This window comes from Corynebacterium sp. MSK195 (assembly GCF_030228885.1).
Classification (GTDB): domain Bacteria; phylum Actinomycetota; class Actinomycetes; order Mycobacteriales; family Mycobacteriaceae; genus Corynebacterium.
Window position 1 is genome coordinate 1 of record NZ_JASPGT010000007.1, and the last position, 54,543, is coordinate 54,543.

Annotated in this window: 57 protein-coding genes, 1 tRNA gene and 1 pseudogene (1 of these 59 only partly in view); 29 read left to right on the forward strand and 30 right to left on the reverse strand. The window is 59.0% G+C overall.

From position 1 onward, the window contains the following. A partial coding sequence (locus tag QP909_RS11925; protein ID WP_502868636.1) for a helix-turn-helix domain-containing protein occupies positions 1–272 on the reverse strand: 272 nt, incomplete at its 3' end. 356 nt (positions 273–628) lie between these two features. On the opposite strand from QP909_RS11925, the gene QP909_RS07860 reads away from it, so the two are divergent. The 3 genes from QP909_RS07860 (at position 629) to QP909_RS07870 (ending at position 3,681) form a co-directional block, all read left to right on the forward strand. Then, positions 629–976 (forward strand): DUF485 domain-containing protein, encoded by a 348-nt coding sequence (locus QP909_RS07860; protein ID WP_284766818.1) that lies wholly within the window; start codon positions 629–631, stop codon positions 974–976. After that, positions 976–2,619 carry a monocarboxylic acid transporter gene (locus QP909_RS07865; RefSeq protein ID WP_005328355.1) on the forward strand — a complete coding sequence of 548 codons (1,644 nt, stop codon included), beginning with the start codon at positions 976–978 and terminating at the stop codon, positions 2,617–2,619. Before QP909_RS07860 ends, QP909_RS07865 begins: the two co-directional genes overlap by 1 nt. 93 nt (positions 2,620–2,712) lie before the next feature. Continuing rightward, on the forward strand, positions 2,713–3,681 hold the full coding sequence (locus QP909_RS07870; RefSeq protein ID WP_502868638.1) for a hypothetical protein: 969 nt from the start codon (positions 2,713–2,715) through the stop codon (positions 3,679–3,681). A 2-nt stretch (positions 3,682–3,683) separates the two neighbouring features. On the opposite strand, the gene QP909_RS07875 is transcribed toward QP909_RS07870, so the two are convergent. Both QP909_RS07875 and QP909_RS07880 read right to left on the reverse strand, forming a co-directional pair. Beyond that, the gene (locus QP909_RS07875) at positions 3,684–4,676 is read right to left on the reverse strand and encodes a DUF1906 domain-containing protein (protein ID WP_284766820.1); all 993 of its coding nucleotides are present in this window, start codon (positions 4,674–4,676) and stop codon (positions 3,684–3,686) included. 113 nt (positions 4,677–4,789) lie between these two features. After that, positions 4,790–5,218, reverse strand: coding sequence for an OsmC family protein (locus QP909_RS07880; protein ID WP_284766821.1), 429 nt, complete (start codon positions 5,216–5,218; stop codon positions 4,790–4,792). A 111-nt stretch (positions 5,219–5,329) separates the two neighbouring features. Here QP909_RS07880 and QP909_RS07885 point away from each other — a divergent pair, with 111 nt between their 5' ends. Further along, positions 5,330–5,956: a DJ-1/PfpI family protein gene (locus tag QP909_RS07885; RefSeq protein ID WP_284766822.1), complete on the forward strand. Its 627-nt coding sequence runs from the start codon at positions 5,330–5,332 to the stop codon at positions 5,954–5,956. 257 nt (positions 5,957–6,213) lie between these two features. Here the strand turns inward: QP909_RS07885 and QP909_RS07890 are convergent, their stop codons facing one another. Continuing rightward, on the reverse strand, positions 6,214–6,831 hold the full coding sequence (locus QP909_RS07890; RefSeq protein WP_284766823.1) for an SHOCT domain-containing protein: 618 nt from the start codon (positions 6,829–6,831) through the stop codon (positions 6,214–6,216). A 238-nt stretch (positions 6,832–7,069) separates the two neighbouring features. Here QP909_RS07890 and QP909_RS07895 point away from each other — a divergent pair, with 238 nt between their 5' ends. Then, a complete protein-coding gene (locus tag QP909_RS07895) occupies positions 7,070–7,516 on the forward strand; it encodes a DUF2871 domain-containing protein (protein WP_284766824.1) in 447 nt (148 codons plus the stop codon). Between the two features lie 24 nt (positions 7,517–7,540). Further along, complete coding sequence (locus QP909_RS07900; RefSeq protein ID WP_284766825.1) at positions 7,541–7,963, forward strand: hypothetical protein; 423 nt, start codon at positions 7,541–7,543, stop codon at positions 7,961–7,963. A gap of 55 nt (positions 7,964–8,018) precedes the next feature. Here QP909_RS07900 and QP909_RS07905 read toward each other — a convergent pair whose 3' ends face one another. From QP909_RS07905 to QP909_RS11895, 4 genes are all read right to left on the reverse strand, one after another. Beyond that, entirely contained in the window at positions 8,019–8,612 is a 594-nt protein-coding gene (locus QP909_RS07905) for a Type 1 glutamine amidotransferase-like domain-containing protein (protein ID WP_284766826.1), read from the reverse strand. 250 nt (positions 8,613–8,862) lie between these two features. Continuing rightward, positions 8,863–9,942 (reverse strand): restriction endonuclease subunit S, encoded by a 1,080-nt coding sequence (locus QP909_RS07910; RefSeq protein ID WP_284766827.1) that lies wholly within the window; start codon positions 9,940–9,942, stop codon positions 8,863–8,865. Then, entirely contained in the window at positions 9,942–11,672 is a 1,731-nt protein-coding gene (locus tag QP909_RS07915) for an HsdM family class I SAM-dependent methyltransferase (RefSeq protein WP_284766828.1), read from the reverse strand. The genes QP909_RS07910 and QP909_RS07915 overlap by 1 nt, the downstream gene beginning before the upstream one ends. Before the next feature lie 288 nt (positions 11,673–11,960). Next, the gene (locus QP909_RS11895) at positions 11,961–12,554 is read right to left on the reverse strand and encodes a GntR family transcriptional regulator (RefSeq protein ID WP_350309221.1); all 594 of its coding nucleotides are present in this window, start codon (positions 12,552–12,554) and stop codon (positions 11,961–11,963) included. Here QP909_RS11895 and QP909_RS07920 point away from each other — a divergent pair. Beyond that, positions 12,553–12,852 (forward strand): transposase, encoded by a 300-nt coding sequence (locus QP909_RS07920; RefSeq protein ID WP_284766829.1) that lies wholly within the window; start codon positions 12,553–12,555, stop codon positions 12,850–12,852. The genes QP909_RS11895 and QP909_RS07920 overlap by 2 nt on opposite strands. A gap of 36 nt (positions 12,853–12,888) precedes the next feature. On the opposite strand, the pseudogene QP909_RS07925 reads toward QP909_RS07920, so the two are convergent. Then, positions 12,889–13,527: pseudogene (locus tag QP909_RS07925) on the reverse strand (transposase). 316 nt (positions 13,528–13,843) lie between these two features. Here QP909_RS07925 and QP909_RS07930 point away from each other — a divergent pair. Both QP909_RS07930 and QP909_RS07935 read left to right on the forward strand, forming a co-directional pair. After that, positions 13,844–14,047, forward strand: a complete 204-nt coding sequence (locus QP909_RS07930; RefSeq protein ID WP_284766830.1) for a helix-turn-helix transcriptional regulator — start codon at positions 13,844–13,846, stop codon at positions 14,045–14,047. Beyond that, entirely contained in the window at positions 14,035–14,268 is a 234-nt protein-coding gene (locus QP909_RS07935; protein WP_284766831.1) for a hypothetical protein, read from the forward strand. The genes QP909_RS07930 and QP909_RS07935 overlap by 13 nt, the downstream gene beginning before the upstream one ends. A gap of 84 nt (positions 14,269–14,352) precedes the next feature. Here the strand turns inward: QP909_RS07935 and QP909_RS07940 are convergent. The 5 genes from QP909_RS07940 to QP909_RS07960 form a co-directional block, all read right to left on the reverse strand. Further along, positions 14,353–14,425: transfer RNA gene (locus QP909_RS07940), tRNA-Arg, on the reverse strand. A gap of 59 nt (positions 14,426–14,484) precedes the next feature. Then, a complete protein-coding gene (locus QP909_RS07945; RefSeq protein ID WP_284766832.1) occupies positions 14,485–14,766 on the reverse strand; it encodes a glutaredoxin domain-containing protein in 282 nt (93 codons plus the stop codon). Then, complete coding sequence (locus tag QP909_RS07950) at positions 14,766–15,296, reverse strand: dihydrofolate reductase (protein WP_284766833.1); 531 nt, start codon at positions 15,294–15,296, stop codon at positions 14,766–14,768. Before QP909_RS07950 ends, QP909_RS07945 begins: the two co-directional genes overlap by 1 nt. Continuing rightward, positions 15,296–16,093 (reverse strand): thymidylate synthase, encoded by a 798-nt coding sequence (locus QP909_RS07955; protein ID WP_284766834.1) that lies wholly within the window; start codon positions 16,091–16,093, stop codon positions 15,296–15,298. The genes QP909_RS07950 and QP909_RS07955 overlap by 1 nt, the downstream gene beginning before the upstream one ends. Before the next feature lie 10 nt (positions 16,094–16,103). Further along, positions 16,104–16,862, reverse strand: a complete 759-nt coding sequence (locus QP909_RS07960) for a 3'(2'),5'-bisphosphate nucleotidase CysQ (protein WP_284766835.1) — start codon at positions 16,860–16,862, stop codon at positions 16,104–16,106. 35 nt (positions 16,863–16,897) lie between these two features. Between QP909_RS07960 and QP909_RS07965 the strand changes: the two genes are divergently transcribed. Genes QP909_RS07965 through QP909_RS07975 form a run of 3 tightly spaced genes read left to right on the forward strand, consistent with a single transcriptional unit; the run spans position 16,898 to position 22,972 of the window. Continuing rightward, entirely contained in the window at positions 16,898–21,697 is a 4,800-nt protein-coding gene (locus QP909_RS07965; protein WP_284766836.1) for an ATP-dependent helicase, read from the forward strand. An 18-nt stretch (positions 21,698–21,715) separates the two neighbouring features. After that, positions 21,716–22,534, forward strand: coding sequence for a DNA-formamidopyrimidine glycosylase family protein (locus tag QP909_RS07970; protein ID WP_284766837.1), 819 nt, complete (start codon positions 21,716–21,718; stop codon positions 22,532–22,534). A gap of 24 nt (positions 22,535–22,558) precedes the next feature. Next, positions 22,559–22,972 (forward strand): YccF domain-containing protein, encoded by a 414-nt coding sequence (locus QP909_RS07975; RefSeq protein WP_086588638.1) that lies wholly within the window; start codon positions 22,559–22,561, stop codon positions 22,970–22,972. Positions 22,973–23,080: 108 nt separating this feature from the next. Here QP909_RS07975 and QP909_RS07980 read toward each other — a convergent pair whose 3' ends face one another. From QP909_RS07980 to QP909_RS08000, 5 genes are all read right to left on the reverse strand, one after another. Beyond that, positions 23,081–24,085 carry an Imm51 family immunity protein gene (locus tag QP909_RS07980; protein WP_284766838.1) on the reverse strand — a complete coding sequence of 335 codons (1,005 nt, stop codon included), beginning with the start codon at positions 24,083–24,085 and terminating at the stop codon, positions 23,081–23,083. After that, entirely contained in the window at positions 24,070–25,236 is a 1,167-nt protein-coding gene (locus QP909_RS07985; RefSeq protein WP_284766839.1) for a hypothetical protein, read from the reverse strand. Before QP909_RS07985 ends, QP909_RS07980 begins: the two co-directional genes overlap by 16 nt. A gap of 170 nt (positions 25,237–25,406) precedes the next feature. Beyond that, positions 25,407–27,044: a glucose-6-phosphate isomerase gene (pgi, locus tag QP909_RS07990; protein ID WP_284766840.1), complete on the reverse strand. Its 1,638-nt coding sequence runs from the start codon at positions 27,042–27,044 to the stop codon at positions 25,407–25,409. Positions 27,045–27,130: 86 nt separating this feature from the next. Then, complete coding sequence (locus QP909_RS07995) at positions 27,131–28,477, reverse strand: Na+/H+ antiporter family protein (RefSeq protein WP_284766841.1); 1,347 nt, start codon at positions 28,475–28,477, stop codon at positions 27,131–27,133. Between the two features lie 47 nt (positions 28,478–28,524). Next, the gene (locus tag QP909_RS08000) at positions 28,525–28,848 is read right to left on the reverse strand and encodes a chorismate mutase (RefSeq protein WP_005323805.1); all 324 of its coding nucleotides are present in this window, start codon (positions 28,846–28,848) and stop codon (positions 28,525–28,527) included. A gap of 97 nt (positions 28,849–28,945) precedes the next feature. Here QP909_RS08000 and pcrA point away from each other — a divergent pair, with 97 nt between their 5' ends. Further along, positions 28,946–31,471, forward strand: coding sequence for a DNA helicase PcrA (gene pcrA, locus QP909_RS08005; RefSeq protein ID WP_284766842.1), 2,526 nt, complete (start codon positions 28,946–28,948; stop codon positions 31,469–31,471). Here pcrA and QP909_RS08010 read toward each other — a convergent pair. Further along, complete coding sequence (locus tag QP909_RS08010; protein ID WP_284766843.1) at positions 31,468–32,226, reverse strand: M23 family metallopeptidase; 759 nt, start codon at positions 32,224–32,226, stop codon at positions 31,468–31,470. The two genes, pcrA and QP909_RS08010, sit on opposite strands and share 4 nt — an antisense overlap. 630 nt (positions 32,227–32,856) lie before the next feature. After that, positions 32,857–33,606: a M23 family metallopeptidase gene (locus tag QP909_RS08015; RefSeq protein WP_239279230.1), complete on the reverse strand. Its 750-nt coding sequence runs from the start codon at positions 33,604–33,606 to the stop codon at positions 32,857–32,859. Between the two features lie 430 nt (positions 33,607–34,036). On the opposite strand from QP909_RS08015, the gene QP909_RS08020 reads away from it, so the two are divergent. The 5 genes from QP909_RS08020 to QP909_RS08040 are packed head-to-tail and all read left to right on the forward strand — an operon-like array spanning position 34,037 to position 39,509. Continuing rightward, entirely contained in the window at positions 34,037–35,719 is a 1,683-nt protein-coding gene (locus QP909_RS08020; protein WP_284766844.1) for a cell division protein PerM, read from the forward strand. A 22-nt stretch (positions 35,720–35,741) separates the two neighbouring features. Next, on the forward strand, positions 35,742–36,350 hold the full coding sequence (gene purN, locus QP909_RS08025; protein WP_284766912.1) for a phosphoribosylglycinamide formyltransferase: 609 nt from the start codon (positions 35,742–35,744) through the stop codon (positions 36,348–36,350). 27 nt (positions 36,351–36,377) lie between these two features. After that, positions 36,378–37,910: a bifunctional phosphoribosylaminoimidazolecarboxamide formyltransferase/IMP cyclohydrolase gene (purH, locus tag QP909_RS08030; protein WP_284766845.1), complete on the forward strand. Its 1,533-nt coding sequence runs from the start codon at positions 36,378–36,380 to the stop codon at positions 37,908–37,910. A 15-nt stretch (positions 37,911–37,925) separates the two neighbouring features. Further along, positions 37,926–38,852, forward strand: a complete 927-nt coding sequence (locus QP909_RS08035) for a hypothetical protein (RefSeq protein WP_284766846.1) — start codon at positions 37,926–37,928, stop codon at positions 38,850–38,852. A gap of 24 nt (positions 38,853–38,876) precedes the next feature. Next, on the forward strand, positions 38,877–39,509 hold the full coding sequence (locus tag QP909_RS08040) for a hypothetical protein (protein ID WP_284766847.1): 633 nt from the start codon (positions 38,877–38,879) through the stop codon (positions 39,507–39,509). A 16-nt stretch (positions 39,510–39,525) separates the two neighbouring features. On the opposite strand, the gene QP909_RS08045 is transcribed toward QP909_RS08040, so the two are convergent. The 6 genes from QP909_RS08045 to rpmB form a co-directional block, all read right to left on the reverse strand. Next, positions 39,526–40,242, reverse strand: a complete 717-nt coding sequence (locus QP909_RS08045; protein ID WP_204609795.1) for a TetR/AcrR family transcriptional regulator — start codon at positions 40,240–40,242, stop codon at positions 39,526–39,528. Between the two features lie 102 nt (positions 40,243–40,344). Beyond that, positions 40,345–41,124, reverse strand: coding sequence for a putative nucleotidyltransferase substrate binding domain-containing protein (locus tag QP909_RS08050; RefSeq protein ID WP_284766848.1), 780 nt, complete (start codon positions 41,122–41,124; stop codon positions 40,345–40,347). A 241-nt stretch (positions 41,125–41,365) separates the two neighbouring features. Next, positions 41,366–41,620 carry a 30S ribosomal protein S18 gene (gene rpsR / locus QP909_RS08055; protein ID WP_005279904.1) on the reverse strand — a complete coding sequence of 85 codons (255 nt, stop codon included), beginning with the start codon at positions 41,618–41,620 and terminating at the stop codon, positions 41,366–41,368. Positions 41,621–41,635: 15 nt separating this feature from the next. After that, a complete protein-coding gene (gene rpsN / locus QP909_RS08060; protein ID WP_005279906.1) occupies positions 41,636–41,941 on the reverse strand; it encodes a 30S ribosomal protein S14 in 306 nt (101 codons plus the stop codon). A gap of 3 nt (positions 41,942–41,944) precedes the next feature. After that, positions 41,945–42,109, reverse strand: a complete 165-nt coding sequence (gene rpmG, locus QP909_RS08065; RefSeq protein WP_005279910.1) for a 50S ribosomal protein L33 — start codon at positions 42,107–42,109, stop codon at positions 41,945–41,947. Positions 42,110–42,111: 2 nt separating this feature from the next. After that, positions 42,112–42,348, reverse strand: a complete 237-nt coding sequence (gene rpmB / locus QP909_RS08070) for a 50S ribosomal protein L28 (RefSeq protein WP_005279911.1) — start codon at positions 42,346–42,348, stop codon at positions 42,112–42,114. A gap of 473 nt (positions 42,349–42,821) precedes the next feature. Between rpmB and QP909_RS08075 the strand changes: the two genes are divergently transcribed. The 7 genes from QP909_RS08075 (at position 42,822) to QP909_RS08105 (ending at position 48,205) form a co-directional block, all read left to right on the forward strand. Next, complete coding sequence (locus QP909_RS08075; RefSeq protein WP_005323793.1) at positions 42,822–43,091, forward strand: type B 50S ribosomal protein L31; 270 nt, start codon at positions 42,822–42,824, stop codon at positions 43,089–43,091. 15 nt (positions 43,092–43,106) lie between these two features. After that, the gene (rpmF, locus tag QP909_RS08080; RefSeq protein ID WP_005279913.1) at positions 43,107–43,280 is read left to right on the forward strand and encodes a 50S ribosomal protein L32; all 174 of its coding nucleotides are present in this window, start codon (positions 43,107–43,109) and stop codon (positions 43,278–43,280) included. 165 nt (positions 43,281–43,445) lie between these two features. Next, positions 43,446–44,144, forward strand: a complete 699-nt coding sequence (locus tag QP909_RS08085) for a response regulator transcription factor (protein ID WP_284766849.1) — start codon at positions 43,446–43,448, stop codon at positions 44,142–44,144. Continuing rightward, the gene (locus QP909_RS08090; RefSeq protein WP_284766850.1) at positions 44,141–45,700 is read left to right on the forward strand and encodes a HAMP domain-containing sensor histidine kinase; all 1,560 of its coding nucleotides are present in this window, start codon (positions 44,141–44,143) and stop codon (positions 45,698–45,700) included. The genes QP909_RS08085 and QP909_RS08090 overlap by 4 nt, the downstream gene beginning before the upstream one ends. Before the next feature lie 109 nt (positions 45,701–45,809). Beyond that, positions 45,810–47,276, forward strand: a complete 1,467-nt coding sequence (locus tag QP909_RS08095; RefSeq protein ID WP_284766851.1) for a S1C family serine protease — start codon at positions 45,810–45,812, stop codon at positions 47,274–47,276. 85 nt (positions 47,277–47,361) lie between these two features. Beyond that, on the forward strand, positions 47,362–47,970 hold the full coding sequence (locus tag QP909_RS08100; RefSeq protein ID WP_284766852.1) for a MogA/MoaB family molybdenum cofactor biosynthesis protein: 609 nt from the start codon (positions 47,362–47,364) through the stop codon (positions 47,968–47,970). Positions 47,971–47,986: 16 nt separating this feature from the next. Further along, positions 47,987–48,205 carry a hypothetical protein gene (locus tag QP909_RS08105; protein ID WP_284766853.1) on the forward strand — a complete coding sequence of 73 codons (219 nt, stop codon included), beginning with the start codon at positions 47,987–47,989 and terminating at the stop codon, positions 48,203–48,205. 110 nt (positions 48,206–48,315) lie between these two features. Here QP909_RS08105 and mscL read toward each other — a convergent pair whose 3' ends face one another. The 3 genes from mscL to QP909_RS08120 form a co-directional block, all read right to left on the reverse strand. Beyond that, the gene (mscL, locus tag QP909_RS08110; protein WP_239279241.1) at positions 48,316–48,807 is read right to left on the reverse strand and encodes a large conductance mechanosensitive channel protein MscL; all 492 of its coding nucleotides are present in this window, start codon (positions 48,805–48,807) and stop codon (positions 48,316–48,318) included. A 111-nt stretch (positions 48,808–48,918) separates the two neighbouring features. Continuing rightward, positions 48,919–49,620: an SAF domain-containing protein gene (locus QP909_RS08115; RefSeq protein WP_284766854.1), complete on the reverse strand. Its 702-nt coding sequence runs from the start codon at positions 49,618–49,620 to the stop codon at positions 48,919–48,921. A 48-nt stretch (positions 49,621–49,668) separates the two neighbouring features. Beyond that, on the reverse strand, positions 49,669–50,244 hold the full coding sequence (locus QP909_RS08120) for a 5-formyltetrahydrofolate cyclo-ligase (protein WP_284766855.1): 576 nt from the start codon (positions 50,242–50,244) through the stop codon (positions 49,669–49,671). 67 nt (positions 50,245–50,311) lie between these two features. On the opposite strand from QP909_RS08120, the gene QP909_RS08125 reads away from it, so the two are divergent. The 4 genes from QP909_RS08125 to sepX form a co-directional block, all read left to right on the forward strand. Continuing rightward, positions 50,312–51,238, forward strand: a complete 927-nt coding sequence (locus QP909_RS08125) for a UTP--glucose-1-phosphate uridylyltransferase (RefSeq protein ID WP_239279244.1) — start codon at positions 50,312–50,314, stop codon at positions 51,236–51,238. A 55-nt stretch (positions 51,239–51,293) separates the two neighbouring features. After that, entirely contained in the window at positions 51,294–52,604 is a 1,311-nt protein-coding gene (glp, locus tag QP909_RS08130; RefSeq protein WP_005329134.1) for a molybdotransferase-like divisome protein Glp, read from the forward strand. Beyond that, a complete protein-coding gene (locus QP909_RS08135) occupies positions 52,604–53,314 on the forward strand; it encodes a GNAT family N-acetyltransferase (protein WP_284766856.1) in 711 nt (236 codons plus the stop codon). The genes glp and QP909_RS08135 overlap by 1 nt, the downstream gene beginning before the upstream one ends. Positions 53,315–53,457: 143 nt before the next feature. Continuing rightward, positions 53,458–54,543: the 5' portion of a divisome protein SepX/GlpR gene (gene sepX / locus QP909_RS08140; RefSeq protein ID WP_284766857.1), read on the forward strand. Its footprint extends 291 nt past the window's final position; the window shows 1,086 of its 1,377 coding nt (coding positions 1–1,086); the start codon lies at positions 53,458–53,460; its stop codon lies off the right edge, out of view.

Sequence of the window (54,543 nt, forward strand, 5' to 3'; positions counted from 1 at the left end):
CCGACCAAGTGCTCTGATGACAGGCCAAACTCGCGCGCAAGATCCATCGCTGTCTCACCAGAAAGGTGGCGTTGGACAACTTCCTTCTTGATTTCGAACGAATACTGCTGCTTAGTCGGTTTTTCCACAAGACATAGTCTGCCATGCAGCTTAAACCGACGACAGAGCATACGGGCGGCGTATGTGGAGACACCAAGAGCAGTAGCAGCGGCACGATAGCCCACGCCTTGCTCAAATAGTTCAACCAACTGCTCCCGCTGATGCTCACTCACCAAACTTCGAGCTCTCAATGAAAACTACTCCCCACTAATCGGAAACTGATTTCTCAGTCCAACTAATGGGGAGCAGTTCAGAAGCCCCCTCATGGGGGCTTTTTCTTTTGCCAAGCGGCTGTTAACAATCTTTACAGGGGGTAGAAAATTCTTCCCGCGGGGGTAGTTTGCTAAAGATGTTATTCCAGTTCAGTGAAGCCTATGGGGTTGAAAGGGTGGGGGAGTGGAAGGTTTTCTTGGCAGAGTTTACAACCTTGCAGAAAATGTTCTGTAACTTACAGGGCAACGCTGATAGTGAGAAGTGACACACTATCTCGTGTGACCTAAGTTCCTCTCACCCAAGGAGACGATGCTCTATGAGTGACGTAGCTGCAACTCCTGTCTCGCGCCGCGAACCCACCGGTAGCGAGTTCATTGCGATGCGCGACTCCGCCCAATTTGGCGAGCTGCGCCGCACCTACCGGAGTTTTACCTTCCCTATGACCGTGGCCTTCTTCGTGTGGTACGTGGTCTACGTTCTTGCCGCCGTGTTTGCCCCTGGCTTTATGGCAATCGAGCTTGGTGGCGGCTGGAACGTCGGGCTGGTTTTCGGCCTAGCCCAGTTCCTCACCACTTTCATTATCACGTGGATCTACGTGAAGTACGCCAATAAGAATATCGAGCCTAAGTCGGCCGCCATCCGTGAAGAGCTGGAGGGCAACTAATGACTACCACCACCCTCGCCGCAGAATCTTCCGCCGGCAATCCCATCTTGAATATCTCTATTTTCGGCATCTTCCTTTTCATCACCATGGCGGTGGTGCTGCGCGCCGGAAAGACCACGAAGAAGGCCTCGGACTTTTATACCGGCGGCGGCACCTTTTCCGGGCGCCAGAACGGCCTGGCCATCTCCGGTGACTACCTCTCCGCTGCATCGTTCCTGGGTATCGTTGGCGCTGTGGCACTCAACGGCTACGACGGCTTCTTGTACTCGGTAGGCTTCTTCGTTGCTTGGCTGGTAGCACTCATGCTCGTTGCCGAGCCCATGCGTAACGTCGGCCGCTTTACCATGGCGGACGTCCTGTCCTTCCGCCTGAAGCAAAAGCCCGTGCGCGTGGCGGCGTCCATCGCCACCCTCTTCGTCACGCTTTTCTACCTCATCGCGCAGATGGCCGGCGCCGGCTCCTTGGTTGCGGTACTGCTGGATATCCATGAGTTCAAGTGGCAGGCCCTCGTCGTGGGCATCGTGGGCGTGCTCATGATTGTCTACGTCCTGGTCGGCGGCATGAAAGGCACCACCTACGTGCAGATGATCAAGGCCGTGCTCCTGGTAGCCGGCGTGGTCATCATGTGTTTCTTGGTCTTCATTGCCCTGCGCGGCGGCTTTAGCACCCTGTTTAATAACGCCATCGACATGCACGCCGCTTCCGAGCAGATTAAAGAGAAGGGCTACGAGGCCAAGGACATCATGGCTCCGGGCCTGAAGTACGGCGCCACCACCGCCACCAAGCTGGACTTTATTTCCTTGGGCATTTCCCTGGTGCTCGGCGTGGGCGGCCTGCCGCACGTGCTGATGCGCTTTTACACCGTGCCCACCGCTACCGAGGCGCGCCGCTCCGTTACCTGGGCGATCGTTATTATCGGTGCCTTCTACCTTATGACCCTGGTCCTGGGGTACGGTGCGGCAGCACTGGTGGGTCCGGACCGCATTCTCGACGCCCCGGGCGGCGCCAATGCCGCAGCGCCACTACTCGCGCTCGAGATCGGCGGCTCTATCTTCATGGCGATTATTTCCGCCGTGGCCTTCGCTACCGTGCTCGCCGTGGTTGCTGGCCTGGCCATTACCGCCTCTGCATCCATTGCGCACGATATCTACCACGCGGTTATCCGCAACGGCGAGTCCACCGAGGCTGAGCAGGTCCGCGTCTCCCAGGCCACCGTGGTGGTCCTTGGCATCGTCTCCATCATCTTGGGCATCCTGGCCATGACCCAGAACGTGGCCTTCCTGGTCTCCCTCGCGTTTGCGGTGGCGGCCTCCGCCAACCTGCCGACCATCCTGTACTCCCTGTACTGGCGCCGCTTCAACACCGCGGGCGCGGTGGCCTCCATGTACACCGGCGTGGTGTCCTGCCTGGTGCTCATCTTCTTCTCTCCGGCAGTCTCCGGTTCTGAGACCTCCATGTTCCCAGGCGCGGACTGGGCCATCTTCCCGCTCTCCTCGCCGGGCTTGGTCTCCATTCCGCTGTCCTTCTTCGTCGGCTGGTTGGTCTCCATCATGACTAAGCCGGATAACTTTGAGGAGCTTTCCGCAGAGATGGAAGTTCGCTCGCTTACCGGCGTAGGCGTGGAGGCACCCGTGCAGCATTAATTGCCTAGATAGTGCACTCAACCGGTAACATATATCGACGTGTTTAAAACGTCGTTGAACCACAAAGCGGCATCAGTTAAGGCTGGTGCCGCTTTGGCCGTATGCATGCTCGCCTTGACCACCACCGCGTGCAGCAATAGTGAGCGTGAAAGCGACGCGCTTGCCGACGCCCCCTCGGCCGCACCAGACACCAACCGCGACGTCCCACCAGAAACCAATGAGTTTCTAGAAGGTGATGAGGGGCGCTCGGTTACCTATATCCGCCTGCATGATGGCATGCACATGGGCTCTGCCTCAGAGCACGAGGCTCGCCCGGCGCTAAGCCTCATCAAGCTCTATATCGCCACCTACGTAATGGAAAAGGGCGAGTACGAAGACAAATATGAGGCGCTGGACATGATTGCTAGCTCCTCCGATAAGTCCGCCGAAGACCTCTTTGATAAATACCCAGAGTCCATCGACACCATTGCCGATGAATTCCACCTCGAATCCACCAAGGCGGGCGAGCAATGGGGCTACTCGCAAACCTCCACGTATGACGTCGCCAGCTTCATCTCGCAGCTCATTGAGCGCGATGAAACCCACCCAGTGCTGGTAGCTATGGCGCATGCCGATCCCATCTCGGAGGATGGCTACCGCCAGGATTACGGCACAGCCAAGCTCTCCAACGTGGTAGGCAGCAAGTGGGGCTGGTCTAATGACAAGTCCATTAACTCCTCGGTCTCCTTTGGTGAGAACTTCGTCGCCGCCGCCTCTATTAACGGCTCATCCGATGACCTCACCGACTACGTCAAGGACGAGGTGACAGGGAAGAATTTGGGCAAGGCCACCGAGCGCTTCCTCAAGTACAAAGACGGCGAGGACGTCCCACCGATCGAGACTTCCACCTCGGAGACTTCTACTACCTCCTCCAGCAAGAAGGACAAGGACGAGAAGTCCGGCAAGGGCAAGAAGGAAAAGTCCTCGTCCAAGGAGCCCACTAGCGAATCCACCACGTCCAAAAAGAAGTCCGCAGATAAAAAGAAGGGCTCGGAGAAAACCTCCGAGCCCTCTAAGAAGTAGTATTACCGCGCCTTAGAGACTGTCTCTGCGACGATCTTCGCTAGCTGACGAATCTGATCGTTGCTCAGCGTCTTGCCATTAAAGGTCACGCCATTGGCGGTGACCTGCGGAAGCTCCGGTAGCTCTGGGTGCTTGCTCTGCAGCTGCGAGCTCAGCTGATTGACCAAGTCGGACGAGCCATTGCTCGGGGCGTTGGTCTGCGGCTGCGGCTTTGGCTGTGGTTTCTTGGTGGTCGGCTTCTTTGCCGGTGCAGGTGCCGCGGACTTGCCAGGCGTCCACTGTCCCCAGTCTTCGGCGTAGACCTCATTGACGTCAACGATGACTCCGCCAATGGTCTGCTGCTTGCCATGTGGCAGCTGGTGAATAGTGGTGCGCGGGTGAATCTTGCCGTTGGAACCCCAGTCATGCATCCAGAAGTACTTGCCGATGCCGTCCTGGATTGCCCACTCAATGGTGTTGTAATTGCCGTAGACACCTGTTTGGTAGCCAGCCAGTTCCAGCGTTTTGGAGAATGCCTGCAGGTACGGGCGAATTTGGCGGGTGTACTGCTCGCGGGTGGGGTTATCGTCGATGGCGATGTAGATCGGGCGGTTGGTGGGACCGCCTGCCTTCTTGTGTAGCGCAATCGCCTTCGGTGCGTGTACTGCCGCACCTGCTGCGCCTTGCTTCCAATCGGCGGTTTCCGCACGACCAAATTGGTAGACCGACGCCGTGGGCAGACCCGCTGCCGCATTGGCCTTAGTCTCCTTGAGGGTTACTGGCTTGCCGGTCATCCACGCAGCGCCGGGGCGCTTGTCGGAGACGTAGCGAATCGCGCCCATGTGGCCGGCATTCTTAATTGCCTGCGGGGAAGGTACGCCGGCGGAGAAATCAATGATGGTGCCGCGCACCGGTCCGAAGGCCGCTGCATTCGGAACAGCAGAACCGATGGCGCCTGCGGTTAGGGCGAGAGCGCCGACCTTAAAAAGGCCGCGACGGGAGAAAGATGGTGACATGTTGAGCTCCTGCAGTAATCACATTTGTCACAGTAGTTAACAACTGCACCATAGCAGCGGGTCTGGGGCCATCCCCGGAGCGAAACCGCATGTCGCGCATTTACACCGAGGAGCTATTTCGAGTCGTTGCTGAACTCCACCAGCGTGGGGTTCTCAACCGTGCGCGACACCGTGCAGTCCTTCTCGTGGGAGATGCGAATCAGGTTGTCCACCAGTTTGCGCGCTTGGTTGCCTTCCGGTGTATCCGGGAACGATAGATCGAAGCCCACGCGAACCTCCGAGAGGCGCGATGCCCCGTCCTCATTTACGCGGTCGCCTTCCACATGCACATCAAAAGAATCCGGTTCCGCGCGCCGGGAGGTCACCACGTCCACGTCTACTGCGGAGCACCCCGCGACGGCAGCGAGTAAAAGTTCGACAGGGGAGAGGAGCCCCTCACTACTGCCAAACTCAATGCTGGCTCCCGCGGAATTGGTTGCGCGGTATACGGCGGTATCGAGGCGGGTGAGGTCTACGGCGTATTGCTTGGTTGCTTTAGACATGAGGCCAGTTTATGGCGAGGTATCAGGTCGGTTCGAGTGGGCAAGAGACACGCTGATCGAAATGTTCGCGTGTCTAGTAGTGATTCAGCAGGCCCGCGTATTGTGAGTTCCATGAAGGTCATTGCTATTTATGCGACGGAAACCATGTCTGATTGGGAGTATGCCTACCTCACAACTCAAGTAGCTGAAGCTGAAGCTCAAGTGCCGGATCGCTTCAAGGTTTTGTTTGTTGGCGAATCTCTAGAAGCCGTCCGCTCCAAGGGTGGAATCGAGGTAGTTCCAGGTCTGACCTTGCAGGACATCCAGAATCGGACTGATATTGCGGCGTTCGTGGTGCCAGGGGCAGATACATACTTTAACGGGCACGAACAGTTGCTGGAAACGATCAGGGTCTTAAATGAGAACGGAGTGCTCTTGGCAGCAATCTGTGGTGGAACTTTGGCCTTTGCTCGTGCCGGGGTGCTTGACCACTGCAAACACACTTCAAACGCGCAAGGCTTCCTTGCCTCAACTAACTACGCCAACATCGATGGCTATAAAGAAGAAGATGTAGTTTTTGATGGTGGAGTGATTACAGCTTCAGGCTTGGCTCCAGTGCCATTTACTGCGGCGGTATTGCGCGCGGCGGGCGTTTACCCAGATGATGTCGTGGATGCTTGGCTTCAATTGCATGAGCAAAGAACGGAAGCGGCCTTCGTTGAACATGCGAATAAGGTTCAGGAGTGGGCCTCAAAATAGGTTGAGCTACCACTAGACACTGCAGTACTTCGTGTTCTGCCGAGGCAGTGCAGTGTCTGCGCGTGGAGGGAACGTAATTGCTAGCGAACAGTTATCTAGCGGTTAGTCGGAACTTGCAATCGTAAAATCTTGCTCGTAGATGCGGAACCCAGTTGGTTCCTTCGGCAAGTTCTTCCATGCGGATGAGGGTCGAGATTACCTCGGAGACCTGGGTTGTAGGGCTGAAATTGTTATTCCGAGGTATGAATGTAAATGAATTAGAGGCCCAGAATTTTGCGCTTTGCGGCCGCAAATTCGTCGTCAGAGAGGACGCCGGCTGCCTTTAGCTCCGCCAATTTCGACAGTTCTGCATTGAGATCGCTGCTCGGGGCACTCGAAACGCTAGGTACCGGTTGGTGGCCTTCGTGCGTGAGAGTTTGTGCGTTGGCTCGTCGCTGGATGCGGATGCGGGCATCTTCAGCTGTGGCGTTGATTATCTCCACTGCCTGACGAAAGTTCGGGATGTCCACAAGCTCAACAATTTCAAATTCGCCATTAGCTCGCTTGGCGTGAAGGGTGACAGTGCCGACATCCCTAGCTTTCTGGGTCATGCTCTGGCGACCATCGACGTCAAAGATCTCGTGAGTGCGAATTTGCTGACGGTCGGTCGATACCATGCCTTTTTCGACGACCAAGTAATCTTGCGTAAGTGAATAGCGGCCTGCTCCCAGGCGGGTTAAGGGCTTTCCTGTTGCGCTCCAGATAACTCCAGTGTCGGTGGTTTGATCGTGTCTAGCGATTACTCGCTCAGCGGCGTCGCGGGCGAATCCTTTGAAATTGAATCCCTGGTTTGGAGCGGGCTGATTTCCACTGTAGGGGTTATGTTGATCTGACATACAGCCAGAATACTCGATTGGCTGATGATTCAGTTGCGTTAGTGAGGATTTTGGCTTCAATCATTTCCGAAATAGTCGATGAATCTTTTCTGTCTGAGCAAACAGTCAACCGACTGGTTGATTACAGATTCGACCAGCCCTGTGATTCAAAACGAGCGCGAATGTAGAAGGATAAGTCCTTAGAGTATTTTATTCATCGCTACTCCGGCCGTGAAAGCGGTTGGGAAGGAGAATGACCATGAAAGCTTTGTACTGGGCATCCATTTTCTACCTCGTGTTGGGCTTGGGCGCTGGCGTGTTCTACCGTGAATTCACGCGTGCCAATGATTTCCCCGCGGGCGAGTTCACCCAGTTGAGCGTGGCGCATACTCACTTGCTAGCGCTCGGTTTCATGATGAGCCTTATCTTCTTGGTATTGGAGAAAGTCTTTGGTCTGTCGCGCAACCGCGGTCAGTTCAATGCGTTCTTCTGGCTCTACAACGTCGGCGTGGTCGTCACCGTTGGCATCATGATCTGGCACGGATGCTTGACCGTGCTGGGGGAGGAGTCCTCTGCAATGATCTCTGGCATCGCTGGTCTTGGGCACATTCTCATCACGGTGGGTCTTATCGCATTCATTGCGGCACTTGGAAATGCCATCAGCGAGACCCAAGCGGCTAAGACTCAAGCAGTAGATGGTGACTAAAAATGACCAAAGCCTCCACTGAAAATGCCGCGCCGCCGACACAGCGAGATTCCGGTGAATAGTTCTGGTCAGGCTTCGGCCACCCAGAGTACGGTCCGCCAGGTCGGTTCCGCGCTGGGCACTGCGGTTTCTGGGTCGGTATTTTCCATGGACCTTGGGCTAACGTTGCCGAAGACGCTGGAAGTGGCCGACATCATGGGGCCGAGTGCCGATGACATAGCAGAAGCAACGCGCCAATCAGCTGGTTCCGTTCTTGCCGGACTGCGCGCTCAAGGTGGGCATAGTCCCTTTGGCGAGCAGACCAGCGTTGTGGTGCAGGCGCTTGGCGACGGCATGACCGACGCCACCTGCTACTCCTTTCTTGCTGCGATCGGATTCCTGGCGTTGGGCTTTATTGGTGTGCTGCAGGTTCGCCGTGCTGCGAACGAAAGCAAAGCCGTGGAGTAATCGAACTGATTTATTACCAGGAAGTTAGAGCAAGTCTGCTGATTTCCGGGGAGGATTAGATGAGCATAGCTTTTCCACTTTCAGCTAAGAGTGCTTGTCCATCCCTCAGCAGTAGGAGATTCCAAGCTTGTCCGTACTGCGCAACAGTTTCACTGATGATGTTTATAGAATAAGGACCAGTTGTTCCTTGAGCGTGGGGAATAATGGCATATGGAGTAAGATTGAGTCCTGTATGATCGATGAGCTGCGGTGCTATCCGTGGATTGTCCATGATTGATGCCGGTTCGATTGAAGGTCCGGCAACCATTGCGCCAGCAGAACTTCCAGCGTAAAACTTGCCGTTCTGGACCGCTTCAACTAGTAGGTGGTCGGTGCCAGTGAGTCTCAGCGCCTCAAGGAGACGGAATACCTCGCCGCTCGCAACATAGATGCAATCGGCAAAGTTAATTTCATTGCGTATATCGCTCGGTCGTGCCTGCGCCACGGTTAAGGGGATTAATTCTTCTGCGGCATTGCGAATGGTTTTCAACTCTGTTTGGGCGAACGGGGCTTGGGTCATTGCTGTGGCAGCATCATCGATGTACAGTACTCGACCCGAAATGTATTTGTTGATTTCTGGGTGTAGGTATGAAGCGAGGAGTAAATTCATAGGCTTAGTCTACTTGAGCGCTGTATATGTTTGAGGGCAGCAATATCGGGGTATTGAATAATCGGGGAAATCTCGAGGCGCCGCAAGAATCATGCCTCGAGATCTTGAATGGTACCCCAGAGTGGATTCGAACCACCGACACCGGCTGTCAGGAGTAACACCAGCTCAGGGGCTATAAAGTGGGGGAGTTTCACTCTAAGATTCACTCGGGCATCGTTATCTGCCTGTTTCCGAGCCAAAATCGCGTCCGTCAGGAATCGTCAACTGTTTCCATCCGTTGCTCAACAGAGTTTTGGACATTCGCTATATATGATTCCATGTAATCCCACTCAGGCTGCCTATCCGCTTTTGCCGGGAGCTTAATTTCAACCAGCTTCACGCGCTCCCACGTTGCTTTGTCGTCATAACTAAACCGAGGCTTAATTGCGGCATGCAGTATCGCGGTCAAAAACTGCATTGTCCCCATCGGAAGATCACCGGCGAAGGGACGAATCAAATAAGCATCGCCAAGAACCCCAGTAGGTTCGGCATGGTAATACACGCTGCCCACCGACGAAGCACCATTCTGAACAACGCAGATCGAATTGCTTATTGAATCCCACTCGTGTGCACGCCCGTAGTACATGATGCCGTTATTACCTAGCTTTGCATTGACTAACGGTAGATCAAACTCTGCGTCACGAAATTCTGACAAGTCTAACGGTCGATTCAACTTCCTTCCTGCAATGAACTTTAGCGTGGGTCTATAAAACAGTTCTTCGATACGGAATGAACACCATTGCGAAATGTCCAGCTTTTCTGAGGCAGGTTGAGGAGCCGTCAGTTTCTCCATGCGTTTTTCACTCTGAAATGCCAAATCTTCGACGTACTGCTCCATGTACGCCCAATCAGGCTCGCCGCTCTCGCGCACGGGAAGGCTTATGGTTTCCCTGACTACCAGAGAAGGAAACATGCCCCAATCGTATGAATATCTATTGGTTAGCGTATTCAATACTGCTGTGAGAAATAGACACACTTTCCGCGACAAATGTTGCGTATCGACATAAGCAACATCTCTACCCACAACATAATCTTCATCTTGGTAAAAGAACACTGAATTTTCAGCGCCAAAAGAAATAGTCCCAGCAGGGCATACTACTAATTCATTAGTGTTGTGAACGCGATATTTAATGCCATTATTGAATTTGGTTCGCACAACATAGTTAATAGTTTCTTCATCGCCTACGGTTATTTCTTCCAGCTCACGCACGGCGTACGTCCGTGATGTCTTTACTTCAAATAAATCACCAATAACAAATTCTTGCCATATCGAACTATCCACTACGGGCATCAGAACTCACCGCCAAACGCACCATAGAGCGCTTGCTCGCCCAACTGTTCAGCCAACGCTTTCTCGTTCACACCGCGCTTAAACAGCTCGTAATCCATCACAACCTTGATGAAATCTTCTTCTGTAATCTCAAACGGCGGAATGGGGGCTTGCCAGGACAAATGCTCGGCAGGGTCTAGCCACTGAATTGACCCGTGACCTGCCTGGCGGTGAATGATGCGCATCCACTCGTCCTCAAGTGTGCGCCAGCGATTGTGCACGTCTTGGCGACCTTGATTCTTGACTGTCACAAGTCCATCTTCTTCGATATTGCAGGCAAAAATCTCACGTCCGTCCTGTGGCTCACCTGCAGTAAACAGGAAGATCGATGTTGTGACACCCACGCCAAAGAATGTGTTTTCTGGCAGCTTAATAATTTTGTCCAGGCGGTGCTTCTTCAGCAAACTCTTACCGCCATCTTTCTCTAGCTTCTTATCGGGCAAGATGAAGGCACAGATCGTTCCGCGCGGAACGTGGTTGAGCACATTTCCGACAATCTTCATGCACCCGTATTTCCGCTCATACGGAGGATTCATCAATACCTTCGTAATCGGCTGTTCTTGAATCCACGCACTAGCTTCCGCGTAACGGGAATCAAGCTGCTCAAGGTTAGTCTTGCCGTCTTTATGGATCAGCATGTTGGCGGCAGCAAGAGCGAAGATTTCTTCGTCCTTCTCGATGCCGAACAGCTGCTTCTTCTTAATCTCGGCAGCCTTGGCAGTATTCACGCCGCCCGACTTCTCGATCATGACGTTCATGGCCTTCACCAGAAACGCGCCGGAGCCACACGCAGCGTCAAGCACACAATCATCCTCGTTTAGCTCCACAAGGCGAGTGATAAATCCCGTGATGTGGTCGGGCGTAAAGACTTGACCTTGATCCGTTTTAGGCTTGTACCTGTTGAACTCGTTGAAGAAGATGGCCATCACGTCTTCGCCAGCCCAATTGTCAGAGTTGAGCAGCTCAGAGATTTCCTTAACCCAACCGATAAAGTCGTCAATAGCGCTTTGATTGTCCGGGTAGTTCATCTTGATGGCACTGAACTGCTCAGTCAAAATGCTCAGCTTAAGATTGCGCTTGACGTGCTTCTGTAGGGACTTATTCAGCTGGTTGAGCACCGAGTTGTGGAAATTCGAGTAATCCATGCCCGGCGCAATCCATGCACCCTCACGCAACGCCACCAGCGAGCAAGCTGTGAAGACCATGCGGGAATACAAGTTCTTCACGCCAAACTCAAAATGCAGAGTGTTGTTAATGCGCTGGGTGAGCGTGTAAATCCGCATCTTGTCGATAGGCGTATTCGTAGCCAGCTTCAAGTAGTACGACTTGTGCTCCAATTTCGTCGACACGGAGTCGAGTTCTACGTTGTTGATGAACACCCGAATGTCATCATGGTTGTACAAGATACCAATGCACTTGTCGTACTGGGGGTGCACAATGTCAACGTTCTTCTTGAGTTCCTGCACCCAACAATCATTGCCTAAGTCCTGCTCTGAGGACTTAAACTCGGCAATGATGGCAGGCATAGTTTTGTTGTCGGGCAAGTACCAGCCGTCGGGCTTGTCATTGACGCCAGGAAAGCCAAGCTGATTGAAGGTCGTGATCTGTCCAGTTCCCTGCTTTACCTCACTGGCCTTATCGGAAAGGCCTAAAATGGAGTCGGCCTGCAGGCGAACTTGATCTTCAGTCATGCGCATTCGTGTTGTTTACCTTTATGTATCAGGACTTTATTTCTGTAACATGCGTTTACAATACACACATTTGCATACCAATGCAATGTGAAAGTGCAGGTCAATGAAGGTTTCTACCCGCCCTAATTTTGGCTGTATAGCAGGTGAACTGCGAGCCATGTCACGCCTCGCTACAATCATTCCCGTACCCCTGCCCCGTGAAGTCAACACCCCCGAAGACTACATTGTGAGCCTTGTGCAGCATCTTCCCGAGACGCGCCAAGGCAAGGCGGGGTGTACTTCATTGCCTCAGCCTTTTGTGTTTACATCTTTAGCGCCAGTTGTTCGGCGCCAAAAGTCGATTTCCGGTACAAAGTTCTCCAACGGGGTAGGCCCCTCCTCAAGCAACGCAGAGAGTCGAGACCGTAGCCCAGGTGTTGCGCGAATCATCAGCACTTCGTTGTCATGCTCGTCAGTGCCTATTCGCCAAGTAGTCGCAGTTCCTAGTGGCACGCCGAGCTTCTTGGCTACATCGTTGCTGGCTGGAATCAGGCGCAGCGCTGCTGGCTTCAGGACGACGTAATGGCTATGGGAACCCGAAGCACGAGGCGCGAACGCGCCTTTATCGACGGGCCGCTGCAGAACACGAATCACGGTGCCACGGGCTAAGACAAAGTCGTCACTAAGCTCACGCCTTGGAGGTAGCCGAGTGCCAGGCAAGTACGCGCCTGGCTCAATCTTTCCGCGCAGGTGGTGATATAGCTCCTCGTGCTTGGGCAGTCCTGTTCGGGTGTCTTTTTTCGTCGCCATACACTCTCCTTGTCGGTTGGACCTGACCCCCTTTTTGGTGGACACCTGATATCCAGCCCAGTCGAGCTGGGAAGAAAGGTAATCTACCATCATGTCCAGGTATTCCGAACAGTTCAGACGCGATGCTGTGGCCCTCTATGAGAACAATGAGGACCTCTCGCTGAACGCAGCATCAGCAGAGCTCGGTATCAACCTTGCCTCGCTTCATTCTTGGGTCAAAAAGTACGGCACCGGAAAGCGTTCGCGCATTAACGCTGTGCATGAGAAAGCCCAAGCGGCGAATGATTCCGAACGGATCCGCCAACTAGAAAAAGAAGTCTCTAAACTACGCGAAGAACGCGATATCCTGCGCAAGGCCGCGAAATATTTTGCCGAAGAGACTCACTGGTGATCGGGCCTAACCCCCGACGTGTCCACTTTCCGGGGGTCAGGCCCCCGCTGCTTGAATGCCTAAGTAAGCGATACTTGTCACCAGGTAGACGTCAGCTAGACCACGGACTTTTACGTCTCTAAAGAAGCCGGTCCCCGGAGCGGCGGACTCAGTTGTAGAGGTACGTGCATGCCTAACAGTTCCCGGTAGCCGTAATTGTTGACACCGGTTGCTAGCAACACACTCGTTGTGACCACGCGTCCTCCTTCCCCGGACTTTCATCGTCAGCGCGTGGCACGAGAAGTAGTAGTACGGGCCAAAATCCAGCGGTCTGGTGCAAAAATCCTCCACCATCGAATTCAAGTCTTTGGCCCTCTCACTGACTTGTGACTTCGATAGGTTCGCAATGCCGAGGGTGGCGACCAAGTCGTTCATCCTGCGGGTAGACACCCCCTATAAAGAGCACGTGGCGATCACGGTGGTTAAGGCACGTTCGGTACGGGTTCGTCGTTTTCACAGCCGGTCAGAAAAGAAAGAACTGTGGTGTAATTTCGGGATAGCCACTTCGACGGTGCCGACCCGTGTATCCAGTAGTAGGTGGCGGGAGCCGTTGCGGTGGTTGACGCGTTTGTCGCTGGTGGTGGCGTAGTCAGCGCTGCAGACAGTATCAGATAGAATTTTATTTGATGGAATCACCGAGCATCTAACGCATCAGATCGGGTGATGCTTGGGAGAGTAGCTGTTCGAGATACGCGGTCGGGTCAATGGGACTGAGGGCCAGCGGCCATTATGGGTGTCGTCCTTTCGGGGATAGGTAGAAGTTGATTCGAAAGGTACCCATGATGGTCGCCCTATTTGTCCTCGGGGCCCGTCACAGGATCTAACTCGTACACCACGCTAACGGACGCAACCTGCAGCGTCAGGGCTCTTCATTCTGTAGACGCTATGCTAAACATTTGCATGTCGTATATAGATTACATATAGTCGCATATACACGACATGAGGAGGTTTAATGAGCCGCTTGAAATTGGCCAGGCTGCAAGCTGAGCTGACTCAGGCTCAATTAGCCAAGGATGTCGGGGTCACACGTCAAACAATCAATCTGCTTGAAAACGGCCGGTATAATCCGACCCTCAGGCTTTGTCTTGCGATCTGTCACAGGTTGGATAGCTCGCTCGACCAACTATTTTGGGAGGAACCGAATTGCCATTTCTAAATAGACTTTCGGACGAACGGCTGCTTGCCAAAAACCTGCGAAACATCAGGATTGCTTTTGTTGTCCAGACTCTCGGTGTACTTGCCGTGCTGGGCTATGAATGGATAAAGAACGGTTCGCGGGCGATGTTCGACGAGCCTTTACACCTCGTTTTGCTGGTTACGCTCACCGTTTATATGGCGCTCACGATTCCTATAGCGCGCGAGAATGAGGAACAGTAGCAGCCGGAGTGGCCCGAAGGCAAGCGCACTGCTGAAAAACCCTTGTCTGTGCTGGTAAACGGGGAATTTTTGTGAAAGATTTTGTGCCCCAGAGTGGATTCGAACCACCGACACCGGCTTTAGGAGAGCCGTGCTCTATCCCCTGAGCTACTGGGGCGGGGTTGCGTGTGCAACTTGGCTAATCATAGCAGTGGGGCAGGGGAGCCCCGAAATGGCTTAGTTGTCCGCCAATTCCTTCTGCTTATTGCGCACGGAGGAAGCTGGTGGGTTGGTCTCGTGGGTGCCATCGGAGTAGAGGACAGTGGGGATGATGCGGTTGCCGTCGTTGACGGATTCGATCCAGGCATTGATGTCGTCGGCGTTTTCACCCTCGACGTCGACAAGCTCGTATGGAGTTTCGGTGCGGTCCAAGTTCTTGATGAGCTTGGCGCAGAAGGGGCACCAGTCGGCGTAGAAAATGGTGACGTCGGAGTTGGTTTCGGGGGTTTGTACAGTCATTAGGCTGTATCCTTTCGGTCGTAGGTTAAAAAGCGGTACTTGATGGGGAGGTCGCTGGCCTCTTTGTCCGGCAGCGCGAGGTGGCCCTTGGCGGAGGTGAGCCAGTCGGTGCTGTGGGCCAGGCCGAACTCCTCGGGGATGGCGGGGGCGTAGATGGATTTATCGCCGTAGGTGCTACCGATATTAACGCCCATGAGGGTGACCTCAATGCGGTCCACTTGGTCCAAAGTAGCGGTGTAGATTTGGCCGCCGCCGAGAACCCAGGCGTCGGAAAGCGAGGGCATCGCGGTAAGCACCTGGGCGCCGGCGGACCACTGGCCGGGCGTGCGGGAGGAGAGCACGTAGTTCTCGCGGCCGGGAAGCGGGCGGAACTTGGGGTTGAGGGACTCCCAGGTTTTCCGTCCCATGATGACCGGCGCGCCCATGGTCACGTCCTTAAAGTGCTTGAGATCCTCCGGCACGTGCCAGGGCATCTGCTCGCCATCGCCAATGATGCCGTCCAGGGACTGTGCCCAGATTGCGCCCAACATTAGACGGACACCTGCGCCTTGATGGTGGGGTGGGGGTCGTAGCCCTCAATCTCAAAATCGGTGAAGTCATAGGAGAACATGTCTTCCGCCTTGTGGAGGTTGAGTTGCGGGTAGGGGCGCGGCTCGCGGGAAAGCTGTTCTTTGACCTGCTCCACATGGTCGTTATAGATATGGCAATCGCCGCCGGTCCAGATGAGCTCGCCCACCTTGAGGCCAGCCTGCTGGGCAAACATGTGGGTCAGCGCCGCGTAGGAGGCGATATTAAAGGGAACGCCCAAAAACATATCGGCCGAGCGCTGATAGACCTGCATAGACAAGGTGCCATCGGCCACGTAGAGCTGGAAGAGCAGGTGGCAGGGCATCAGAGCCATCCTGTCTAGCTCCGCGACGTTCCATGCAGAGACCAAGTTGCGGCGGGAATCCGGGTTATTCTTCAGAGTGTCGAGCGCCTGCTGGATCTGATCGATGTGCTGCCCGTCCGGGGTGGGCCAGGAGCGCCACTGCACGCCGTAGACTGGGCCCAGCTCGCCGTTCTCATCCGCCCATTCATTCCAGATGCGGACCTTGTTGTCCTGCAGGAACTTGATATTGGACTCGCCCTTGAGGAACCACAACAGCTCGCCCAACACCGCATGGAAGTACACCTTCTTGGTGGTCAGTAGCGGGAAGGACTCGGCCAGGTTATAGCGCAGCTGCGCACCAAAAATGGAGCGCGTGCCGGTGCCGGTGCGATCGCCTTTGGGGGTGCCGGTCTCTAGGACCTTCTTCAGCAGAACCTCATACGGGGTCTCAATCATGCGCACTAGTTTAGAATACGCCGTGCTCCGCGGCAAAGGCCTGGGCGTGCTCCAAGATTTCATCCTTCAGCTCGGGGCGGCAGATGAGGATATCCGGGATGAACGTGTCCTCATTATTGAAGCGAATCTCGGAGCCGTCGAGGCGGCAGCAGTGCAGGCCGGAGGCTTGGGCGACGCCCACTGGGGCGGCCTGATCCCACTCGTACTGGCCGCCGGCGTGGATATAACCGTCATAATCGCCAAGCAGCACGTGCATGGCCTTCGCGCCCGCGGAGCCGACGCCCACAGTCTCATAGCCCATCTTCTCCGCGATGTAGCCGGCTACCTTGGGCGGGCGGTTGCGGGAGATGACGAACTTCTTAGACAGCGGGCCGGTGACCGCGCGTACGTCCGAGGACTTAAAGGTAACGCCGAGATCCGGCAGGCCCACCGCCGCGTGGATGGGGATGCCATTTTCAACGAGGGCAATGTGTACCGCCCAGTCCTGGCGGCCGGTGGCAAATTCTTTGGTGCCGTCGAGCGGGTCCACGATCCACACGCGGTCCTTCTTCAAGCGGGCAAGGTCATCGGCGGCTTCCTCAGAGAGCATGCCGTCCTGGGGGCGGTGCTGCGCGAGGACGCGGGCGATCCATTCTTGGGCGGCTTCATCGCCGGCGTCGCCAAGCGAAAGGCCCCGCAGCAGGCCCCCGTTGCGCACACCCTTTAGGATCTCACCGCAGCCCTGGGCGAGGGAATTGGTCAGGCGGGAATCAGAAATCTCGACGGTCATGGTGCCCACATTACAACGCGGACTAGAGTGTGGGCATGCCAGAAAACATCCTCGACCGTTTCCGGCCCCAAGTAGCGCAGTGGTTTAGGGATGTATTTGCTGCTCCTACCGCCGTGCAGGCGCAGGCCTGGGAGAAGATTTCCCGCGGTGAGCACGCCCTTGTGGTGGCTCCTACCGGCTCCGGTAAGACGCTCGCCGCGTTCTTGTGGGCGCTGAATAATTTGGTCGAGCGCGAGGGCCAGCTGGCGCTGCCGGTGGGCTCAGGAACTGCTGGCTCCGCCGCCGGGGTGAAGGTGCTGTATATTTCGCCGCTCAAGGCGCTGGGCGTGGACGTGGAAAATAACCTGCGCGCCCCGCTGACCGGCATTGCGCGCACCGCGGAAAACCTAGGGCTGGACGTGCCTGATATATCAGTAGGCGTGCGCTCGGGCGATACACCGTCTGCCGAGCGTGCACGCCAGGTGCGCAAGCCGCCGGATATCTTGAGCACCACCCCGGAGTCGGCCTATTTGATGCTGACCTCCAAGGCAGCGGGGATTTTGAAGACGGTGGATACCGTCATTATCGATGAGATCCATGCCTTGGCCGGCACCAAGCGCGGCGTGCACCTGGCGCTGACTTTGGAGCGCCTGCAGCAGCTGGCAGGGGACTTCCAGCGCATCGGTCTTTCTGCCACCGTGCGGCCGTTGTCTGCGGTATCGAATTTCTTGGGCGGCAACCGGCCGGTGGAGATCGTGGCCCCAGCCGCGGAAAAGAAGTGGCAGCTGGACGTGCATGTGCCGGTGGAGGATATGTCCGATCTCCCCACGCCGGAGCAAGGCTCCACCATTGGGGAGATGACGGTGGATGATGCGATTGGCATCAGCTCTCCTTCTGTGGATGAGTCCGCGCTGCCCACGGCCAAGTCCATCTGGCCGTTTATTGAGGATGACCTCTATGCGGAAATCATGGCGCATCGCTCCACGCTGGTATTTGTCAACTCCCGCCGCACGGCAGAGCGGCTGACCAGCCGGCTCAATGAGCTCTATGCGGCCGAGCACGATCCGGAATCGCTCTCGCCGGAGACTCGGCGCGACCCGGCCCAGCTGATGAAGCAGGTCGACGTCGCAGGCAAGGCCCCGGCCGTCATCGCCCGCGCCCACCACGGCTCGGTGTCCAAGGACGAGCGCGCGATGACAGAGACGATGCTGAAAGAGGGTACACTTAAGGCCGTAGTGGCCACGAGCTCGCTGGAGCTGGGCATCGATATGGGTGCCGTGGAGCTGGTGGTGCAGGTGGAATCGCCGCCCTCGGTGGCCTCCGGCCTGCAGCGCGTGGGCCGCGCCGGGCACTTTGTGGGCGCGGTATCGCACGGCTCCTTTTATCCCAAGCATCGCGCGGATCTGGTGCAGTCCACGCTGACGGTAGCGCGCATGCGCGCCGGGCTCATTGAAGAAATGCATACCCCGCGCAACCCGCTGGACGTGCTGGCGCAGCAGACGGTGGCAGCCGTGGCCGCGGCCGGGGACGATGGGCTCGATGCCGATGAGTGGTACGAGATGGTCCGCCGGGCCTGGCCCTACCGCGATTTGGCGCGCGAGGTCTATGACTCCGTGCTGGACCTGGTCAGCGGCGTGTACCCGTCCACGGACTTTGCCGAGCTCAAGCCCCGCGTAGTCTATGACCGTGTAGCGGGGGTGATGACCGCGCGGCCTGGTGCCCAGCGGGTAGCTGTCACCAGCGGTGGCACGATTCCGGATAGGGGCATGTTTGGGGTATTCCTCTATACCGGTTCGGGCGAGGGCTCCGCGGGCGCCCCGCGCCGGGTGGGCGAGCTGGATGAAGAGATGGTTTATGAGTCCAGAGTGGGCGATGTGTTCACCTTGGGAGCTACCAGTTGGCGCATCGAAGACATCACGCGCGACCAGGTGTTGGTCACGCCCGCACCGGGGCATACCGGGCGCCTGCCGTTTTGGAATGGTGATGGCGCGGGCCGCCCCTATGAGTTGGGCAAGGCGCTAGGTGAGTATCGCCGTGAGGTCTTTTCCTCGCCGGAGACAATCGCGGACGCCGACGATAATGCGCGCTCCAATATCGTGGCTTACCTGCAGGAGCAGAATGAGGCCACCGGTGTCATCCCGGATGAAAAGACATTGGTGCTCGAGCGCTTCCGCGATGAGCTGGGGGACTGGCGTGTGGTGCTGCATACCCCGTTTGGCCGGCCGGTGAACTCCGCGTGGGCACTTGCGCTAGGCGCCCGAGTGGGCGAGCGCACCGGCATGGACCCGCAGGCGGTGGCCGGCGATGACGGCATTGTGCTGCGCCTGCCGGAGGCAGAATCCGAGCCCGATGGATCAATCTTTTCCTTCGATGCCGATGAGATTGCCGATATCGTGGCCGAGCAAGTGGGCAATTCCGCGCTCTTTGCCTCCCGCTTCCGCGAGTGCGCGGCCCGCGCGCTGCTCTTGCCTAGGCGCAATCCCGGCAAGCGTGCGCCGCTGTGGCAGCAGCGTCAGCGAGCCGAGCAGCTTTTGGACGTCGCCCGCAAGTACCCGTCCTTTCCCATCATCCTGGAGACGGTGCGCGAGTGCGTCCAGGACGTCTACGACGTTCCTGCGCTCACGGAGGTCATGCGGGAGCTGGGCCACCGCCGCATCCGCATCGCGGAGGTCACCACCGAGCAGCCTTCTCCCTTCGCCTCTTCGCTGCTATTTAACTACACCGGCGCGTTCATGTACGAGGGCGATTCCCCGCTGGCAGAAAAGCGCGCGGCCGCCCTAGCCCTCGACCCAGCGCTATTAGCCAAGCTGCTGGGCACGGTAGAGCTGCGTGAGCTGCTCGATCCGGAGATCATCGCCGAGGTCCACGCCCAGCTCCAGCGCACCGACCCCTCGCGCCGGGCTCGTACCACCGAGGAGGTGGCGGACGTGCTGCGCGTGCTGGGGCCGGTTCCCGTCGACGAGCTGGGCGAGCACACCGACGTGCCGGTATCCGCCCTGGACCAGCTGCGCACCCGGATTATGCGCGTGCGCATTGGCGGGCGCGAGCACCTAGCCCAGGCCCAGGACGCACCCCTGCTTCGCGACGCCCTGGGTATCCCCATTCCTCCCGGCATCCCCGCCCAGGTGGCCACCATTTCCGATGCCCTGCCACAGCTGGTCTCGCGCTGGGCGCGCACCCGTGGACCGTTTGTGCTGCGCGATCTCACCGAAGCCTTCGGCATTTCCGTCTCCGCCGCGCACACCGTCCTTGGCACGCTCGATGGGGTAGTAGAAGGCCGCTACCGACAGGGAGTGGAGGAGCAGGAGTACTGCGCCGCAGCGGTGTTGAAGACGATTCGCTCGCGCTCGCTCGCCGCAGCTAGGGCTGCCACCGAGCCGGTCTCGGGCGCTACCTTCGCCCGCTTCTTGCCGGAGTGGCATAGCATCGCCCCGGCCGGCAAGCGCCCCGCGCTGCGCGGGGCGGATGGCGTCTTTTCCGTCATCGAGCAGCTCGCCGGGGTGCGCCTGCCCGCCTCTGCGTGGGAATCGCTCATCCTGCCCGCCCGCGTGGGCGATTATTCTCCCACCATGCTCGATGAACTCACCTCCAATGGCGAGGTGCTCATCCTAGGCGCCGGCAAGGCCGGTGCGGCCGACCCCTGGATCATGCTGCTGCCCTCGGACTATGCCGCCCAGCTCGCCCCGGAAACCGATGCCGAGGGGGTAAGCATGCTGCAGCGCGCCATCCTCGATGTCCTCGGCCGCGGCGGTGGCTTCCTCTTTGCCGATATCGCCGCCGAGGCCCCCGGTACCACCGAGGAGACCCGCGAGGCCCTCTGGGGGTTAGTAGAGATGGGCCTGGTAAGCCCCGATTCCTTCGCGCCGATACGCACCCGGCTGTCATCCGGCGGCTCGCGTTCAGGCCGCACCGCGCACCGCTCGAAGCGCCGGCCTACCCGCTCCCGTTTGCGCATGGGGCGCACCTCCTTCGCCCAAGCGCAGAACGCTACGGCGGCGCAGACTCCGCCCGATGTCATGGGCCGGTGGTCGCTCGCGGTACCTGCCGCCACCGATGCCACCTCCCGCTCCGTCGCCCACGGCGAGGCCTGGCTCGACCGCTACGGCGTACTCACCCGCGACTCTGTCGTGGCCGAGGACGTGCTCGGCGGTTTCGCGCTGGCCTATAAGGTGCTCTCCGGCTTCGAGGAATCCGGCAAAGCCATGCGCGGCTACGTCATCGACGGGCTCGGCGCCGCCCAATTTTCCACGCCCGCCATTATCGACCGCCTGCGCGGCCTAGCCGATTCCCCGGACGTGACCGGCTGGCCCTCTGGCACCACCGAGCCCGAGACTTATGTCCTCGCCGCCTGCGATCCGGCCAACCCATACGGTGCGGCTCTGCCCTGGCCGCAGCGCGACGACGCCGACGGCAAGGCCACCGGCGGGCCCACCCGTTCGGCCGGTGCGCTGGTAGTGCTTATCGACGGCCTGCCCATCGCCCACCTCACCCGCGGCGGCAAAACCCTCACCACCTTCCTGGAATCGCTGCCGGGTGGTATCGACCCGGCGGAGGTATATCCCCGCCTGGTAGGCGCGCTCACGGATATGGTGGCAAGGGGAGCGCTGTCCCCGTTGGTTATCGAAAAGTGCAATGGCAGTCCCATTCATAAGACCGATGCCGCCGCCCACCTGCGCGAAGCCGGTGCTGGAATTACGCCTAAGAGCGTGCGCATCTCCGCTCGCGCCGCCGCCCCGCGCACCCCGCGCGCAGGCCGCCGGGCATCCGAGGCCATCGAAGAACTCAGCTTTGATGATCCACCGCCGGCTCCGCGCAATAATGGTGGATTCCGTCCGCGCGGCGGGTACCGCCGCTAAAGATCCACAGGAGGTGTTATGCCCGAAGGCGATTCCGTCCTGCAGCTATCCAACCGACTGCAGTTTATGGCCGGCCGCGAGGTCACCGGTTGCTCCGTGCGCGTGCCGCGCTACGCCACCGTTCACCTCGATGGCATGGTGTGCGAGCGCGTCTGGCCCTACGGCAAGCACCTGTTTATGCAATTCGACCAGACCATCGTGCACACCCACCTCAAGATGGAGGGCACCTGGGCTATCCACTACGCAGGCGATCGCTGGCGCAAGCCCGGACACACCGCCCGCATCGTGCTGCAGCTGGCCAACTCGCCGCGCGATATCGAGGTCGTTGGCCACCAGCTTGGCTTCGTGGATATCTATCCCGCCGACCACTACCACCAGCGCATCGCCCACCTTGGTCCGGATATTCTTGACCCCCACTGGGACCGTGAAGAAGCCCTGTGCCGGCTCAACTCCCGGCCCCAACGCGCCATCGGCGCGGCGCTGCTCGATCAGAAGGTCGTTGCAGGCATCGGCAATGAATACCGTGCCGAGGCCTGTTTCTTGGCCGGCGTGCACCCCGCCACTCCAGTAGCCGAGGTCGATACCGCCCGCATCCTCGATATTTCCCGGCGCATCATGTGGGCCAACCGCACCTCCCCGGTGCGCGTGACCACCGGCGTGCGCCGCGCCGGGGAGACGACCTATGTCTTCGGGCGCAATCGCAAGCGCTGCCGCCGCTGCGGCACCTTCATTACCAAGGGCGCACTCGGCGGTGTGGATGCCGGCGGCGATGAAGGCGAACTCGAGCGCATCATCTGGTGGTGCCCACATTGTCAGCCACTTCACCCCGCGCACTAAGACTCCCGCGCTAGTGTGGGGGACATGCGTACCTTTCTTAACATCGTTTGGTTTATCACCGGCGGGTTCCTCCTAGCCCTTGCCTATTTCCTCTTTGGCATCATTGCCTGCATCTTCATCGTCACCATCCCCGCGGGCGTGGCGTCGTTCCGCATGGCTAATTTCGCCCTGTGGCCATTTGGCCGTTCGGTAGTGCAGCCAGTCAAGGGCAGCGGCTCCATGTCCACCTTCTCCAATGTCGTCTGGTTCGTCGTCGCCGGCCTGTGGCTGGCCATTGGTCACGTAACCACCGCGGCGGCACAGGTAGTGACCATCGTGGGCATTCCGGCCGCGCTGGCCAACCTGAAGATGATCCCGGTGACCTGCTTCCCGTTCGGCCGCAAGATTGTGGACTCTGATCACATCCCCTTCGGCTGGGAGCCGATGGTCAAACTCTAGCTTCAGCTCACGGGTTCGTTTCAGTGGCGCAGGCAGTAGCAGGCGAGGACTGCTTACGCGGCTCGGTGCTGCACCTGGCGATGCCGCCAGTATGTCGGCAAAGAGCTTTTAGTCGTCGAAGTCTGTGCCTGCCGCTTGGGCTTGTTTGAGCTTTTGCTGCAGCTGGGGTGTGTCGCTGAACAAGTCAGTGAGTTGCTTCTTGAGTAGTTGCAGGGTGGCGGCAGTGCCGATGAGGCTGAACATGCCTGCTTCGCTGTCAAACTCGATGCCGTCGGTGGAGATATTGGATTCAAGCAGTAGCTGTTGGGCTAAGTTTTCGAGGAAGTAGCCGTTGGGGTTGTGTCCGGCTTTCACTATGGTGCTCACGACTTCTTCTGGCATGGCGTCCGGGGCGGCGAAGAGGGTAGTCATGCCGTCGAGCTCGGCGAGGTGGAATAGTGGTTGGCCTTCTTGAGGTGTCTCAGCAGTCATAGTGTCTTGTTCCTGTTCTTGATTGTCGCTGAAGTCGGGGTGGGTGGGCCGCGGGGTGTCGATCAGGCCGTGGTGGGAGAGCGCATCCTCTAGCGCGAACTCAATATGAAGGTCCTGGAGTAGACCCGCAGGCATGAAGTAGGCCCCATCGGGAGCTTCGTCAGCTGTTCCGCCTTGGGGAGGATTGGTGTCATGAAGGGTGTATTCAATATGCCTTTCTTGCTTGGGAATAAAAGTTCCGAGCTTGTCTGTCGGTAGCGATTCTGAGCTTGGGACGAACGCTTGTTCTTCTGGGGACCATGGAAATGACGACCGGTAGTTAAAGTAGCGATCAAAGGGGACAGGATGTGGCGAATTCTTGTCTTTTACTGGGTAAAAATCGCCACCCTTTCGGAAATCACTTTTGATGATTTGAAGGGGTGGAATAAGTAATTCATTCTTTTCAACAAGCGGGTACCACGTGGTGTCTTTGATATCAGAAACAATTGCCCGATAAGGGTGGATCATCGCGGCTGCGCCGAAGAATGCTTCTGTGGAGACTACGCCGACGGGGATGTATCCGAGGGTGGTTTTCATCAGGTAAAGCTGTCCGGCTTTGGGACGGCTGCCTTTAGGGGAATCGAAGACTAATTTGAGTGCCATTTTCTTTCCGCCTCGAGAGTTTCTATAAGGTCTTCTTCTTCCGCGGAATCCCATAGGATTCGACCTTCGTGCCCGATAAAAGATATGGCGTAGGCCGATTCGGGGATAGTGGCGAATCGGGAGGCAGAAAGCCATTGAAATTCTGGTGCGATACGAAATTCATCGTTCCTTACCGCTTTGCGCAGGAATTCAATTTGGTTGTCGAGGAGTGCTGGTCCCTTGAGGCTTAGATAGCGGTTGAACTGTTTGAAATTTGATGGGCAGATGACGTCGAGAAGACCCGCTTGGTCATCGTCGATCATGTCTAGAACATCTGGGTCTGTCGACTCCTGGTAGCGCTCGGCCTCATCGACTATGGGGGTTACATCAAGGTCGTTGGCGCCGAGATTGATGGCGATGGCGAAAAACTGTCGCGTTGCGGGGTCTTCGAAACTTGCAGTCGCAAGGGGCTTAAGTAGTTGGATGATGTGGTTGAGCTGTTCTGGAGTCGAGCGGCGTATGATCTCTTTGCGCCAACCCATTCCAAGGGCTGGGGCGTCAGGCAGTACTTGTTTGGTGAGGTCCCACACTTTCTCATCGACACCAGCCACCGGTAGCACTGGGGATACTACTGTCTTTTCGGTCCCTTGGGGAACGCTTAAGCGAGATGAACTGCTCGGACTGTAGTTAGCGCGATACTCACTAGAATCAGTTGTGCTGGGAAATGCCACCTCAATAACATCGAGATATGAGTAATAGTCGCGGTTCATCCAAGAAATGCTGACTATTTCATCATCTTCGATGAAGAACGTAGTCCAATGCTCGTAGAGAACGATTCTATCGTCGTCAACCATTGAAAAGGGAATTGAGGCCTTTTCTAGTTCTGCGCAAAACTCTTTTGGAACTAATTTCAGCGGGATGTCATAAAAGGAATCCGGATTGATAACTTTTTGGATACCAATTTCCGCGATTACACCGTCCAGTTCTTCGATAGTGGTTGGCCGGGCAGGATCTATGAATTCTGCTTGGCCAACATGGCGCACGATGTTATCTGCTGGGGTGCTGAAATAAAAAGTTATTTCGTGAGAAGTTCTATTCGAGAGGTTTCCCAAAAGAGCATGGGCGTCCTGCGAAAAAGAGAATTGAGGGGGTGGACTTGACTCGAAACGCATTTCTCTCCATTTCGGGAGTAATCGATCTGGTTGACACTCGGGACGGGCCCTGTGTGCAATCGAGCCTACAGTCATCGTTCATTATGGACTGTGGATATTGAGTGAACATCCTGTGCATACTGTATGAAAAAATCCTCCCGGTGGGCCGGGAGGACGTCGCCAAGCAGTGCTTAGCGGTGGTTGCGGTACCAACCGATGAGCTCGTCGGTGGATTGGTCGCCGGATGCGGCCTCCTCCTTACCGGAGACAGCCGGCGCCAGGTCATTAGCCTGCTGCTTGCCCAGCTCCACGCCCCACTGGTCAAAGGAGTTGATATCCCAGATAACGCCTTGGGTGAACACGATGTGCTCGTAGAGGGCGATGAGCGCGCCGAGCACGGCGGGGGTCAGCTCCTCAGCCAGGATGGTGGTGGTCGGGCGGTTGCCCGGCATGACCTTGTGCGGCACGACGGCCTCGTCTACGCCTTCGGCCGCGATTTCTTCTGCGGTCTTGCCAAAGGCCAGCACCTTGGTCTGGGCAAAGAAGTTGCCCATGAGCAGGTCATGCATGGAGCCGGAGCCATCGGCGGTGGGGAAGTCCTGCTTCGGGCGGGCAAAGCCGATGAAGTCCGCCGGGATGAGGCGGGTGCCCTGGTGCATGAGCTGGAAGAAGGCGTGCTGGCCATTGGTGCCCGGCTCGCCCCAGTAGATTTCCCCGGTGGACGGGGCGGTAACCGCGGTGCCATCGCGGCGCACGGACTTGCCGTTGGATTCCATGGTCAGCTGCTGCAGGTATGCCGGGAAGCGGCCGAGGTCCTGGGAGTAAGGCAACACGGCGTGGGTTTGGGCGCCGAAGAAGTTGGTGTACCAGACACCGAGGAGGCCCATGAGCGCCGGGACGTTTTCTTCCAGGGGGGTGGTGCGGAAGTGCTCGTCCATGGCGTGGAAGCCCTCGAGGAAGCGCATGAAGTCCATCGGGCCGATGGTGCACATGAGGGAGAGGCCAATGGCGCAATCTACGGAGTAGCGGCCGCCGACCCAGCTCCAGAACGGGAACATGTTCTCGGTGTCGATGCCGAACTCGGCTACCTTCTCCGCATTGGTGGATACGGCGACGAAGTGCTTGGCCACGGCGGACTCGTCACCATCGAACTGCTCGATGAGCCAGCGGCGCGCGGCGTGCGCATTGGTCAGCGTCTCCTGGGTGGTAAAGGTCTTGGAGGCGATGATAAACAGGGTGGATTCTGCATCGAGGCCATCGAGCGTGGCAGCCATATCGGCCGGGTCCACGTTGGAGACGAACTCGGCGGAGATGCCAGCGACCTCGTAGGAACGCAGCGCCTTGGCCGCCATGGCCGGACCAAGGTCAGAGCCGCCGATGCCGATGTTGACCACCTTTTTGATGGTGTGGCCGGTGTGCCCCAGCCAAGCGCCGGAGCGCAGCGCAGTGGCAAAATCGCGCATGCGGCCCAAGACCTCGTGGACATCGGCGGCGACGTCCTGGCCGTCAACGCTCAAGTCATCTTCGACCGGGATGCGCAGCGCGGTATGCAGCACGGCGCGATCCTCGGTGTTATTGATGTGCTCGCCGGCGAACATGGCATCGCGGCGGGCCTCAAGGTCGGCGGCCTTGGCTACCTCAACCAGCTGCTTGACGATGTCCCCGTCGATCAGGTTCTTCGACAGATCGACGTGCAGCCCGGCGGCGTCGAAGGCGAAGTTGCGGGCGCGGTCTGCATCGGCGGCAAAAAGCTCGCGGAGGTTGAGGTCCTTCTTCTCCTCATATACCTTCGCGAGCTCGCTCCACTGGGCAGATGCGGTGATATCCATGGTGGTAGGCCTTTCTGGCAACTAGCGCATTGGCAACGTGTACCCCTCCCACCGTAGTCCAGAAAGAGCCACCGCGTCGGGCCGTCTTAGAGGATGAGTGCGCCTACCCAACCGGCGATAAGCAGTGGGATATTGAAGTGGATGAAGGTGGGAATGACCGAGTCGCGGATGTGGTCGTGCTGTCCGTCCGCGCCGAGACCCGCGGTAGGGCCGAGGGTGGAGTCGGAGGCGGGAGAGCCGGCGTCGCCAAGCGCGCCTGCAGTGCCAATAAGCGCCACGGTGGCCGCGGGGCTAAAGCCCAACGACATGCACAGCGGCACATAGATAACGGAAATAATGGGCAGGGTGGAAAAGGACGAACCGATGCCCATAGTGACCACGAGGCCCACCACCAGCATCGCGCCGGCGGAGAGGACCTTATTGGTGCCAAAGAGGTTGGCGGTGGCATCCACCAGCGGGCCGACCTCATCGGTAGCCGTCATGACCGAGGCAAAGCCCTGGGCGGTGATCATGATGAAGCCGATGAGCGCCATCATCTTCATGCCATTGGTAAAGACGTCATCCGCGTGCTTCCAATCCACCGCGCCGGTAAGCAGCAAAATGCCCAGGCCAGTCAGCGCGCCGACCATGAGGCCATCGGACTCGAAGTCGAGGGTCTGCATGACAATCTGCACCGCAAAGGTGGCAATGATGGCCACGACGGAAACCCACACCTTATAAGCAGAGGGGGCCTCTTGGTGCTCCTCAGCCGTGATGGGCAAGTTTTCATAGTCGCGCGGCTTGCGGTAGCTAAAGAAGATGGCGATGAGTAGGCCGGCGAGCATGCCGAGCGCCGGTACGCCCATGACCTGCATGATATTGATATCGGAGGTATCAAGCCCCGCCTGCTGGATATTAAAGAGCAGGATGTCATTTAAGTAGATGGAGCCAAAGCCCACCGGAATGAACATGTAGGTCGTGATAAGGCCGAAGGTCAGGCAGGTGGTAATCAGCCGGCGGTCCAGACGCAGCTTATTCATTACCGTCAGCAGCGGCGGGATGATGAGCGGGATGAAGGCAATGTGGACCGGGATGAGGTTCTGGCTCATCACGGCCATGGCAATGAGCCCGAGGATGAGCATCCACTTGGTGGCCAGGGCGGCCTTGGGGTCTGCTTCGCCGCTGCCGCCGAGCTTGCGGATGAGGAAATTAGCTAGAACCTGGGGCAGCCCGGCCGAGGCCACGCCCATGGCAAAAGCTCCCAAGAGGGCATAGCTCAGGGCAATCTTGGCGCCGCCGCCCAAGCCGTCTTGGAAGGCGACCATGGTGGCATCGAGGCCCATGCCTGACAGGAGCCCGCCGACGATGGCGCCTAGGAAGAGCGCTACCACCACATGCACGCGCAGGAGGGCGAGCACGAGCATGACAATGACGGCGACGAGAACTGCATTCATGCTAATTCAGGGTACTGCATAGTATCGGCTGGCCAGTAATTATTCGGCTAACCCAGCCGGCCGCGCCCCATGCGCAGCAGCGCCGAGGCGATGGTGGGTCCTTCCTCACCGAGTTCATCGCGGAACTGATTCAAAATGGCGATCTCGCGGGTGTGGACCAGGCGGGTGCCGCCGGAGTTCATGCGGGTGCGGCCAATGGCCTGGGAGACTTCCGTGCGGCGTTTAGCGGCATCCAAGATGATGCGGTCCATGCGGTTGATTTCTTCGCGATACTGTTGGATCTCCGCATCAGATAGGGGATCATCCGTGCCCGAAGGCGTGCGGATGTCCAGGCCGTTATCGACGATGTCCTTGTTATCTTCTGCGGTCATAAGACCATATTGTGCCACCCGCCCGCGCAAAAGGAAATAGCAGCTCGCACGGCGGATACGGGGCGTGTCCGGTGGGGCTAGTAGGTTGGAAGGCATTATGAACGAAAACTCTCCTTTTAGTCCTTCCCCGTCCACCGGCGGCGCACCCACACCAAGCCCCTTTGGCGGCTTCGGTGCACCGCGCGCAGCGAGCCCGCAGCCCGAATCCCCCGATGCCTTGACCGAGGGCCTCAACCCACAGCAGCTGGAGGCCGTTACCCACTCGGGCAGCCCGCTGCTCATCGTGGCCGGCGCCGGTTCTGGCAAGACCGCCGTGCTTACTCGCCGCATTGCCTATCTCATGCGCCATCGCGGGGTGAATCCGTGGGAGATCCTCGCCATTACCTTTACTAATAAGGCCGCTGCGGAAATGAAGGAGCGCGTGGGTGGGCTGGTAGGCCCAGTGGCCGAGCGCATGTGGGTATCTACTTTCCACTCCATCTGTGTGCGCATCTTGCGCCAAAATGCGCAGCTGGTGCCGGGTCTTAATACCAACTTCACCATTTATGATGGCGATGATGCCCGCCGGCTATTGTCCATGATTGCTAAGGACTTGCAGCTGGATCTGAAGAAGTACACCCCGCGCGTGCTGGCCAATCAGATTTCCAACCACAAAAACGAACTCATTGGGCCCGAATCCGCACTGGAAAAGGCGCAGCAGACCAAGAACCCGTTTGAGACCACCGTGGCCCAGGTATATGCCGAATATCAGCGCCGCCTGCGCGCGGCCAATGCCGTGGACTTTGATGATCTCATCGGTGAGGTGGTGCGGATTTTCACCCAGCACCAGCAGGTGGTGGATTTCTATCGCCGGCGCTTTAAGCACGTGCTTATCGACGAGTACCAGGACACCAACCACGCCCAGTACGCGCTAGTTGCCGCGCTCGTGGGCAGGGGAGAGCTCGGACCCGAGGCCCCCGAGCTGTGCGTAGTGGGCGATTCCGATCAGTCCATTTATGCCTTCCGCGGCGCGACCATCCGCAATATTCAAGAATTCGAGCGCGACTACCCGCAGGCGCACACCATCTTGTTGGAGCAGAACTATCGCTCCACCCAGACCATTCTCAATGCGGCCAATGCTGTTATTGCCAAGAATGAGAACCGCCGCGAGAAGAATCTGTGGACCGCCCACGGTGAGGGCGAGCAGATCGTAGGCTACGTTGCCGATAATGAGCATGATGAGGCGCGCTTCATCGCCTCTGAAATCGACTCCCTGGCGGATAAGGGCCGCAGCTATTCCGATATCGCGGTCATGTACCGCACCAATAACGCCTCCCGTGCGCTGGAAGATATCTTTATCCGCTCCGGAATTCCGTACAAGGTGGTGGGTGGCACGCGCTTTTATGAGCGGCGTGAAATCCGCGATATGGTGGCCTACCTGCGCATCTTGGATAACCCGGACGATACGGTGAGCCTGCGCCGCATTATCAATGTGCCCAAGCGTGCCATTGGTGACAAGGCGCAGGGGCATATTGCCCTCCATGCGGAAAACCACGGCATTAGCTTTGGCAAGGCGCTTGCCGATGTCCCCCGGGGCGACGTCCCTGGCCTCGGCACCCGGGCCATTAACGCAGTAACCAAATTCAACGACATGATGGAGGGCATCCGCAATCAGATCCCGCCCATGCGCGATGAGGTTACCGGCCAGCCGGATTTGGGCGAGCTGCTTTCCGCCATTTTGGATGCCACGGGATACAAGGCGGAATTGGAAAATTCGAATGATCCGCAGGACGGAGCGCGTCTAGATAACCTCAACGAGTTGGTATCGGTGGCGCGCGAATTCACCTCGGAGGCGGCCAACCAGCTTGCTGCATCCGGTGCGGATGCAGTGGACCCCTCCGAGCTAGTAGAGGAGGGCGAAGCCGCGCCCGGTTCGCTGCAGGCATTCTTGGAAAAGGTGTCGCTGGTGGCCGATGCTGACCAGATCCCAGATTCCGAGACCGGTGTGGTCACCATGATGACTCTGCACACCGCCAAGGGCCTTGAGTTCCCCGTCGTCTTTTTGACCGGCTGGGAGGATGGCCAATTCCCGCATATGCGCTCACTGGGTGACCCGAAGGAACTAAGCGAGGAGCGCCGCCTCGCCTATGTGGGCATTACCCGCGCTCGCGAGCAGCTGTATCTTACCCGCGCCATTTTGCGTTCGGCGTGGGGCAATCCGGTGACCAATCCCGCCAGTCGCTTCCTCGGCGAGGTCCCAGAAGACCTCATCAACTGGCGGCGCGAAGACTCCGATAGTTCCCTGACCGGCGCGTGGGGCGAGGACGACTACCAATATGGTCGTTCCTACGGCCGCGACTGGTCTGGTTGGGGCAGTGGTGGTTCTCGGGGCGGATCCCGCGGTGCAGGGCGCGCTGCGTCTTCCCCATCGCAGCGCACCAGCAAGCCGGCGGCGACCTCGATGCCTAAGAACAATAACCTCAACCTAGCCGTGGGTGACCGCGTCAATCACGCCAAGTACGGGCTCGGAACTGTCATTGAGACGTCCGGCTCCGGCAAGCGCGCCACGGTCACCGTGGACTTTGGTTCTTCCGGTAAGGTCCGGCTGATGCTCATCGGCGGAGTGCCGATGGAAAAGCTTTAGACCGAAATGCCGCGCTCGTTGAACCAGGAAACTGGGTCAACGGGGGCGCCTCCGCCTGGGTGAATTTCAAAGTGGAGGTGCGGGCCAGTGGAGTGGCCCTCGTTGCCAATGCCGGCGATTTCCTGACCCGCGGTCACGCGCTCGCCCACATTTACCTTGAGCAGGTCTGCCGGCATGTGACCGTAGACGGAGATGGTGCCGTCATCGTGCTGGATGCGGATCCAGTTGCCAAAGCCCTGCGCTGGACCGGAGTTGATGACGGTGCCGTCCATGACCGCCAGAATCGGGGTGCCCACGGAGTTGGCTACGTCGATGCCGTTGTGCATCGTGCCCCAACGCTGGCCAAAGCCAGAAGTAAGTGTGCCGGAGGTAGGAAAGACCACGGTATTGCCGGCGGAGTCCTTGCCGCGCTTGGTGGTGAGACCGGAGTGGTTTCCTTGCGGGGCAAAGGCTTCCTTCAATCCCGGTACAGAACCCGGATCCAAGACGATATTGACGCCGCCGGATTCGTTTCCATCTACCTGCGGAGTAGCCTCGCCGTTCAATACGCCTACGGTGGTGGTGGCCAGGCCAACAAGGGCGTCGACCACGCCGGCGTTATCTACATTGGTAGCGGTGGGCTCGGAGGAGCCGTCCGATACGTCCACGCTAGCCACTGGCTCTGCAGCAAAAGCGGTGGTGCCGGTAGCAAGTACGGTGCCAAGCGTAACGATGCTCAGCGCCACGTTCTTGCGTGCGCGGTTCATGCGCTTCATAGTTAAAGTCCTTTTCATGGCTGTGCATGGTCTTAGGACGCCCAAATCCTATAGAGGATGGCGTCTTTGAACTGCCAACCGCGACACGCCGAAAGCCGAAATGCTTGCGCTCGTAATCGCTCGTGGCAACGAGTTAAAGGTAGCCCGCTCGAATGGCCCGCGCAATCTTAAAAAACGCTGGTAGCGGCGGAAATATTTCGAAATCTTTCGAACATGCCAGCTTGTTGCGCGTGTTACGAATGTGATTAGAGTGGCGTCTGTAAAGTACTGGTTTAGGGTCTGGGGGTAGACTTCGGGGGTGGTTGTGTCGCTCTGGGGATAGCGTGTCGCGTTCAGGGCCAGTGATTGGCGAAAATGTGCATTTACCTGCGACAAGCCTGCGTACTGGACTTGCCTGTGTGGTGCAATATGTGCTGTGGGCCCAGTGGTGGGGCGCTTGCCTTGGCGAGGCTTGCCTTTTGTGGGTGGCGCAATGGGAATGTCGGGACGCCCCTGAGGAGTCTTGGGAAGGATGGCTGTAGCCTAGGTGGTCGGGAGCTGTCGCTGGTGCCTTGGGCGAAATTGTAGACATGAAAAAGCGCCGCAGGGAAAGCCACTGCGGCGCTTAACAAGAAGGTATTGGGGTGGGCCTTAGAGGTCGATGCCTCGCTCGGCCAGCCAAGGCTGCGGATCGATTGCCTCGCCACCGTTTGGGTGAACTTCGAAGTGGAGGTGGGAGCCGGTGGAAAAGCCCATCGAGCCCATGCCGGCAATCTTCTGGCCGGCGTGCACATGCTCGCCAACGGCAACGTCAAGAGTTTGCATGTGACCATAAACGGTCATGGTGCCGTCGTCGTGCATGATGCGGATCCACTGGCCAAAGCCGGAGGCTGGACCGGAGTCGATGACCGTACCATCCATGACGGCAAGGATTGGGGTGCCGGGAGAGTTGGCGATGTCGACGCCCTTGTGGAAGGTGCCCCAGCGCATGGCGAATGGGGAGGTGAATGCGCCTTCTGCAGGGCGGGCAACGGAAGGTGCGCGAGCGGCTTCGTCGGCAGCTGCACGCTCTTCAGAAGCCTGGATGGCTTTGTTGAGCTGATCGGTCAGATCGGCAACTGGCTTAGCCTCAGCAACGTTGAGGATCTGTGGGGTGGTATCAACCGGAGCCGCAGCAGCATCCTCAGCTTGGGTGGAGTCAGAGGCGAGCTCGAAGTCAACGGACTGCGTCTTGGTGGTGGCCGCGTCATCGGACTGGATGTTTGCGGCGGCTGCGCCACCAACGCCGGCCGTGGAAACTGCACCTGCCGCAACCGTCATTACGGCAATGCGGCCCTTCGCGGTCTGCGAGGTGACAATCTTGCGATGGCGGCCGGCGCCACGCTGAACTTTGCTTCGCATTAGGTCTTCTTTCGTCATTTTCACAATCTGCGCAGAACGAGTGTTACGTCCCCACCGAGTTAGTTACGAGATTGTGACCTTCTTGTTACCAACGAGATGTAACAGTAGCGTCTCGAAAAGATAACAGCAACCCAAATTAAAGAATTTTCAGGCTCGCCTCGGGGAAATTGTCCACGAGCAGGCAACATGGGGCACACGGAATGTTATTAGTGCGATAAAGATCCCACGCGAGCTCCGCGTGCGTCACGCAAAACTAGCGGCCTTTTCCTTCATAGTATTACAGCCAGAGTTAAGGGTGTGAAACCAGGGTAGATTTTATACTCCTTATATATTTGTATAGCCCAGGTACAGGGGTTGCCGCCGGTGATTTTGCGAGTGCCTCGTCGCGCCACCCCGATTTCACTTCCGGAAGGTGGCAAAGTGGACGCCGATGAACAAAAACACCAGCCCCCAATCTCGGTCAACGCCCCGCCCGCGTAGCCAGGCGCGGGGCTGTACGGTGCGCGCGGAGCGCACCCCACGCGCGCCTCATCCCAGTGGCTCACGCCAGTCCTCTGGATCGGCGCAGCGCGTCGCCCGTAAAGCCGGCTCCAAGGTCAAGGCGCGCCGTACCCCCGCGCCGCTGACCAAAGCCGGGCGCATTCGCCGCATGCTTATTACGGCGGCAGTGCCCAACGTGGTTATTGTCCTTATCATTATGGCCATCGCGCTTGGCAGTCTCATGCTCACCGGCTCTCCCATGGCGTGGTGGTACACCATCGTGGCGGAGGCCTGGATGGTCTTTAACCTCGCCCCGGTCTCTGCGGCTGATGTGCATATTTCCTTCCTGCCGGCCTTGCCAGCGCTTATTCTCGCCGCGGTGGTGGCGGTTCGTGTGCGCAGCGCGGTAAAACACAAGGTCAGCGTCAAGGACCTGCTTACTCTTTTGGCCTGCGTGCTTGGTGTGCCGGTGGTATTTACCATCATCGCGTGGCTGATGCTGTGGGATGCGGGCAAGGTCTATGACGTCTCCCCGCCTAATCTGGCGCAGGCGTTGCTGCGCGTTATTGTTCTGCATCTGGCCGCCATGGCGTCCGGTATGGGGTGGCGCTTGTGGCGGGCGTTGGCCAAGCGTTATGGGGTACCGCGCCCGCTTGTCGACGCCACCCAGATCGCCCTTCGCTATCTCGCCTACCTGGCCATTGGCGCAGCCGCAGTCTTTGCGGTGGTATTCCTTGTCAATGTCTCCCGCCAGGGCGAGATGATGAATGACTATCCTACGATCTCCGGCTTAGGCATTGCCGGACTCGTGCTGCTGAGCGTGCTCTACATTCCCAATGCCATCGTGAGCACCGCGGCGGTATTGGTGGGCTCGGAGTTCTCCGTAGGCGAAGGCTCGGTAAGCCTCTTTAGCGCCCACCTCGTGCCGCTGCCACCGCTGCCCATTACCGGCGGCATTCCTGCCTCCGCGCCCAGCTGGGCGGTGGCGCTATTGATCGTCCCCCTCGGCGCTGCAATCTACTCTTTGTACAAGAAACGTCCGAGCTTTCAAGACGTCCTCGTAGCTACGGTGGCCTCCGCAGTACTCATGCTGGTTGCCTGCTACCTTGTCAGCGGTGACCTTGGCTACTACGGCGCGACCGGCCCGCAGCTGTGGACTGCCGCAGGCCTTACCGCCCTGTGGATGGCTGTCGTTGGTTGTGCCGTTGCCGCAGGCTTCGCCTTCGTGGCCTGGCGCGCGGCCCGCACGGTACCTGGTGTGGACCCAGCCGCCGATGAGCCCGCTGCTGATGCCACCACTACCGAGGTGACCGATGCAGCGACCGCCGAAACTGACGACGCCCCCGCCGAACCGGAGCGCGAGCCCATCACCGATCCGGAAATCGTTGATGCCGAGGTAGTCGAGGACGAGCCCCAGGATTCCGCACCTGGCGAGGCCGCAGAGGAACCGGAAGAAGAGCAGAAAGATAAGGACACTCCAGCTGAAGAAACAGCAGAGCAGCAGGATGAGGCTGAGGAGGGCAATGAAAGGGGCGTCGCCAAGCCGCTGAGCCAACAGCTCAAGGACCAAATGGGGGAGAGTGAGCAGGACTCCACGGGCGAAGATTCCCCCGAGGAGGGGGAGAGGGGCTAGGCTATAGCGCGTGACTTCACCGATGCCTCCGCGCTATACCGCTGACCCTGAACGCCTCCGAGTGGTGGTGCTCATTTCTGGAACGGGTTCCCTGCTACAAGCCATCGTGGATGCCCAGGCCGGGAATTACCAGGTAGTGAAGGTGGTGGCGGATAAGGAATGCCACGGTATTGCGCGCGCACAGGGCCACGGGATTGAAACCGAGGTCGTGGCGCTGGGTGCGGATCGCGCCGAATGGAATCAACGTCTGGTTGACGCAGTAGATGCTGCGCAGCCAGACGTTGTTGTTTCTGCGGGCTTTATGAAGATCCTGGGCCAGGAATTCTTGGACCGCTTCGAAGGCCGCACCATCAATACCCACCCGGCGCTACTGCCTGCCTTCAAGGGAGCGCACGCGGTGCGCGACGCCCTAGATTATGGCGTGAAGATCACTGGCTCTACCGTCCACTTTGTGGACGCGGGCGTGGATACCGGCTCCATCATCGCGCAGCGCCCCGTTGTCATTGACGCGGACGATGACGAGTCCACCCTCCATGAACGCATTAAACAAGTAGAGCGCGATCTCATCGTGGAGGTGCTGCGTGCAGCTAACGTCCACGACGAGAAACTAACTATTCAACTCGCAGACTAAGACTTTTCGAAAGGCTTAATCCTCCTCATGAGCGAAGACCGCAAGCAGGTAAAGCGCGCCCTTATCAGCGTGTACGACAAGACCGGGCTGGAGGATCTAGCCCGCGCCCTCGATAAGGCAGGCGTGGAAATCGTCTCCACCGGCTCCACCGCGAAGAAGATCGCGGACCTAGGCATCGAGGTCACTCCGGTAGAAAAGCTCACCGGCTTCCCGGAGTGCTTGGAAGGCCGCGTCAAGACGCTGCACCCGCGCGTGCACGCCGGAATCCTGGCCGATACCCGCAAGGACGACCACCTCAACCAGCTCTCCGAGCTCGAGGTAGAGCCTTTCCAGCTCGTCGTGGTCAACCTGTATCCCTTCCGCGAGACTGTGGCCTCGGGCGCGGACTTTGATGGCTGCGTGGAACAGATTGATATCGGCGGCCCATCCATGGTGCGTGCGGCCGCCAAGAACCACCCGTCCGTTGCCGTTGTGGTAGACCCTTCCCGCTACGGTGAGGCAGTGGAGGCCGTGAACAACGGTGGCTTTACCCTGGAGCAGCGCCGCGGCTTGGCGCGCGACGCCTTCCTGCACACCGCGGAGTATGATGCGGCCGTCTCCGCGTGGTTCGTGGATCAGCTCAGCGAGGAGGGCCAAACCACCTCGCTGCGCTACGGCGAGAACTCTCACCAGGCGGCGACCGTCACCCGCATCGGTTCCAAGGGCCTTGCCAATGCCACCCAGTTCAATGGCAAGGAGATGAGCTACAACAATTACCAGGATGCGGATGCCGCGTGGCGCGCCGCCTGGGACCACGAGCGTCCCTGTGTTGCGATTATCAAGCACACTAACCCATGCGGCATTGCCGTGTCCGAGGAGTCCATCGCCGCCGCCCACCGTGCGGCGCACGCGTGCGACCCAATGTCCGCCTTCGGTGGCGTGATTGCCGTCAACCGTGAGGTCACCGTAGAGATGGCCGAGCAGGTCAAGGAGATTTTCACTGAGGTCATCGTTGCGCCTTCCTATGAGGACGGCGCCATCGAGGTGCTCAAGTCCAAGAAGAACCTGCGCGTGCTGCAGGCAGAGCACGAAGACCAGTACGAGGAGCGCAAGTACATCTCCGGCGGCGTGCTCACCCAAGAGCCAGACACCTACCAGGCCGAGGGCGATAACCCGGCCAACTGGACCCTGGCTGCGGGCGAGGCCCTCAACGAGTCCGACTTGGCTGAGCTCGAATTCGCATGGCGCGCCGTGCGCGCGGTGAAGTCCAATGCCATCTTGCTGGCCAAGGACAATGCCACCGTGGGTGTAGGCATGGGCCAGGTCAACCGCGTTGACTCCGCCAAGCTGGCCGTCGAGCGCGCTAACACCTTGGCCGATGGTGCCAACCGTACCGAAGGCTCCTTCGCCGCTTCCGACGCCTTCTTCCCGTTCGCCGATGGTTTGCAGGTGCTTCTCGACGCCGGCGTTAAGGCCGTTGTTCAGCCCGGCGGCTCCATCCGCGACGAAGAAGTCATCGCGGCAGCGAAGGAAGCCGGCGTTACTTTGTACCTGACCGGTACCCGCCACTTCGCGCACTAGCCTAAGCTAAATGCCATGACATTCCCTATCCGCCGGGCCTGGGGCCCGGCAGCTGCCCTTATCGCCTGCGCGCTCACCCTCAGCGCCTGCGGCGATGAGGATGCGGCGGATAATTCCCCTACTTTCGTCAACACTGAAGCACGTGGCACGGCAGATCCCCTCTACGGAAAAGAGACCACGTCCGCACCACCGGCTGCCTCGTCTGCGCCTTCCTCCTCCTCGGAGCCACCGGACGCGGCCCCTTCCGGTGACGTCCAAGCCGTGCTTGACCGCATCGTGGCCGAACACGGCGATGTGGGCATCGCGGTCTCCGATGGCACCACCACCATTGAAGCGGGGCGCACCGCTCCCGAAGCCGCGTGGTCAACCTCCAAGGTGCCGGTGCTCATCGCGGCGAATCGCACGGGTGCTGCCGATAACCAGTTGGTGTCTTCCGCGATTACCTACTCCGATAACGAGGCCGCCAAAGCCGCGTGGGCGGGGCTAGGGGAGGGCACCGCCGCCGCGCAGGCCGCACAAAGCGTCATCGCGGAGGCGGGAGATACCGCCACCCAAGTCCAATCCCAGGTCACCCGCCCGGAATTTACGGCCTTTGGCCAAACCATGTGGAGCGTGGGCAACCAAGCAAAGTTCATGGCCGGGTTGCGCTGCGTTGAAGGAGCCCAGCCGATTATCGACGCCATGGGTGTCGCCGATCCCGCCCAAGGCTACGGCCTGCGCACCCTGCCGGGCGCCTTGATGAAAGGCGGCTGGGGACCGAGCCCGGCCGGTTCCTACGATGTGCGGCAGATGGGCATCGTGCAACTGGGCGGGCACGACGTCGCCGTGGCACTGATTGCCTCATCCCCTGATGGCCAGTACGTCTCCACCCAAACAGTGCTTACCTCCATGGCCGAAGCCCTAGCGCAGGCCGATACCCAGTGGTCCAGCCCTGCCTGCTAAGCCTGCCAGTAGAAAGGAAAACTCATGACTTCTCGCTTAAACCTCCGCTCGCTCATTGCCGCAGGTTTCGTCCCGCTCGTGGCCGCCAGCCTCGCGCTGAGCGGTTGCAGTGACTCCACGGACGACGCTGCCCCGAGCTTCAAAGGGAAGGGCAGCGGAATGACCACGGTCAATAACTCCGACAGAGAAGAGGAAAACGCCGAGGAATCCACAGCCGCGCAAGAGACTGTAACCAAGCAAGAGGAAGCCCCTGAGGAACCGCCGGTAGTTACGGTCACGCAGACGGAAAAGCAGGAGGCCCCGTCTTCCACCGGTGGGGGTCAGAAGACGGGTGTGGGAAACTACATTTCTGATTTCAACGAGTACGGATGGCTCGACGGAGGCTACGCCAACTGTCAGCGCTTTGAGCGTGCCTTGTTCGCTGGGGCTGGTCCCGACGGCAGGGTCATCATTTGCGAGACCGGAGGTGGCGACAAGATCTATCGATCGTCGATGTTTGATGGCCAGTTCCAGACGAGCGACGTTACCCAAGACGGCAATAACTACTACGTCAATGCGGATCCGTCGATCATAGTGGTGACCCCGAGCGCAGTGAGCGTGCGCGAGGGCGGCGGATTGGCCGCCACGGGCGAATTCACGGAGTCGTGGCAGCGCTAACGCGGAAAACGAGGGCCTAGCGCGACTTCTTCTTGCGGTCGGCCGCTGCGGCGGCGGCCGCAGAGATGGAGTCGTTGCGATTCTTCAGTAGCTCGAGGGTAGTTTCCTCGGCATTGTCGGGGACGGAGGCGCCGAGGACGGCCAAGGCGGCGTCGGCAAGCATGGCGGCAGTCTCCGGAACCGACTGGGAAGCGTCGAACGGAGGGGTGCCGTTATTGGGGCGCATTTCAATAACGGACAGCGCGATGTGGAAGGGCAGCTCCACGCGGGGGTCATCCTCGCCCACAATGGCGGCGGCGGTGGAGCGGAAATGATTCTGCAGGCGGTCGCGGGACTCGTGATACTCGGAGAACTCCGAAGAATTAGCCACCGGCAGCTGATACAGGCGGCCTACGTTCCAGCCACTGGTGAGCAGCAGACGCGATTCTGCGGCGACCAAAGACCACAGGCGCTGTGCTGGGGCCGCGTCGGTACCTGCCAACTCATCGGCCAACTCCAAGGAGGGCTCGATGGTGGAATTGAGCAGCGTCAGGAAAATCTCCGTCTTGGACGGGAAGTGGTAGTACAGCGACGCCTGACGGATGCCCACCGCGTCTGCGATCTGGTGCGTGGACGTGGTAGCAAAACCCTGAGTAGTGAAAAGCTCGGAGGAGGCGTCCAGGATCTCCTCTCGGGCGCTATTGCCCCTGCGCCGCGGGCTATGTTTACGCGGCCTACCGACATTGCCTGCCATGCGGTGGGACGCCTCCTTTCGCAAAAGAGAAATCACTTCTAATAATCAACTGTACAATCTTATGCCCGACTAGGTACTGCTTCCGAATCCGCACCGTAGAGACTATTTATATTCTTCCGTCCGACGGGCAATAGACTCAAACGCCGCCGAGACAATGCGGCACGCGGAGCCATAAGCAGTGCGGTCTAACGGCGGGAGATCGCGCAATGTTGCCGAGTGATCACTAACGCCCTCGTACCAACGGCGCAACTCTAACGCATAGCCAGTGCGCCACGCTAGGTCCAAAGCCTCTGCATCAGCAGCGCTAAGCAGATCGCGTTCCACGCCGATCGCTAAGCGATCCACCGTGGGGCGCGGCCCCGGCGCTGCCCAGCGTGCGATTGCCGCGATGGGGGAGAGCAGTGTGACTTTAATATCCACCGCTGTATCGCGGTCCGGCAGGCCATCGACCATCTTTAGGGCAGGAGGGCGCTGGCCCAAGGCTTCTGCCAGTAGCGCTTGTTCCCCGCCGTTTCCAAGGGGCAGGCCGGCGTCGACTCGCGCGGCGATGGAATCGGCGGCTACGTGAGCCTGGAGACCGACATCAGCGAAGACCTCTTGCAGATCGGCATCTTCACCCATCCACACCACGGGCATGGAGGGCAACTGGTCGCCACGGGCGGCAGCGCCGCTAAGGCGGACCGGGGAGTTGACCCCCGGGGAGCGAACAATATCCGTAATCAGCCGGGAATACCAGTGGGCCAATTCAATCTCATTGTCCTGGTGGGCGACCGCGTTGCGCAAGATATCTTGGGCCTCTGCGAGCAGTCCGCGGGCCGTAGCGCGAGATTGGCAGTGCGGGGCGAGCTCGGAGAGATCGAGTAGGGATTGGTGCAGGGCCATTGCTCACTGCCTTTCACTAGTGCGGGGCCAGTGTACCCCGCCGGCTGCGGGGTACACGAATGTTTTCAATCTAACACCTCAGCCTGGTAAGCCGTGCATGTGGGCCACGAGGAGGGATAGGGGGGGGCTAAAACGACTTTCGCCGCCTGCCCTCGAGGAGGGAGGCGGCGAAAGCTTATGGTTCTTTTACCGTGTCACACTTGCCAGCGGCAAAAGTGCGCTGTTGATACCCAGCTACTGTTTAGCGGGTGGTGAACGGCAGGAGAGCCATTTCGCGTGCGTTCTTGACTGCGGTAGCAACCTGACGCTGCTGCTGCGGGGTCAGACCGGTGACGCGACGGGAACGGATCTTGTGACGATCCGAGATGAACAGACGCAGAGTCTTGGTGTCCTTGTAGTCCACCTTCTCGATGCCCTCAGCCTTCAAAGGGTTCTTCTTTGGGCGACGGCTCTGCTCCATACGGAACTTCTTTTGGTTATTGCGCTTATTAGCCATTGTGCAATTACCCCTTTACCAGCTGGACTTACGAACGCCCGGCAGCTCACCACGGTGAGCCATGCCGCGCATACGGACACGGGACAGGCCGAACTTGCGGAGGTAACCGCGTGGGCGGCCATCGGCAGCGTCACGGTTACGTACGCGGGCTGGGGAAGCGTCACGAGGCTGGCGGTTCAGCTCGAACTGAGCCTCCAGGCGCTCCTCATCCGGGGTGTTCGGGTTCTTGATGATCTTCTTGAGCTCAGCGCGACGCTCCGCGTAGCGGGCGACGATTTCCTTGCGCTGCTCGTTCTTAGCGATCTTGGACTTCTTAGCCATTGATTATCGCTCCTCGCGGAATTCGACGTGCTTGCGGGCAATCGGATCGAACTTCTTCAAGGTGATGCGATCCGGGTTGTTGCGCTTGTTCTTACGGGTCACGTAGGTGTAACCGGTGCCCGCAGTGGACTTAAGCTTGATGATTGGGCGGATATCGTTACGTGCCATACTTAAATCTTCTCCCCACGTGCGCGAATCTTAGCCACAACGGACTCGATGCCATCGCGGTCGATGATCTTCATGCCCTTCGTGGAAACATTCAGGGTGATGGTACGGCCCTCAGAGGGCAGGTAGTAGCGACGACGCTGCACGTTGGGGTTCCAACGGCGCGAAGTGCGGCGGTGCGAGTGCGAGACCTGCTTGCCGAATTCCGGCTTGCGGCCCGTTACCTGGCAAATAGCCGACATGGGTCTTCTTTCTCCTAGCCGCCCACATCATGGCTATAGACAATGAAGCGCCGACTGCCGTGTGAGGGTGGCAGTGCTCAAAAGTGAGGTGTGAGCGGGTGCGGCGCCATCGTCAAACACCAGTAGACGGGGCGTAAAACGTATATTTTGACAACAGCAAGGGAAAATCTTACAGCCTCGGACGCGAATTACCTAATCGCTATCTTGCTGTGGCAGGTGGGCCGTTTGCCGTGCTGGGGTGGTGTTTGCCTGTGGGGCACCGTTAAGCGTGGCGCAAGAAACGGGAGTGAAATGAGTGGTTGCCGCTGGTTGGGGATTTCGTATATGGGTTAGTTGACTGTAGGATAATTCAGGTTGTTGACCCGTGCCGCGCGGCGCGCGGTTAACAGAGTGAAATTTGTACGTCCCAACTCGGGCACGATCCACGCTAAGGGTGTGGAACCGACCCGTAGTCCAACCCTGAGGGAATATATATGAAGAAAGATATTCACCCGGATTACCACCCGGTAGTCTTCCGGGATGCTGGTACCGGTCACTCCTTTTTGACCAAGTCCACCGCTTCCTCCGACCGCACCGTTGAGTGGGAAGACGGCAACGAGTACCCACTGATCGTCGTTGACGTTACCGCTGAGTCCCACCCGTTCTGGACTGGTGCACAGCGCGTTATGGATACCGCCGGCCGCGTCGAGCGCTTCAACCAGCGCTTCGGTGGCATGGCACGCCGCAAGAAGAAGAACGCGTAAGGAGGAGAGTAGAAAATGGCAACTCCTAAGTTTAAGAAGTCCCGTGCGAACACCCACGCACGCCGTTCCCAGTGGAAGGCTGACAATGTAGCCCTCCAGGAAGTCACCATCGACGGCCAGACCGTCCGTATCCCGCGCCGCCTGGTTAAGGCTGCCAAGCTGGGCTTGGTTGACGTAGAGCAGTTCTAAGCTCGCTCTTTAATCTCCCCGTCCGCTCTCGATTAGAGGGCTGGGCGGGGATTTTTAGCTTTAGAAGCGTTCTATAAGCATGTTTTAGCCGTATTTGGGGGACTGTGGGGGTAAATATTTCCCTTAACTTCATGAAGTTGACTGCCATAAGTAATAATTAGGACTATGAAAATCCTTGTGGTGGATGATGAACAAGCCGTCCGCGAATCGCTACGCCGTTCCTTACGCTTTAACGGCTACGAAGTGCTGACCGCTAACGACGGCTTGGAGGCCGTGGAGACGGTACGCGCTGAGAATCCCGAATTGCTTATTCTGGACGTCATGATGCCCAACATGGATGGCCTTGAGGTGTGCCGCAGCCTGCGCAGTGAGGGTTGGGACCGTCCGATCCTCGTTCTAACTGCGCGCGATGGTGTTTCGGACCGAGTGGCCGGCCTCGATGCCGGCGCTGATGACTACCTGCCAAAGCCGTTCGCTTTGGAGGAGCTCTTGGCCCGTGTGCGCTCCTTGGTGCGCCGCGCCTCCGCAGATTCCATCGCAGCTGAAGCCCCAGTGGAAAGCAAGCTGAGCTTCGAGGACCTTGAACTCGACGCTGATACTCGCGAAGTCAGCCGCGGTGGCCGCGCAATTTCCTTGACCCGTACCGAGTTTGCGTTGCTGCAGCTGCTGATGGAAAATCCCCGCAAGGTTCTCTCTCGCAGCAAGATCTTGGAAGAAGTATGGGGCTATGATTTCCCTACCTCCGGCAATGCTCTCGAGGTCTATATCGGCTACCTGCGTAAGAAGACCGAGGGCGAGGGCGATGCTCGCCTCATCCACACCGTCCGTGGCGTGGGCTATGTCTTGAGGGAGTCTAATCCGTGATTTTAAGGAAGCCCGCTTCCCCTGCGGTGGCTTCCGGGAAAGTACAGTCCACCCCTCTTACCGAGTTCTCTGAGCGTCAGGGGAGTTGGGCTTCACGGGCGCCACTGCGGTGGCGCCTTGCTACTGTTACTGGCCTTGTGGTGGCCGTAGCCGTTGCCTTGATGACGTTGGCAACGTATTGGGTTGTTTCTATGTCCCTTACTGCCTCCGTCGATGACCGCTTGGAGGCCAAGGCCGATGTCTTGTTGCGGCAAAGCCAAGACCCGCGGTTCATGGATAACGTGGATCAGGAAATCGAGGACTTTAAGTCCTATAACCCCGGCACCCGCGTAGCCCTATCGCCGCCCTCCATGAGCTTTTCCTACGGCGACACCATTCCTGTGGGCGGGGACTTCCACCGGACGGAGGATTACACGGAAACTTCCGTGCGTACCGTCGGTGGCGAGCGGGTGTTGGCCAAGCGCCATGATCTCGGTTCTACCGTGGTCGTCGCTCAGTCTCTCGCTCCTACGCAAGGGCTCATAGCCATCTTGGGCACGGTGCTTCTGATTATCGTTGGCCTTGGCATCTTGCTCGCCATTTTTGCAGGCCTCATCGTGTCCAAAACCGGTATGCAACCCATCGCCCGGTTGAAGCGAGCGGTGGATTACGTGACGCAGACCAACGACCTGCGTCCTATTGAGGTCTCTAATAACGACGAGATGGCGCAGTTGACCACCTCCTTTAACCAGATGCTGGAGGCACTGCAGGAATCCCGTTCGCAGCAGTCTCAATTCGTAGCCGATGCCGGACACGAGCTGAAGACCCCGCTGACCTCTATGCGTACCAATATTGAGCTTTTGATGATGCTCAACCGCGCCGGTGGTGGCTTTGGTATGAGCGATGAGGACCGCAAGGACCTCGAAGATGACGTCATGTCCCAGATGAATGAGCTCTCCACCTTGATTGGAGACCTCGTTGATTTGGCGCGTGAGGACGGCAATGAGCGCGAACCGGAGCCGGTGGACCTTTGTGAAGTCATGATGGCTTCGCTGGAGCGTGCGCGCCGCCGCCGTCCCGATGTGGAGTTCTTGGTGCGCTTTATCCCGTGGGAGCTGGACGGCGACCCCTTCGCATTGGGCCGTGCCACGCTTAATCTTATGGATAATGCGGCTAAGTGGTCGCCGGCTACTGGCACGGTGCGCGTGTCTATGGAGCAGCTATCCACCCACGAGGTGCGCCTGCGCTTTGATGACTCCGGGCCTGGCATTGCACCGGAGGAGAGGGAGAAGGTCTTTGAGCGCTTCTACCGTTCGGCAGAAGCGCGCTCCATGCCGGGCTCAGGCTTGGGCCTGGCCATTGTGAAATCGGTGATTGAACGTCACGATGGCACCATCAAGATCCGCGAGTCTAATGATGGTGGTACCCGCATGGAAGTCATCTTGCCGGGCAAGCCTGTGTCGGGTGAGGTTTTCGTGGACGGTTTGGCAGATCCGCATGAGGGGCTGTCGGGTGGTAAGGAAGACCCGAGCGACCGCGGTGAAATCTTTGCGCAGCGCTGGTTCAATCAGGGCTAGCGTATAAGCGTTTATACTGGTGAGGTAATACAGCAACCTTTCAGGAATTCCTAGTAGGTTGGCAGATCAGTATCAGTCTTGACCAAGCGAAGTGAGGCATAGTTTTCTCATGAACATGAGGAATGACGATTACCGCGGCTTTGATGGAAACTCCCCGGAGGGAGCGTCCCAGGAAGGTCCGGGTAGGGCCGAGCCGGTTCAGGGTGGTCCGAACTTTGGAGAAACCAACCAGCAAGATGCCGTGGCTGGCAACGCTGGCCCCTACAGTGACGGATTTGGTCTTCACAGCGGCGCTGGCGCGCAGGCACAAGAGACCGGCTCCTATTCGCAAGGCTGGAACCAACCGCGCGGCGGTGCTGAAGGCACTGACCCGCGAACGCTAGGTTCGCTGGGGCCCTATCCGGATGCCCCACAAACACAAAGCTTTAGCGGTCAGTGGCAGGAAGGCCCGATGGTCACTCCGCTGCCTCCGCAGCCGGAGCAAAAGAAGAAAATTGGCTTGGGCGCCGCCACCGCTCTGGCGGCCGTTGCCGCCATCGCCGCAGGCTCGATTGCCGGTGCTGTGGTCGGCATGAGTTCCGGGGGAGGCAATAACGATACCTCTGTAGTCAATGAAGCCCTCAAGGCTGAGCCGGCCAACAATAGCACCGGTAAGGAACCGGAGCAGGGTTCCGTTGAAGAAGTTGCCTCTAAGGTTTTGCCGGCGGTGGTTTCTATCCAGACGATGACTCGAACTGGTGGGGCTGAAGGCTCCGGTTCTGTCATCTCCCCAGATGGTTATGTACTGACCAACCACCACGTGGTTGCCGGTGCTGAGCACGGTGGCATGATGCAGGTGACCATGAATGACGGCAGTAAGCATGATGCTGAGGTGGTGGCCTCGGATGCGAATACGGACGTTGCCATCGTGAAAATCAAGGACGTCAAGGACCTGCCCTTCTTGCAATTCGGTGACTCCGATTCCGTTGCTGTGGGCCAAGAGGTAGTGGCCGTGGGCTCTCCTTTGGGGCTAAACGCGACCGTGACCTCCGGTATCGTATCGGCAAAGAACCGTCCCGTTCGCGCTTCCCAGGAAGGCGGCGAGTCTTCATTGATTGACGCCATTCAGACCGATGCCGCAGTAAACCCTGGCAACTCGGGCGGCCCGCTGGTGGATCGAGACGGCAATATCGTGGGCATGAACTCCATGATTGCTTCGCTGTCTAATAGTTCCTCCGGCGAGGGCGGCTCCATTGGCTTGGGCTTTGCCATTCCATCCAACTTTGCCAAGCGCATGGCAGATGAGCTCATTAACGACGGCAAAGTTTCTCACCCGACCCTTGGCGTGAAGGTGCTAGCGCGCGACGACGGCAATGGTGCCCGCATCGCCGAGGTAGAGCCGGGTGGCCCAGCAGATGAGGCGGGCTTGAAGGATGGCGATATTGTCACCCGCGTCAACGATCGCCTGATCGAAAACGCTGATGCGCTCATCGCGGCGGCGCGATCGCAAGACTTTGGCGCGACGGTGACCTTGGAGGTTACCCGCGAAGACTCGGAAGAAAGCCGTCAGGTAGAGGTAACCCTCTCAGGCGAGTAAATTACTGTGCAAGACCTCATTAGGTGCTGAATGCGCCATACCTCACCCCGCCACAAGGCCGTATTGCCTTAACTTAAGGAGAAAAATGCCAGATTCGCAGCACGATGTGACCGACTCCGCGCAGCCCGATGGCGCGACTAAGCGCGATTCCTTGATGGATGTTGCCGAACCCGATGATGCATTCTTGCTGGCAAGCGAGCAGGAGGATAGCCTTGCTGCCCCGCGCCGCGGGCTCATCGTTATTGTCACCGATCATCCTGGTGAGCAATCCGATAGCACTTCGCAGCTGGTAAGTGAGTTGCTTGCGGAGGCCAATTTCCGTGTTGATGGCGCCATCGTGGTGCGCTCCAAGAAATCCAAGATCCGTCAGGCCATTGAGACCGCCGTGGTCGGTGGCGTGGACGTGGTCCTCACCGTGGGCGGCACCGGTGTCGGTCCACGCGATAAGACTCCGGAGGCTACCCGTTCCGTCATCGACAAGATGGTTCCGGGTGTGGCGCAGGCGCTGCGTTCTTCTGGCCAAGCCTGTGGCGCGGTGGATGCCTGTACGTCCCGCGGTCTATCGGGGGTTTCGGGCTCTACTGTAGTGGTCAACCTTGCCTCGTCGCGCGCTGCCATCCGCGACGGCATGGCTACCTTGGCGCCTCTGGTTCACCACCTCATTGACCAGCTGCAGCAGTCTAGTGTCCAGTAACTGCAGGGTATTTTCTATGACGTCGCGGAGAAAACGCCGGCGGGTATTCCGCCAATCGGATGCTGCCGGCTATGACCGTAGTGCTGATAAGCCCGGCGCACCCGCTTCCCACGGTGTTGATGAAGAGAGAATCGTTACTGTCGATGACGCGGATTCGGTGGCGGCAGAGGGGGAGTCCGGTCAGCGTGATGAGCAATTCTACCGAGAAAACCAGCCCCCACACTACGGCGGCTAGTGCCTAAAACAGGATGCAGGTCTGCAGTCACACAGGTACCTAAAAGCCCGCGGTTTCGCTTCCGAAGAAGTGAAACCGCGGGCTCTGCGCTGTATATGCAGCGAAGGGAACTAGGCCTGGTGACGGCCGCCGCCGGTGGAACCGTTATCGGCGTCGGTAGCACCGTGGGCGGAACCGTCAATGCCGGTACCCGGGATGTCCTTATCGGAGACGTTTTGGGCCTCGAGCAGGTCGCGGATTTCCGCGAGCAGTTCCTCGGTAGTTGGGGCAGGGGCCTCAGGGTCTACACCGTGGCGGCGCTTCGCAGCTTCGGTGAGCTTGTTGAGCGGCATGACGATGAGGAAGTAGACCACGGCGGCGATGATGAGGAAGTTAATCGCTGCAGTGATTACTGCGCCGAAGTCCACGAAGGTGTTCTTGTTGTCGGTGATTTGGAAGCCCAATCCGTCCACCTCAGCAGAGCCAAGGGAATTGATGATCGGCTGGATGATCGAGTCAGTAACGGCGGTGACGATTGCGGTGAAGGCGGAGCCGATGATGACCGCGGTGGCAAGTTCGATGACGTTGCCACGCATAATGAAGTCTTTGAAACCCTTGAGCATGGTGATATGCACAAACCTTTCTGGGAATAACTAAGGGTAGTTAGAAACCATGGACATGGCGAAACTTTAGTGCAGCTGTTAACCAACCACAACTGTTGTGGCTGAAGTGGTCTAGCGTTGTTGCGGGTGAGCGCGGTCACCAACAATGACCACCGTGAGTGGTTGGCTTAGCGACGCCGCGGCTACATCATTGGCGTGGTCATGGGGCAGCGCGAGCAAAACGGTAGAGGAAGAGGCCTCCCCCTCGGAGCTAGAGGTCGACACCACGCGCCCACCGGTGGCGATTACGCGTGCGGTGGGCGTTGCAGGGGCCGACCCCTCTTCGGCCGGGGCGGATGCGGCGTCGACGGCGGTTACCACGTCCACGGTATCGCCATGGTGTAGGTGGGGGATGATATCTGGCTCGGCGAGCTTCACCGGGATCATCCGCGCAGACGCGGCGTCGGAGCCGCTAACCAAGCTGGAGACGAGGTCTTCTCCCAAAAGGCGAGCATCGGTAATCACTTCGCCCTTGCCGGCTGCCGCGGTAATGACCCGGCCGCTCAGCTCTTCTGGCTCAACAGCTACCGCCGAATCGGGGATGGAGGAGGCAGGAAGGCGGGCTAGGTCGACGTCGGCAAGCGCTAGCGCCGCCCCTGCCGGCAGATCGCGGCTAAAGACGGGCACGCGCGGTAACTCCTTGGCCGCCGAAAGAGCCGAAGCCAGCGCGGCAATAAGAAGGGCCACCGCAATGGCGCGGCGCACTACAACGCCGCGGCGGTGGCCAGGGGTACGAAGGGCGGAAACGAGGCGGGGCATACGCGAAGTGGACATACTCTTTTAGACTGCCCGAAACCACGCATGGTTCCCGCGCCCTAAAAACTAGAAGCGGGTAATGCCCTCGGCGGTGACGGCGGCATCAACCTTGCGGTCATGGTCCTCGGTAGGCAGCTCGTCTAGGAATTCGGAGGGGTAGACCATGGCGAAAACCGGCGGCTTGCCGTGGGGAAGTGGCTCCAGCGCGCGGTCATAGTAGCCGCCGCCCTTGCCCATGCGGTTGCCCTTGGCGTCTACTGCCATGGCGGGGGCAAGCACCAGATCGCACTCGGCCAGCACGCTGCTATCAAAACTTGGGCCCTGGGGCTCATTCAAACCCAATGGGCTGGTGTGCATTGTTTCCTTGCCGCGGTATTCGGCAAAAGTCAACGTGCCATTTTCGCCGGAGATTGGCAGGAAGACGCGGGAGACATGCTCCTTGAGCCACGGCACAAAGTCCGCACCACCGGGCTCAGAGCCCAAGGGCCAGTAGGCGGCCACGGTCATGGACTCGGTGAGTTCGGATTCGAGATGCTTGCGCACGGCGGCGGTAAAAGCATCGTGGTCCTCGGAGGAAAGTTGGCGGCGGGCCTGGACCAAGCGGGCGCGCAGCTCGTTTTTGGCGGTGATGGAAGAGGTCATAAATAAATCATAACCCCACGGCGTAGCGGTGCACGGGAAAATAATGTGGCGTTGTACGCTATTGTGCATGGCTATAGAACGCGAAGATTCCGCCCGCGGAATCACCACGGTTGTAGTTCCAGCGGCAGGTATGGGCACCCGATTTTTGCCCGCCACCAAGACGGTTCCCAAGGAACTGCTGCCCGTTGTTGATACTCCCGGCATCGAACTCATTGCAGAGGAGGCAGCGTCTGTCGGCGCGCGCCGCCTTGCGGTGATTACCGCGCCCGATAAGCAAGAAGTCATGCGCCACTTCGAGGCTTTCCCCGAGCTGGTAGAGACCCTCGAATCTCGCGGCAAGGACGAACAGGTGGCCAAGGTCAAGCGCGCCAACCAGATCATTCACCCCGTTGCGGTGGAGCAGGAAAAGCCGCTGGGATTGGGCCACGCGGTGGGCCTTGCCGAAGAGGTGCTTGAGGAAGACGAGGATTCCTTCGCCGTCATGCTCCCTGATGACATTGTCTTGCCCGCCACCGTCATGGCGGATATGGCGCGTGTGCGCGCGGCATTGGGCGGCAGCGTGCTGTGCGCCTTCGAGGTCCCGCGCGAGCAGACCTACAACTACGGCGTCTTCGACGTGGAGGATACCGATGCCCCTGGCGTGAAGAAGGTCGTGGGCATGGTGGAAAAGCCGGCAGTAGAGGATGCTCCTTCTAACCTCGTGGCCACCGGCCGCTACCTTTTGGACCGCAAGATCTTTGATGCCCTGCGCCGCATTAAGCCGGGCAAGGGCGGCGAGCTGCAGCTTACTGACGCCATCGAGCTCCTCATTGAGGAAGGCGAGCCCGTCCACGTGGTAGTCCACCAAGGAAAGCGCCATGATTTGGGCAATCCCGGCGGCTATATCCCCGCCAACGTGGACTTTGGCCTGCGCGATGAAAAGTATGGTCCCACGCTGTATAAAGCGATTAAGCAAATCATGGCCGAGTATGAGGACGAGCACGGCCTAGCCTAGGGATTTTCCCGGTGGCCAAGGACGTGGAAGCGAAGAAAGGGCGGGCATAGACCTTATGCGTTCAGTTGATGACCAGTTGGCGCTGGTAACGGATGCGGCGACGACGCCGGAGCCGGTGCGCATCGGTATTTCCAACGCGCTGGGTTTGATGTGCGCCGAGCAGGTACAGGCTAACCAGCCCCTGCCAGGCTTCCCGCAGGCGGCGATCGATGGTTACGCGGTGCGCGCCGTGGATATTGGAGGCGAGCGGGGCCTGCGGGTGCGCCGCCACAAGGACCAGGAAGAACAGTCCGCAGAGGGTGAAGAGGATGCGGATTCCCCGCAGCCGGAGGTAGAGCGTTCCTTGCCCGTGGTGGGCGAGGTTCCGGCCGGCTCCAAGCAGCCGCTGCGCCTGCAACCTAAGCAAGCGGTGCGCGTATATACGGGTGCGCCTTTGCCCACGCTTGCCGACGCCGTCCTTCCCCTCGAGTGGACTGACCGCGGCCGCAAGCGCGTTACCGCCCACCGCCCGGTGCGTTCTGGTGACTTTGTGCGCCGAGTGGGCGACGATATTCAGCCTGGCGATGTCGCCGTATCTTCCGGCACCGTCTTGGGGCCTGCCCAGATTGGCCTTCTAGCCGCGGTGGGCCGCTCAAAGGTGCTGGTGTATCCGCGGCCGCGTATTACCATCATTTCCTTTGGCCGCGAGTTGGTTGACTTGGATCAAGAACCGGCACTGGGCCAGGTTTTTGACGTGAACTCTTATTCCTTAGCTGCCGCGGCCCGTGAAGCCGGGGCGGAGGTGCACCGTGTAGGCATTGCCGAGGGCGAGCCGCGCCGCATCCGCGAAGCCTTGGAAAAGCACATTGCCCGCAGCGAGGTGCTGGTAATCTCCGGCGCAGTGGGCGGCGCTGGTGCCGAGGCTATCCGCGAGATCCTCGACGACCTTGGTGATGTCGATACCTCCCGCGTGGCCATGCATCCCGGCTCCGTTCAGGGCTTTGGACTGGTGGGCGAGGAGCGCATTCCTACCTTCTTGCTGCCGTCCAATCCGGTGTCCGCGCTTGTGGTCTTTGAGGTGTATATCCGCCCGCTCATCCGCTTGGCGCTGGGCAAGCGCAATGCGCACCGTCGCGTGGTGCGTGCCCGCGCGTTAAACCACATCGATTCTCGTCCTGGCCGGCGCGGCTTCATCCGTGCTCGTCTGATGCGCGATGCCGAAACCGCGGACTACTTGGTGGAAGGCCTCGGCGGTGCCGCAGGGGCCCCGGCACACCTCTTGGCCGGCCTTTCAGAGGCCAACGCCATGATTCGCGTGCCGGAAGAGGTCACGGAAATCCGCCCAGGCGATGTGGTTGATGTGTTGTTTTTGACCCAGCGCAGCTAATGCTCGATCCTTTCGGCAACGCGGCGGATAGGTTCCGCCATCCTGCTACCGGCCCCACCGATGACATGCATCCGGGGTGGCCGGAATCTACTCCTTTTGTCCAGCTTCCCTCCTCGTCTGTCTTTCCCTCGGGGGCGCGGATGCGCTTGCGCCCCCTGCTGCGTTCCGACGGCCATGAGTGGCGGCGTCAGCGCATCGACGATGAAAGTTTCCTCCGCCCGGTTGAGCCGACCCAAGCCGCACCGTGGGCGGAGGCGCATAGCCAGCAGGCGTGGTGGAATCACCTGATGTACCTGCGCACCGCCGCGCGTGAGGCGCTGGTGGTCCCGCTCGTCATTGAGGTGGAGGGGAAATTCGCAGGGCAGGTGACCCTGGGAAATATTCAGCATGGAAGCATTCGCGATTGCTGGATTGGCTACTGGGTCTATTCCGCGGTTCACGGCGCCGGGGTGGCTACGGCCGCCACCGCTTTGGGCGTGGACCACGCCTTTGGGCGAGTGGGTTTGCACCGCGTGACCGCCACCTATCTGGAGCACAACCCGGCCTCAGGTCGCGTCTTGGCCGCCAACGGGTTCCGGCATGAAGGGTATTTACGGCGCAATCTGCATATCGACGGCGCGTGGCAGGACCACCACTACGTGGCGTTGGTGAAAGAAGACTTTGCCTCTACGGCGGTGGAGCGCCTGCGCCAAGCTGGACGGTTGGCGTGAAATAGCTTCCCAAGCGCTGGGATTTCCACCTCAATTTTCACATAAGTCACAACATTGTAATTTGTGCGAATTTGGGGTGCTACGGTGCGGTTTCACCGTTTAAGGTGGAGTAATCATCTGTATTCAAGGGGAAGGTCCTATTCGTGTCGACAGCTGTGCCGATTATCGCGATCATCGTGGTGTGGCTCTTCGTGCTCGCACCGTGGCTATTGGGTAGGAATAACCGCCCAATGAGCCATACCGGTGAGGCCTTTGAAGATACCCGGGTCCTCTTCGAAGGAGATTCCGGCAAGGTCGCCGGCCGGCGTCGTCCGCGCCTGCGCGCCGGCGACGTCCACCGTCGTGACGATGAGGACGAGGCGGACTACGAAGTCGTCGAGGCCGCAGACGCTGCCGACAGTGAATCCGATGCCGAGGCCACCAAGCCCTCGTCGCGCTCCGTAACTATTGCCGGTGCCGCACGCCGTGCCAAGTCTCAGCCCTTCGGTAGCGGTAGCCGTGCGTTTACTGCAGCGTCCGCCTCCACCGCTGGCGAAGAATTCACGCAACAGGCAGAAACTATCGACGGCGAATTGGTGGAAGAAGCGATTGCAGAAGAAGACGAGACTGCAGTCGACCCCCAGGCAGCTGCGATTCCTGCCTCCCAGCAGATTGATGCGGACAAGGAAGCTAATACCGCAGAGGCGGACGATGTCGATGACGTGCTCCTGGAGGACGAGGACGACGCCGCGGACGAGTCCACTGAGGACAAAGCCTCCGATGTTGCCGCCGCCGAGGCTGAGGTCTTTAGCGCCCCGGCAGTCTTCAGCGTGGCGAACGATGCCTATGCCTACGACGAAACCTATACCTCGCCGGTAGACCTCATGTATCCGGGAGCCGTTGACAAGGCCGAGGTCAATGAGGATGATTCCGTAGATGCTGCCAGCGCGGACGAGGCAGACGAGGCCGAAGGCTCCGAGAACCTAGCAGCGGCCACGGAAGCAGACGAAGCCGGCATGGATACCGACCTGTCCGAGGATGAGGTCGAGTTTGCCCAGCGTCGTTTGGGCCGCGGTGGCTGGGATCCGGTAGCGGAAAAGGAAAAGTCTGCAACGCGCTACCAGCGCCGTCAGCGCACCCTGCTGGGGCTGGCCGTGGCCGTGGTGCTCACGGTAGCCCTCGGAATCGTGGTCGGTGGCTGGACTTGGTGGTTGGCTGCCGTCGCCGGCGTGCTCACCGTGGCCTACTTG

Coding starts and splice junctions, on each gene's coding strand:
- QP909_RS08045 (WP_204609795.1), bottom strand. CDS start 40,242: ATGGCAGGCAATGTCGGTAGGCCGCGTAAACATAGCCCGCGGCGCAGG.
- purH (WP_284766845.1), top strand. CDS start 36,378: ATGAGCGAAGACCGCAAGCAGGTAAAGCGCGCCCTTATCAGCGTGTAC.
- QP909_RS07895 (WP_284766824.1), top strand. CDS start 7,070: ATGAAAGCTTTGTACTGGGCATCCATTTTCTACCTCGTGTTGGGCTTG.
- QP909_RS08010 (WP_284766843.1), bottom strand. CDS start 32,226: ATGAAGCGCATGAACCGCGCACGCAAGAACGTGGCGCTGAGCATCGTT.
- QP909_RS08075 (WP_005323793.1), top strand. CDS start 42,822: ATGAAGAAAGATATTCACCCGGATTACCACCCGGTAGTCTTCCGGGAT.
- QP909_RS08100 (WP_284766852.1), top strand. CDS start 47,362: ATGCCAGATTCGCAGCACGATGTGACCGACTCCGCGCAGCCCGATGGC.
- QP909_RS07910 (WP_284766827.1), bottom strand. CDS start 9,942: ATGCCCGTAGTGGATAGTTCGATATGGCAAGAATTTGTTATTGGTGAT.
- QP909_RS08040 (WP_284766847.1), top strand. CDS start 38,877: ATGACTTCTCGCTTAAACCTCCGCTCGCTCATTGCCGCAGGTTTCGTC.
- mscL (WP_239279241.1), bottom strand. CDS start 48,807: ATGCTCAAGGGTTTCAAAGACTTCATTATGCGTGGCAACGTCATCGAA.
- QP909_RS08035 (WP_284766846.1), top strand. CDS start 37,926: ATGACATTCCCTATCCGCCGGGCCTGGGGCCCGGCAGCTGCCCTTATC.
- QP909_RS08085 (WP_284766849.1), top strand. CDS start 43,446: ATGAAAATCCTTGTGGTGGATGATGAACAAGCCGTCCGCGAATCGCTA.
- rpmF (WP_005279913.1), top strand. CDS start 43,107: ATGGCAACTCCTAAGTTTAAGAAGTCCCGTGCGAACACCCACGCACGC.
- QP909_RS08095 (WP_284766851.1), top strand. CDS start 45,810: ATGAACATGAGGAATGACGATTACCGCGGCTTTGATGGAAACTCCCCG.
- QP909_RS07950 (WP_284766833.1), bottom strand. CDS start 15,296: ATGTTGGGCGCAATCTGGGCACAGTCCCTGGACGGCATCATTGGCGAT.
- QP909_RS07860 (WP_284766818.1), top strand. CDS start 629: ATGAGTGACGTAGCTGCAACTCCTGTCTCGCGCCGCGAACCCACCGGT.
- QP909_RS07890 (WP_284766823.1), bottom strand. CDS start 6,831: ATGTCAGATCAACATAACCCCTACAGTGGAAATCAGCCCGCTCCAAAC.
- rpmG (WP_005279910.1), bottom strand. CDS start 42,109: ATGGCACGTAACGATATCCGCCCAATCATCAAGCTTAAGTCCACTGCG.
- QP909_RS08050 (WP_284766848.1), bottom strand. CDS start 41,124: ATGGCCCTGCACCAATCCCTACTCGATCTCTCCGAGCTCGCCCCGCAC.
- QP909_RS07920 (WP_284766829.1), top strand. CDS start 12,553: ATGTCCAGGTATTCCGAACAGTTCAGACGCGATGCTGTGGCCCTCTAT.
- rpsR (WP_005279904.1), bottom strand. CDS start 41,620: ATGGCTAATAAGCGCAATAACCAAAAGAAGTTCCGTATGGAGCAGAGC.
- QP909_RS07975 (WP_086588638.1), top strand. CDS start 22,559: ATGCGTACCTTTCTTAACATCGTTTGGTTTATCACCGGCGGGTTCCTC.
- QP909_RS07930 (WP_284766830.1), top strand. CDS start 13,844: ATGAGCCGCTTGAAATTGGCCAGGCTGCAAGCTGAGCTGACTCAGGCT.
- QP909_RS08015 (WP_239279230.1), bottom strand. CDS start 33,606: ATGCGAAGCAAAGTTCAGCGTGGCGCCGGCCGCCATCGCAAGATTGTC.
- QP909_RS07865 (WP_005328355.1), top strand. CDS start 976: ATGACTACCACCACCCTCGCCGCAGAATCTTCCGCCGGCAATCCCATC.
- QP909_RS11895 (WP_350309221.1), bottom strand. CDS start 12,554: ATGATGGTAGATTACCTTTCTTCCCAGCTCGACTGGGCTGGATATCAG.
- QP909_RS07970 (WP_284766837.1), top strand. CDS start 21,716: ATGCCCGAAGGCGATTCCGTCCTGCAGCTATCCAACCGACTGCAGTTT.
- QP909_RS07960 (WP_284766835.1), bottom strand. CDS start 16,862: ATGACCGTCGAGATTTCTGATTCCCGCCTGACCAATTCCCTCGCCCAG.
- QP909_RS08125 (WP_239279244.1), top strand. CDS start 50,312: ATGGCTATAGAACGCGAAGATTCCGCCCGCGGAATCACCACGGTTGTA.
- QP909_RS07885 (WP_284766822.1), top strand. CDS start 5,330: ATGAAGGTCATTGCTATTTATGCGACGGAAACCATGTCTGATTGGGAG.
- QP909_RS07965 (WP_284766836.1), top strand. CDS start 16,898: ATGCCAGAAAACATCCTCGACCGTTTCCGGCCCCAAGTAGCGCAGTGG.
- QP909_RS07905 (WP_284766826.1), bottom strand. CDS start 8,612: ATGAATTTACTCCTCGCTTCATACCTACACCCAGAAATCAACAAATAC.
- QP909_RS07915 (WP_284766828.1), bottom strand. CDS start 11,672: ATGACTGAAGATCAAGTTCGCCTGCAGGCCGACTCCATTTTAGGCCTT.
- QP909_RS08000 (WP_005323805.1), bottom strand. CDS start 28,848: ATGACCGCAGAAGATAACAAGGACATCGTCGATAACGGCCTGGACATC.
- QP909_RS08120 (WP_284766855.1), bottom strand. CDS start 50,244: ATGACCTCTTCCATCACCGCCAAAAACGAGCTGCGCGCCCGCTTGGTC.
- rpmB (WP_005279911.1), bottom strand. CDS start 42,348: ATGTCGGCTATTTGCCAGGTAACGGGCCGCAAGCCGGAATTCGGCAAG.
- QP909_RS08020 (WP_284766844.1), top strand. CDS start 34,037: ATGAACAAAAACACCAGCCCCCAATCTCGGTCAACGCCCCGCCCGCGT.
- QP909_RS07880 (WP_284766821.1), bottom strand. CDS start 5,218: ATGTCTAAAGCAACCAAGCAATACGCCGTAGACCTCACCCGCCTCGAT.
- QP909_RS07980 (WP_284766838.1), bottom strand. CDS start 24,085: ATGGCACTCAAATTAGTCTTCGATTCCCCTAAAGGCAGCCGTCCCAAA.
- glp (WP_005329134.1), top strand. CDS start 51,294: ATGCGTTCAGTTGATGACCAGTTGGCGCTGGTAACGGATGCGGCGACG.
- QP909_RS07995 (WP_284766841.1), bottom strand. CDS start 28,477: ATGAATGCAGTTCTCGTCGCCGTCATTGTCATGCTCGTGCTCGCCCTC.
- rpsN (WP_005279906.1), bottom strand. CDS start 41,941: ATGGCTAAGAAGTCCAAGATCGCTAAGAACGAGCAGCGCAAGGAAATC.
- QP909_RS07985 (WP_284766839.1), bottom strand. CDS start 25,236: ATGCGTTTCGAGTCAAGTCCACCCCCTCAATTCTCTTTTTCGCAGGAC.
- QP909_RS08105 (WP_284766853.1), top strand. CDS start 47,987: ATGACGTCGCGGAGAAAACGCCGGCGGGTATTCCGCCAATCGGATGCT.
- pcrA (WP_284766842.1), top strand. CDS start 28,946: ATGAACGAAAACTCTCCTTTTAGTCCTTCCCCGTCCACCGGCGGCGCA.
- purN (WP_284766912.1), top strand. CDS start 35,742: ATGCCTCCGCGCTATACCGCTGACCCTGAACGCCTCCGAGTGGTGGTG.
- pgi (WP_284766840.1), bottom strand. CDS start 27,044: ATGGATATCACCGCATCTGCCCAGTGGAGCGAGCTCGCGAAGGTATAT.
- QP909_RS08135 (WP_284766856.1), top strand. CDS start 52,604: ATGCTCGATCCTTTCGGCAACGCGGCGGATAGGTTCCGCCATCCTGCT.
- QP909_RS07945 (WP_284766832.1), bottom strand. CDS start 14,766: ATGACTGTACAAACCCCCGAAACCAACTCCGACGTCACCATTTTCTAC.
- QP909_RS07875 (WP_284766820.1), bottom strand. CDS start 4,676: ATGTCACCATCTTTCTCCCGTCGCGGCCTTTTTAAGGTCGGCGCTCTC.
- QP909_RS07900 (WP_284766825.1), top strand. CDS start 7,541: ATGCCGCGCCGCCGACACAGCGAGATTCCGGTGAATAGTTCTGGTCAG.
- QP909_RS08115 (WP_284766854.1), bottom strand. CDS start 49,620: ATGTCCACTTCGCGTATGCCCCGCCTCGTTTCCGCCCTTCGTACCCCT.
- QP909_RS07955 (WP_284766834.1), bottom strand. CDS start 16,093: ATGATTGAGACCCCGTATGAGGTTCTGCTGAAGAAGGTCCTAGAGACC.